The organism is Pseudomonas sp. YNh, assembly GCF_037993085.1.
GTDB lineage: Bacteria > Pseudomonadota > Gammaproteobacteria > Pseudomonadales > Pseudomonadaceae > Aquipseudomonas > Aquipseudomonas putida.
This window is the reverse complement of the sequence record NZ_JBBMRJ010000005.1, coordinates 344,848-389,859: the sequence shown is the minus strand read 5'-3', so window position 1 is coordinate 389,859 and position 45,012 is coordinate 344,848. Positions and strand designations below refer to the sequence as shown.

General features: G+C 62.9%; 41 protein-coding genes and 1 pseudogene (1 of these 42 only partly in view). 24 read left to right on the top strand and 18 right to left on the bottom strand.

Annotated features, from left to right (window positions below; all coding sequences use genetic code 11):
* The 7 genes and pseudogenes from WF331_RS07555 to WF331_RS07525 all read left to right on the top strand — a co-directional run.
* Positions 1 to 1,176: pseudogene (locus WF331_RS07555) on the top strand (T6SS effector BTH_I2691 family protein); the annotation flags it as partial.
* Between the two features lie 2 nt (positions 1,177 to 1,178).
* A complete protein-coding gene (locus WF331_RS07550) occupies positions 1,179 to 2,069 on the top strand; it encodes a hypothetical protein (RefSeq protein WP_284397797.1) in 891 nt (296 codons plus the stop codon).
* Positions 2,066 to 2,263, top strand: coding sequence for a hypothetical protein (locus WF331_RS07545; protein WP_284397800.1), 198 nt, complete (start codon positions 2,066 to 2,068; stop codon positions 2,261 to 2,263). The genes WF331_RS07550 and WF331_RS07545 overlap by 4 nt, the downstream gene beginning before the upstream one ends.
* A 2-nt stretch (positions 2,264 to 2,265) precedes the next feature.
* Positions 2,266 to 3,156, top strand: a complete 891-nt coding sequence (locus WF331_RS07540) for a DUF6708 domain-containing protein (RefSeq protein WP_284397803.1) — start codon at positions 2,266 to 2,268, stop codon at positions 3,154 to 3,156.
* The gene (locus tag WF331_RS07535) at positions 3,153 to 3,410 is read left to right on the top strand and encodes a PAAR domain-containing protein (RefSeq protein ID WP_061202415.1); all 258 of its coding nucleotides are present in this window, start codon (positions 3,153 to 3,155) and stop codon (positions 3,408 to 3,410) included. Before WF331_RS07540 ends, WF331_RS07535 begins: the two co-directional genes overlap by 4 nt.
* A 335-nt stretch (positions 3,411 to 3,745) precedes the next feature.
* Positions 3,746 to 4,159: a histone-like nucleoid-structuring protein, MvaT/MvaU family gene (locus WF331_RS07530; protein WP_016500303.1), complete on the top strand. Its 414-nt coding sequence runs from the start codon at positions 3,746 to 3,748 to the stop codon at positions 4,157 to 4,159.
* A 307-nt stretch (positions 4,160 to 4,466) separates the two neighbouring features.
* A complete protein-coding gene (locus tag WF331_RS07525) occupies positions 4,467 to 5,756 on the top strand; it encodes an MFS transporter (RefSeq protein ID WP_431357535.1) in 1,290 nt (429 codons plus the stop codon).
* A 247-nt stretch (positions 5,757 to 6,003) separates the two neighbouring features.
* On the opposite strand, the gene WF331_RS07520 is transcribed toward WF331_RS07525, so the two are convergent.
* The 3 genes from WF331_RS07520 to WF331_RS07510 form a co-directional block, all read right to left on the bottom strand.
* Positions 6,004 to 6,819, bottom strand: a complete 816-nt coding sequence (locus WF331_RS07520; RefSeq protein WP_284397986.1) for a sugar phosphate isomerase/epimerase family protein — start codon at positions 6,817 to 6,819, stop codon at positions 6,004 to 6,006.
* Positions 6,820 to 6,850: 31 nt separating this feature from the next.
* Positions 6,851 to 7,903 (bottom strand): Gfo/Idh/MocA family protein, encoded by a 1,053-nt coding sequence (locus WF331_RS07515; RefSeq protein ID WP_016500306.1) that lies wholly within the window; start codon positions 7,901 to 7,903, stop codon positions 6,851 to 6,853.
* 140 nt (positions 7,904 to 8,043) lie between these two features.
* The gene (locus tag WF331_RS07510) at positions 8,044 to 8,820 is read right to left on the bottom strand and encodes an IclR family transcriptional regulator (RefSeq protein ID WP_016500307.1); all 777 of its coding nucleotides are present in this window, start codon (positions 8,818 to 8,820) and stop codon (positions 8,044 to 8,046) included.
* 194 nt (positions 8,821 to 9,014) lie between these two features.
* Here WF331_RS07510 and WF331_RS07505 point away from each other — a divergent pair, with 194 nt between their 5' ends.
* The gene (locus WF331_RS07505; RefSeq protein WP_284397988.1) at positions 9,015 to 10,727 is read left to right on the top strand and encodes an FAD-dependent oxidoreductase; all 1,713 of its coding nucleotides are present in this window, start codon (positions 9,015 to 9,017) and stop codon (positions 10,725 to 10,727) included.
* 20 nt (positions 10,728 to 10,747) lie between these two features.
* Here the strand turns inward: WF331_RS07505 and WF331_RS07500 are convergent, their stop codons facing one another.
* The 4 genes from WF331_RS07500 to WF331_RS07485 all read right to left on the bottom strand — a co-directional run bounded on the left by WF331_RS07500 (position 10,748) and on the right by WF331_RS07485 (position 17,949).
* Positions 10,748 to 13,642 carry an HD domain-containing phosphohydrolase gene (locus tag WF331_RS07500; RefSeq protein WP_016500309.1) on the bottom strand — a complete coding sequence of 965 codons (2,895 nt, stop codon included), beginning with the start codon at positions 13,640 to 13,642 and terminating at the stop codon, positions 10,748 to 10,750.
* Between the two features lie 349 nt (positions 13,643 to 13,991).
* Positions 13,992 to 15,485, bottom strand: a complete 1,494-nt coding sequence (locus tag WF331_RS07495; RefSeq protein ID WP_284397991.1) for an aldehyde dehydrogenase — start codon at positions 15,483 to 15,485, stop codon at positions 13,992 to 13,994.
* 196 nt (positions 15,486 to 15,681) lie between these two features.
* Positions 15,682 to 17,064: an aspartate aminotransferase family protein gene (locus WF331_RS07490; RefSeq protein ID WP_284397994.1), complete on the bottom strand. Its 1,383-nt coding sequence runs from the start codon at positions 17,062 to 17,064 to the stop codon at positions 15,682 to 15,684.
* Between the two features lie 42 nt (positions 17,065 to 17,106).
* Complete coding sequence (locus WF331_RS07485) at positions 17,107 to 17,949, bottom strand: helix-turn-helix transcriptional regulator (protein ID WP_049274798.1); 843 nt, start codon at positions 17,947 to 17,949, stop codon at positions 17,107 to 17,109.
* 281 nt (positions 17,950 to 18,230) lie between these two features.
* On the opposite strand from WF331_RS07485, the gene WF331_RS07480 reads away from it, so the two are divergent.
* Entirely contained in the window at positions 18,231 to 19,613 is a 1,383-nt protein-coding gene (locus tag WF331_RS07480) for an APC family permease (protein WP_340622781.1), read from the top strand.
* A 118-nt stretch (positions 19,614 to 19,731) separates the two neighbouring features.
* A complete protein-coding gene (locus WF331_RS07475; protein ID WP_284397999.1) occupies positions 19,732 to 21,312 on the top strand; it encodes an aldehyde dehydrogenase (NADP(+)) in 1,581 nt (526 codons plus the stop codon).
* A 31-nt stretch (positions 21,313 to 21,343) separates the two neighbouring features.
* Here WF331_RS07475 and WF331_RS07470 read toward each other — a convergent pair whose 3' ends face one another.
* Complete coding sequence (locus WF331_RS07470) at positions 21,344 to 22,210, bottom strand: LysR substrate-binding domain-containing protein (protein ID WP_016500315.1); 867 nt, start codon at positions 22,208 to 22,210, stop codon at positions 21,344 to 21,346.
* 112 nt (positions 22,211 to 22,322) lie between these two features.
* Between WF331_RS07470 and phnD the strand changes: the two genes are divergently transcribed.
* The 8 genes from phnD to WF331_RS07430 all read left to right on the top strand — a co-directional run bounded on the left by phnD (position 22,323) and on the right by WF331_RS07430 (position 30,393).
* The gene (gene phnD / locus WF331_RS07465; RefSeq protein WP_016500316.1) at positions 22,323 to 23,192 is read left to right on the top strand and encodes a phosphonate ABC transporter substrate-binding protein; all 870 of its coding nucleotides are present in this window, start codon (positions 22,323 to 22,325) and stop codon (positions 23,190 to 23,192) included.
* Positions 23,189 to 23,989 (top strand): phosphonate ABC transporter ATP-binding protein, encoded by an 801-nt coding sequence (gene phnC / locus WF331_RS07460; RefSeq protein WP_016500317.1) that lies wholly within the window; start codon positions 23,189 to 23,191, stop codon positions 23,987 to 23,989. Before phnD ends, phnC begins: the two co-directional genes overlap by 4 nt.
* Positions 23,986 to 24,804 (top strand): phosphonate ABC transporter, permease protein PhnE, encoded by an 819-nt coding sequence (gene phnE, locus WF331_RS07455; protein WP_084966714.1) that lies wholly within the window; start codon positions 23,986 to 23,988, stop codon positions 24,802 to 24,804. The genes phnC and phnE overlap by 4 nt, the downstream gene beginning before the upstream one ends.
* Positions 24,805 to 24,998: 194 nt before the next feature.
* Positions 24,999 to 26,087, top strand: coding sequence for an iron-containing alcohol dehydrogenase PsrA (gene psrA / locus WF331_RS07450; protein ID WP_041168077.1), 1,089 nt, complete (start codon positions 24,999 to 25,001; stop codon positions 26,085 to 26,087).
* Between the two features lie 87 nt (positions 26,088 to 26,174).
* Positions 26,175 to 27,470: an MFS transporter gene (locus WF331_RS07445; RefSeq protein WP_016500320.1), complete on the top strand. Its 1,296-nt coding sequence runs from the start codon at positions 26,175 to 26,177 to the stop codon at positions 27,468 to 27,470.
* A gap of 42 nt (positions 27,471 to 27,512) precedes the next feature.
* Positions 27,513 to 28,379 carry a LysR substrate-binding domain-containing protein gene (locus WF331_RS07440; RefSeq protein ID WP_016500321.1) on the top strand — a complete coding sequence of 289 codons (867 nt, stop codon included), beginning with the start codon at positions 27,513 to 27,515 and terminating at the stop codon, positions 28,377 to 28,379.
* An 81-nt stretch (positions 28,380 to 28,460) separates the two neighbouring features.
* Complete coding sequence (gene phnX / locus WF331_RS07435) at positions 28,461 to 29,288, top strand: phosphonoacetaldehyde hydrolase (RefSeq protein WP_049274787.1); 828 nt, start codon at positions 28,461 to 28,463, stop codon at positions 29,286 to 29,288.
* A gap of 169 nt (positions 29,289 to 29,457) precedes the next feature.
* Positions 29,458 to 30,393, top strand: a complete 936-nt coding sequence (locus tag WF331_RS07430) for a LysR family transcriptional regulator (protein WP_284398003.1) — start codon at positions 29,458 to 29,460, stop codon at positions 30,391 to 30,393.
* On the opposite strand, the gene WF331_RS07425 is transcribed toward WF331_RS07430, so the two are convergent.
* Positions 30,363 to 31,574, bottom strand: a complete 1,212-nt coding sequence (locus WF331_RS07425; protein WP_284398006.1) for an MFS transporter — start codon at positions 31,572 to 31,574, stop codon at positions 30,363 to 30,365. The two genes, WF331_RS07430 and WF331_RS07425, sit on opposite strands and share 31 nt — an antisense overlap.
* A 194-nt stretch (positions 31,575 to 31,768) precedes the next feature.
* Between WF331_RS07425 and WF331_RS07420 the strand changes: the two genes are divergently transcribed.
* Positions 31,769 to 33,142 carry an 8-oxoguanine deaminase gene (locus WF331_RS07420; RefSeq protein WP_041167777.1) on the top strand — a complete coding sequence of 458 codons (1,374 nt, stop codon included), beginning with the start codon at positions 31,769 to 31,771 and terminating at the stop codon, positions 33,140 to 33,142.
* A gap of 121 nt (positions 33,143 to 33,263) precedes the next feature.
* Positions 33,264 to 34,763, top strand: coding sequence for a nucleobase:cation symporter-2 family protein (locus WF331_RS07415; RefSeq protein ID WP_059395045.1), 1,500 nt, complete (start codon positions 33,264 to 33,266; stop codon positions 34,761 to 34,763).
* Positions 34,764 to 34,937: 174 nt separating this feature from the next.
* Here the strand turns inward: WF331_RS07415 and WF331_RS07410 are convergent, their stop codons facing one another.
* Positions 34,938 to 35,669 (bottom strand): SDR family oxidoreductase, encoded by a 732-nt coding sequence (locus WF331_RS07410; RefSeq protein ID WP_041168078.1) that lies wholly within the window; start codon positions 35,667 to 35,669, stop codon positions 34,938 to 34,940.
* A gap of 122 nt (positions 35,670 to 35,791) precedes the next feature.
* Here WF331_RS07410 and WF331_RS07405 point away from each other — a divergent pair, with 122 nt between their 5' ends.
* Complete coding sequence (locus tag WF331_RS07405; RefSeq protein ID WP_016500328.1) at positions 35,792 to 36,565, top strand: LysR family transcriptional regulator; 774 nt, start codon at positions 35,792 to 35,794, stop codon at positions 36,563 to 36,565.
* A gap of 26 nt (positions 36,566 to 36,591) precedes the next feature.
* Here the strand turns inward: WF331_RS07405 and WF331_RS07400 are convergent, their stop codons facing one another.
* The 7 genes from WF331_RS07400 to WF331_RS07370 all read right to left on the bottom strand — a co-directional run bounded on the left by WF331_RS07400 (position 36,592) and on the right by WF331_RS07370 (position 42,436).
* Positions 36,592 to 38,037, bottom strand: a complete 1,446-nt coding sequence (locus WF331_RS07400; RefSeq protein ID WP_284398009.1) for an MFS transporter — start codon at positions 38,035 to 38,037, stop codon at positions 36,592 to 36,594.
* A gap of 119 nt (positions 38,038 to 38,156) precedes the next feature.
* Complete coding sequence (gene aroQ / locus WF331_RS07395; protein ID WP_049275419.1) at positions 38,157 to 38,594, bottom strand: type II 3-dehydroquinate dehydratase; 438 nt, start codon at positions 38,592 to 38,594, stop codon at positions 38,157 to 38,159.
* 3 nt (positions 38,595 to 38,597) lie between these two features.
* A complete protein-coding gene (gene aroE, locus WF331_RS07390) occupies positions 38,598 to 39,416 on the bottom strand; it encodes a shikimate dehydrogenase (protein ID WP_016500332.1) in 819 nt (272 codons plus the stop codon).
* Positions 39,413 to 40,645 carry a CaiB/BaiF CoA transferase family protein gene (locus WF331_RS07385; RefSeq protein ID WP_016500333.1) on the bottom strand — a complete coding sequence of 411 codons (1,233 nt, stop codon included), beginning with the start codon at positions 40,643 to 40,645 and terminating at the stop codon, positions 39,413 to 39,415. Before WF331_RS07385 ends, aroE begins: the two co-directional genes overlap by 4 nt.
* Positions 40,642 to 41,097, bottom strand: a complete 456-nt coding sequence (locus WF331_RS07380) for a MaoC family dehydratase (RefSeq protein WP_016500334.1) — start codon at positions 41,095 to 41,097, stop codon at positions 40,642 to 40,644. The genes WF331_RS07385 and WF331_RS07380 overlap by 4 nt, the downstream gene beginning before the upstream one ends.
* Entirely contained in the window at positions 41,094 to 41,492 is a 399-nt protein-coding gene (locus WF331_RS07375) for a VOC family protein (RefSeq protein ID WP_016500335.1), read from the bottom strand. Before WF331_RS07375 ends, WF331_RS07380 begins: the two co-directional genes overlap by 4 nt.
* Positions 41,489 to 42,436 (bottom strand): ketopantoate reductase family protein, encoded by a 948-nt coding sequence (locus WF331_RS07370; protein ID WP_016500336.1) that lies wholly within the window; start codon positions 42,434 to 42,436, stop codon positions 41,489 to 41,491. The genes WF331_RS07375 and WF331_RS07370 overlap by 4 nt, the downstream gene beginning before the upstream one ends.
* A gap of 93 nt (positions 42,437 to 42,529) precedes the next feature.
* Here WF331_RS07370 and WF331_RS07365 point away from each other — a divergent pair, with 93 nt between their 5' ends.
* A complete protein-coding gene (locus tag WF331_RS07365; RefSeq protein ID WP_016500337.1) occupies positions 42,530 to 43,438 on the top strand; it encodes a LysR family transcriptional regulator in 909 nt (302 codons plus the stop codon).
* 13 nt (positions 43,439 to 43,451) lie between these two features.
* Here WF331_RS07365 and WF331_RS07360 read toward each other — a convergent pair whose 3' ends face one another.
* Positions 43,452 to 43,943: a GNAT family N-acetyltransferase gene (locus WF331_RS07360; protein ID WP_016500338.1), complete on the bottom strand. Its 492-nt coding sequence runs from the start codon at positions 43,941 to 43,943 to the stop codon at positions 43,452 to 43,454.
* A 119-nt stretch (positions 43,944 to 44,062) separates the two neighbouring features.
* Between WF331_RS07360 and WF331_RS07355 the strand changes: the two genes are divergently transcribed.
* Positions 44,063 to 44,653, top strand: a complete 591-nt coding sequence (locus WF331_RS07355) for a biliverdin-producing heme oxygenase (protein ID WP_016500339.1) — start codon at positions 44,063 to 44,065, stop codon at positions 44,651 to 44,653.
* Positions 44,654 to 44,833: 180 nt separating this feature from the next.
* Positions 44,834 to 45,012, top strand: partial view of a hypothetical protein gene (locus WF331_RS07350; protein WP_041167779.1) — the beginning only. Its footprint extends 196 nt past the window's final position; the window shows 179 of its 375 coding nt (coding positions 1-179); it begins with the start codon at positions 44,834 to 44,836; its stop codon lies off the right edge, out of view.

Sequence of the window (45,012 nt, the reverse complement as noted above, 5' to 3'; positions counted from 1 at the left end):
CGGACAATATCGATAGAACTGACCACCACTGCGCGAGTGAAGCCCAACTTTCTCGGGTTGCTCACCTCGGGCGGTGGCGGTGGATTGAACGCGGGGATGCTGTGGTTCAACATCTTATCGCTCAAGACGGCCTATAACAGTCTGCAAAAGAACGATGCACCGGAATACACCTTGGGCTTTGCTTCATCGATTTTTGGGGTGATCGGTGCAGCGGTGGCGACGATGGTCAGCGTGCGGGCAACGCAGAAGGCCGTGATGTTGAGATTGAGCTCAACGGCGCCGGGCATGGCCTTTGGTAATGGAATCATCAAGTTCTTAAGCAGTAATTTGTTTGCGCGTTTGGCTGGTTATCCGGCAATAGCATTTAGTTTTTTCGCGGACAGTGCTAAGGCGCTGCGACAGCATAACAACGGTAACCTAACTGCAGCCAGTTACACGATGGCTGGTGGATTCACCATGGCTATTGGCTCCGCTGTCGCCCTTGAAGCAGGACTGGCCGTTGCTGGCGTGACATCAGTTGTGCCATTTGCCGGATGGGCCGCAGCTGCTCTTGTTCTAGTAGGCGTAGCCATCATTGCTGGAGGCCTTTACCTGCACGCCAAGGCCCATGAGCACCTTCACAGCCCAATTGAGCTTTGGGCCGCACGCAGCATCTTCGGTAATCGCATCAATGATGGAGAGGGGCGCGCTGGCATTACCTTGGACTATGAGCAGAAACTTCCGGCTTACGCGTCGCTACAAGCCGAGGTCAAAGCCTGGCACAACGAGCATTACGGACCAAAACTACTATCCGCCGAGCAGGCCCTGTCACTTGGTATAACTAAAGTCGACACTAAATGGCATCGGAATGACCACTGGTCTCCGCCCAACTGGACTGCCATCACCCATAACGAAGTAGCCACACCTCAACCCACCGTTGAGTTCACCGTGCTGCTGCCTGGCTTTGTGCCTGGGGTAAGCGAATGGTCAGGAAGTTTGAGCACCCTACATGACGACCAAGGAATGCACGTATTCCCAGCCGCCCCGACCGGCCACATCGTAGGTGGTGGTTTGGTTCTTCATTTCGAGAACAGACTGGCAAACCAAAATCATGTCTCACTGCATTTATCTTACAGCGCCAATCAAGGTTTGGACGAAGATAATGAGACCCAATCAAACTTTCATCTGAAGCGTTAATTATGGCAACCACCTGGATATTCAATTCAAAGTCAGACTCTGGACACAAACCTGCAATTGGGGGACAGCTGGCAAACGCATCCGAAAATATCTTATGCCTGCGAAATCCATGGATAACAGACTCCGTATTCATGGGAAAACTGTACTGCGCAATAACAGTCATATCACTCGTCGGATTTTACCCTCAAATCCTCCCAATCACCTTAGACCTCTACAATAAAAATGCTGCTTTAATGCTTTTGTTCTTAATCTCTCCACTTCCCTTCGTTCCATTTCTGATTTATCGTATCTATTTTATAAAAAACCTATCAAACTTTTTCCTCAACCGTTCGACCCAAAAAATCTACTACCAACGCTTGAGCAAAGTATTAGTCTTCGAGTGGAGCAATACCGGAGGGGGCATATTCAAACGCACCGAATACGGCGGCTCATCCTTCAGCACCAGCTATGCCCTCGCCTTCGCCCCTCGCCGAGCGGATGGCAGTCTCCACCAAAAAGACTGCCTCTGGATCGACAGCAACGACCCCACCGAGCCCGGCGTAAAGCACGTCGCTGAAGTCTGGGAATACCTGCGACACTTCATGGCCCACGGCCCGGACAAGCTCCCCCCGCCCGGCGAAGCCAACTGGTGGCACAAGCCACTCCACGCCATCTGCCTGACCCCGGCAGAAGCCTGGCAACACTACGCGCCCTGGCGAACCGGCGAGCCCGGTGAAATGCAGGGCAAAAAGAACTGGCAACTGCCGTTCTGGGCCGTGCTGTTCCCCTACAACCTCACCGTCGCCATTTGCTGGTACGGCATCTGTCGCCTGTTCAATGTTCGCGTCGCCTCACCACCGCCTGAAGCGTTTGAGGAGCGCCCGGCACATTCGGGCAAAAGGAAGCGCGCATGACTAACGCCTCCGTCAGCAATGCCACCTCCGCCCCTGCCCGCAGCGCACGCATCTCTGTAGGTGCTGGCCTAGTTATGTTTTTCGAGAACACGCTAGCCAACCAAAATTACGTCTCACTGCACCTCGCTTACAGTGCCTATATAGGGTTGGACGAAGACGATGAGTTCCTCGCACCTTTTCGTCTGGAACGCTGAGCATGGCAACCATCTGGATATTCAATTCAACGTCAAACTCTGGGCACAAACCTGCAATTGGAGGGCAACTGGCAAGCGTATCCGAGAACACTTTATGCCTGAGAAATCCATGGGTAACAGACTCGGTATTTATGGGGAAACTTTACTGCGCAATGACAATAACACTGATAATAGGTACTTACCCTTATCTCTTACCCAGTATTCCGGACCTCTACGACAAAGACATTGTATTGATGCTTTTATTTTCAGCAACCCCTTTCATATTCGCTCCTTTCCTGGCTTATCGAATCTTCTTTATAAAGGGCTTGTCGAATATTTGCCTCAACCGATCAACCCAAAAAATCTACTACCAACGTTTGAGCCGGGTATTCGTCTTTGAATGGAGCAACACCGGCGGAGGCCTTTTCAAACGCACCGAATACGGCGGTTCATCATTCAGCACCGGTTACGCCCTCGCATTCGCCCCTCGCCGGGAGGATGGCAGCCTCCACCAAAAAGACTGCCTCTGGATCGACAGCAACGAACCCACCGAACCCGGCGTCAAACACGTCGCTGAAGTCTGGGAATACCTCCGTCATTTCATGGCCCACGGCCCGGACAAACTCCCCCCGCCCAGCGAACCCAACTGGTGGCACAAACCGCTGCACGCCATCTGCCTGACCCCGGCAGAAGCCTGGCAACACTACGCGCCCTGGCGAACCGGCGAACCTGGTGAAATGCAGGGCAAAAAGAACTGGCAACTGCCGTTCTGGGCCGTGCTGTTCCCCTACAACCTGACCGTTGCCCTCTGTTGGTACTTCGTCTGCAAACTATTCAACGTCCGAGCAGAGCCACCGCCCCCTGCAGCCTTCGAAGAAGCCCCTGTTCACCCAAAGAGAAAGAAGCGCAAATGAGACCCATCGTACTTGTAGGCCATCGTCATAGTTGCCCGCTCCATGGCGAAGGCACCGTGCAAACAGGCGCAAGCGCAACATTTGTGGATGGCAGGGCCGTCGCACGGGTGGGCGACCGCATCAGTTGCGGCGCCGTCATCGAAACCGGCGCTGCCTGCACGATGATCGAGGGCCAACCAGCCGCACGAGAGGGAGACACCACCAGCCACGGAGGGACTTTGATCGAGGGGGACCAGGGTTGGCTCATTGATTGAAAGTAAATACCGGCACTGAGCCGAGGCCGGTTAAACGCCAGAACCCAAACGAGATCATTCCCCTAACTCTAAAACCTGTCAGTCACGTGATTAGGCCGTCTTTCGGCCCAATCACCCAACAAGCGCTCACAGGCAGTTTAACCAACGGTAATTCCCTGAGACCAATAGTTCCTCCGGCGTCAGAATATCCTTACACAAAGCTCATAAAACTAAACAACTCCACGATTCACAAAGCCATGGTGGTTAACCAAGAAAAATCCTTCAAATTATTTCGCCGCTTGCATTTCCGTTCGGCAACCCTTAACACTAACCCCATCAGCCGATGGAGATTAACCATGTCCCGCCTCGCCGAGTTCCGCGCCCTCGAACGACTACTCGCGACTAAAAAGTCCGAACTCTCATTCATACAAATCGACCCGCGCCTCATCCGCGAATTCGAATTCGAAAGCAAACTCCACAACCTGCTTGCAGAATATCAGTTCAATCTCTCGAACATACTGGCCATCATCGAGAGTGAAATCGCAACCCAAGGTTACGGTGTCTATCAACAACCGCCCCCGGTCGTATCGCCCGCACGTTACAGGGCTCGGCAAAGCAAATACTACATAAACCCTCATACCGGGGAGGAAGTAGAAGCAAAAAGCACCCTGCACAAAACCGTAAGGTTGTGGATAAAGCAGTACGGCCGTGCCGAGGTCGAAAGCTGGGCAACAGCATGGTCGGTATGCACGCACAAACCTGGCCTGTAGCCATTGCTGTGCAGCACAGCCTGCCCTTCCCTGCCTGGCCTGCGCCCATCAAGCAACAAGGGTGAAAGCCTTCTACCCTTTAATGACGTGAATCCCTGCCGCGCCCACAGGGCAACGCAACCGTTCGGTAACCGAACAGTAGCCCGTCTCTCGAATTGACGCTGCCGCCTTCACTGCGCACCATGCACCGGCCTTGCGTGCCCCCTGCCTGGGACTTGGTCACGCACCTGTAGTACCGCAGCTGAATACAATTTCAAGAAACGAGCAGTTTATGAACCACACCAAGACCACCCCCGCCGCGCCCCGGATGCACAAGGGTTCGATTGGCGACAAGCTTCGTGGCGCCTTCGGCGTCGGCAAGACCCGTTGGGGCATGCTTGCCCTGGTGTTCTTCGCCACCACCCTGAACTACATCGACCGAGCCGCCCTTGGCATCATGCAGCCCGTGCTGGCCAAGGAGATGAGCTGGACGGCGATGGACTACGCCAACATCAACTTCTGGTTTCAGGTCGGCTATGCCATCGGCTTTCTGCTGCAGGGCAGGCTGATCGACAAGGTCGGGGTAAAACGCGCCTTCTTCTTCGCCGTACTGCTGTGGAGCCTGGCCACTGGCGCCCATGGCCTGGCCACTTCGGCGGCCGGCTTCATGGTCTGCCGTTTCATCCTGGGCCTGACCGAGGCCGCCAACTACCCGGCCTGCGTGAAGACCGTGCGGCTGTGGTTCCCGGCGGGTGAACGGGCCATCGCTACCGGCCTGTTCAACGCCGGCACCAACGTCGGCGCCATGGTCACCCCGGCCCTGCTGCCGCTGATCCTCGCCGTGTGGGGCTGGCAGGCCGCGTTCATCGCCATGGGCAGCCTGGGCCTGGTGTGGGTGGTGTTGTGGGTGTTGAAGTACTACAACCCTGAAGACCACCCCAGCGTGCGCCAGAGCGAGGTGCAGTACATCCAGCAGGACGATGAACCCGAGCCTGCCCGCGTGCCGTTCAGCCGTATCCTGCGCCTGCGTGGCACCTGGGCGTTTGCGGTGGCCTATGCGATCACCGCGCCGGTGTTCTGGTTCTACCTGTACTGGCTGCCGCCGTTTCTGAACCAGCAATACAGCCTGGGCATCAACGTGACCCAGATGGGCATCCCGCTGATCATCATCTGGCTGACGGCGGACTTTGGCAGCATCGGCGGCGGCATCCTGTCGTCCTGGCTGATCGGCCGTGGCGTGCGGGCCACCACCGCAAGGCTGGTGTCGATGCTGATCTTTGCCTGCACCATGGTCAGCGTCGTCTTTGCCGCCAACGCCAGTGGCCTGTGGGTCGCAGTGGCCGCCATCTCGCTGGCGGTCGGCGCGCATCAGGCGTGGACAGCGAATATCTGGAGCCTGGTGATGGACTACACGCCCAAGCACCTGGTGAGCACGGTGTTCGGCTTCGGCAGCATGTGCGCGGCGATTGGCGGGATGTTCATGACGCAGATCGTCGGCAGCGTGCTGACCGCCACCAACAACAACTATGCCGTGTTGTTCACGATGATTCCGGCCATGTATTTCCTGGCGCTGGTGTGGATGTACTTCATGGCACCACGCAAGGTCGAGAGCGCCTGAGGGCGCTAGCCACTTACCTCTACGGGGCCCTTGCGGGCCCTTTTTTTGGTCTGATGATCAGACCGTGAAAGCGCGTTTTCTGTCGGGGCAGCGTTGATTGCAAGGGGAAACACAAGTCCTGTAGGAGCAGCCTTGCGCTGCGAAGAGGCCATTGCAGCCGAAGATAATCTTAAGCCTTACCGGCCTCTTCGCAGCACAAGGCTGCTCCTACAGGGGTTAAGCGGGAGACTGCGTGATGGTTCCGAAATCAGACGGTGGCCAGCACCGCCATGGCCTTCTCCAGCGCCATGCACGCGCGCTGTTCGCCGCTGACGCCTTGCTCCAGCAGCTGCCGTGTGGGGATTTCCAGGCTCAGCGGCACGGTGGGCGGCAGGCCGCGCAGCAGGCTGACCAGGTCGGCATCGCCGTCACCGGGGAAGCGCCGCTCGTTTCGCGCCTGCCGCAGGATCTCGTCCATGTCGGCGGGTACCGGGCCGGCGACGTCGCACAGCTGGGCGTAGCGCATGCGCTGCGGCGCCAGTTGTGCCAGGTCGTCCAGCGAAGACCGGGAGCGATTGAAGTGGAAGGCATCCACCAGCACGCAACCATTGCTGCGGTCGGCGTTGGCCACCACCCGCATGGCCTGGCTCAGGTCGCGCACATCGGTCCAGGGCATGAACTCCAGATGCGGGTAAATGCCATACCCCGCTGCCAGGTCACACAACGCGGCAAAGCGCTCGGTCAGACGGGCCTCATCCGGGTCGTTGCCGGCCACCAGCAGCTCTGTGCCACCTAGCTCGGCGCCTACCGCCAGAATCGGTTCGAAATCGGCCACGCTGGTTTCGGGCTTCAGGCGCAGTATTTCCAGGTCGAGCACCTTGATACCGGTGTCGCGCAGGCGCGCCTGGGTTTGCCGGCGCAGGTCGGCGTCGGCCACAAGCGGGAAGTGCTGCTCCTGTTCGGTGGCCGGCACCAGGCGCAGGCCAACGTGGCTGTAACCGGCGCGGGCAGCTGCCTCAACCATGTCCGGCGGGGACAGTTCGAGCACCGTCAGGGCGGCGAGGGAGAAAATTCGATCAGTCATTGTTAGTCACCAAAAATAACTCAAGGTCGGCTTAGGCAATCTGCTCGGGGGCACAGGCCCGGCCGCTTTGCGCCGCCTGGCGGATGGCTTCGATCAGCGCCAGCGTGCGGCCACCGTCGGCAGCGTCGATCAGCGGCGCCTGCTCACCGCGGGCAACCCGCACGAAATGCTGCAACTGCAGGGTCAATGCCTCGCCATCAGGAATGGTTTCTTCGCTCTGCAGCAGCGGCGTGTGCCAGCCAGACCCCGCCTCGGCGTAGTGCCAGCGCTTGAGCTGGGGAATACTCAGCGCCCCTTGGGTGCCAGCCAGCAGGTAGCAAGGCTGGCCATCCTGGCGCGGGTAGATCGGGCTTTCGCCGGAGTCCAGCTCCCAGCTCCACGGCGCGGCCACCGCGTCGGAGCCGGTCAGGCTGCCCAATGCGCCGTTGGCGAACTGCAACAGCACCGCGGCGCTGTCTTCGTTGGCAAAACCGCGTACATCGTTACGGGTGAACGCCTGCACCTGCACTACCTCGCCGCACAGATGACGCAGCAGGTCGAGGTCGTGGATCAGGTTGGTCAGCAAGAAGCCGGCCCCCGGCTCGCGACGCCATGGGGTGTCGAAGTAGCTGTCTGGCTTTTGCAGTTGCCACAGTGCGGTGACATTGATCAGCCGGCCCAGCTTGCCGTCGGCAATCACCTGGTGCGCCTTGGCGATCAGTGGATTGTGCCGCCGGTGATGGCCGACCAGCACTGGCACACCACGGCTGCGCGAGCCCTCTACCAATGCACGAACTTCATCCAGGTGCACGCCCACCGGCTTCTCGACCAGCACTGGCACGCCGGCCTCGATGCAATCCAGCGCGGTAGCCACATGCAGGTTGTTCGGGTTGGCAACGATCACCGCCTCGGGGCGCACACGCTCCAGCATCTGCCGGTGGTCGGCAAAACAGGGCACGCCGCACTCGGCGGCAAAGGCCTCGGCCTGCGGGCCCGGGTCGGCCACCGCGCACAATTGGGCTTGCGGCACGTTACGCAGGTGCTGATAGTGCTGGCGGCCCATGATGCCGGCGCCAATCAAGGCAATACGAAGGGGTGCATTCAACAGCCTGTCCTCTTGTCGTTGTTTTTTGGCAGATTCTGAAACCGAATTCCAGAACCAACACTAAACAATTTAGAACCAAGTTCAGCTTTTCAGAAGAACCGGTAGAACAGACTGTGCGGTAATCGACCAGTAATGTGGCTTCAGGCAAACAATTCGCTTGCCCGGCTGGCTGCAGACAGCTCTTGCGCCGCCGCCAGCAACAGCGGCGCCAGCTCTGCCAGGCGGCTTTGCGCCATCCGTGCGCTAGGCCCGGCGATGCTCAATACGCCAATCACCTCGTCCGTTTGCGGGCGACGCACCACCGCCGCCAGGGCCGAGGTACCGATGGCCGAGGTTTCCTCCACCCAGGCATATCCCTGCTCGCGGGCACGGTGCAGGTAGGCAAGCAGTTCCTCAGTGGAACGTGGTGCGTTGGGGCCGAACTGCGCAGGGTCGGCAATGCCCTGGCGCAACACCATCTGCAGCGCCTGTTCATCGTCCAGGCTGGCCAGCCAGGCATGCCCTGAAGCGGTGTAGAACAGTGGCGCATCGCGGCCCATGTCCGGGTCGTAGCGCAGCCCGGAGCGGGCGCCCTGGGACTTGGCGATCCAGGTCTGGCGGGTACCGTCGATCACGCCAAGGCGCACCAGCTCGCCGCTGTCCTGGGCCAGGCGGTCGAGAATCGGCTGGATGATGTCGGCACCGTTGCTGGACAGGTAACGAAAGCCCAGGGCCACCAGCTTTGCCGACAGCTGGTAGCGGCTGTTGTCGCGGTTCTGCCGCACGTAGCCTAGCCGCACCAGCTCGGTGAGCATGCGGTGGGCCGCGCTTTTGGGGATGTCCAGGCGCTCGGCCAGGGTTTGCAAGGGCAGCCCCTGGGGTTCGCCGGTAAGGCTCTCTACAAGACTGAAGGCGCGTTCGATCTGACTACCAGCCATGACACAGTTCCCTGATTTTTTTGCGGATTCTAGAAGATGATTCCATATGAGCGGTAGAGCGCGCAGCCAGCCTCCCTTGAAATGTCCGGTTATCGCCCAGTAGTTGCCCTTCCAGGCTGCCAGGCCATTGCGGGCCGACCCACTGCGGATAAAAATATGGAACCTTGTTCTAATAACAAAACAGGAACGCCGCAATGCCTTCTGCTGCTCTCGATACCGAATACGATGTACTGGTCATAGGCTCTGGCGCCGCCGGGCTGGCTGCGGCCGTGACAGCTGCCTGGCACGGGCAGAAGGTGATCGTGCTTGAGAAGGAACCCGTGTTTGGCGGCGCCACCGCGTGGTCGGGCGGCTGGGCATGGGTGCCACGCAACCCGCTGGCCCAGCGGGCTGGCATTGTGGAAGACATCGAGCAGCCACGCACCTACCTGCGCAATGAACTGGGGGCGAATTACAACGCCGAGCGAGTGGATGCCTTTCTCGAAGCCTGCCCGCACATGGTGGCGTTCTTCGAAAAACACACAGCGCTGCAGTTTGCCGACGGCAACGGCATCCCGGACATGCATGGCGACACACCCGGTGCGGCCCAGGGCGGCCACCAGGTAATTGCCGCGCCGTACGACGCCCGCCAGGTGGGCGCCTTGCTGCCGCGCCTGCGCAAGACCCTGCGCGAAACCTCATTCATGGGCATGCCGATCATGGCCGGCGCAGACCTGGCCGCCTTCCTCAACATGACCCGCTCGCCCAAGGCCTTGCTGCACGTGTGCAAGCGCTTTGGCCGCCACCTGTATCACCTGGCCCGGTATGGCCGGGCGATGCACCTGGTCAACGGCGTGGCATTGGTGGCGCGCCTGGCCAAGTCGGCACAAGACCTGGGCGTGCACCTGCAGGAGTCGGCGCCGGCCAAACGCCTGCTGGTCGAAGAAGGCCAGGTACGTGGGGTGCTGGTGGGCACACCGCAGGGCGACCGGCAGATCCGGGCCAAGGCCGTGGTACTCGCGGCAGGTGGCTTCCCCAACGACAGCGCCCGGCGCCGGCAGCTTTTCCCGCGTGATGCCAGCGGCCACGACAACCTGGCCCTGCCGCCGCAGGGTTGTTCCGGTGACGGCCTGCGCCTGGGCGAGTCGGCCGGGGGCGTGGTTGCCACCGACCTCAAATCGCCAGTGGCGTGGGCACCGGTTTCGCAGGTGCCGCACCGCGACGGCAGCGTCGGCCACTTCCCGCACATCATCGAGCGCGGCAAGCCCGGCATCATTGGCGTACTGGCCAACGGCAAGCGCTTTGTCAACGAAGCGCATGGCTATTACGACTATGTGTCAGCCATGGTCGCGGCGGTGCCGTCGGACGAGGAAGTGTGCTCGTGGCTGGTTTGCGACCATCGCTTCTTGCGCCGCTATGGCCTGGGTTACGCCCGCCCGGCACCGCTGCCGGTAGCGCCGCATGTGCGCAGCGGCTACCTCAAGCGCGGCGCCACGCTCGAACAACTCGCCCAGGCGTGTGGCATCGACCCGTCCGGGTTACGCGCCACGGTCGATGACTTCAACAGCCACGCCCGCAACGGCCAGGACCCGGCATTCGGCCGTGGTTCCACACCGTTCAACCGCAAACAGGGCGACCCGCAGCACAAAGGGCCCAACCCTTGTGTAGCGCCCATTGAGCATGGGCCGTTCTACGCGGTGAAGGTGAAGCCTGGCTGCTTTGGCACCTTTGCCGGGCTGCGCACCGATGGCAATGCCCGCGTGCTGGACGAGGCCGGGCAGCCGATCCCGGGGTTGTATGCTGCAGGTACCGACATGGCCAGCGTGTTTGGGGGCTGGTACCCGTCGGGTGGCATCAACCTGGGCCCGGCGCTGACCTTTGGTTATGTGGCCGGGCGGCACATTGCCGGGGTGCAAGGGTACGAGTGAGGTACGCCGAAAGGTTTGCATCAGGTGGCAGGCATTGCTGCGCTCGAAGCGGATATCTGCGCCAGCCAGTAAGGCACATCGACCTCGTCGATCTGCTCGGCGCGCAGGAAACGCTCGGCATACTGGCGGTACACCCCGCTGCTCAAGAACAGGTGCAGCAGTTGCCCGTCGATGTGCCTGTCGCGGGCCATGAACACCAGGATTTTTACTGATTCGGACAGCGTCTTCGGTGGCTTGTACGGCCGGTCGGCAGCGGTCAGCGCTTCGAAGATGTCGGCAATCGCCATCACCCGTTCGGCAATGCCCAGGTCGTGCTCGCCCAGCCGGCGCGGGTAACCGCTGCCATCCATCTTCTCGTGGTGGTTGCCGGCAATGGCCGGTACCCTTTTCAGCTGGCGTGGAAACGGCAGCGCGCTGAGCATGATGATGGTCTGCACGATGTGCTCATTGATCTTGAAGCGTTCCTCGTCATTCAGCGTGCCGCGTCGAATCGACAGGTTGTACAGCTCGCCATGGTCGCTGGCATGGGCTGGCAGGCGCATGTCGAACCCCCAGTGGTTGCGCGGGTCGCCCTTGGCCACCGGTGGTTTGCGTTCACCCCAGGGCACGCGGTGCTCCGGCCGGTCGGCCAGCAGGGGTTCGTCTACCGGGAGTGCAGGTTGCGGTAAACCTGCAAAACGCTCCGCCTCGTCGCGGGAAATGCCCAGGCGGTTGTCGAAGTGGCGCTGCCAGCGGCGCTGGCCAATCTGCTGCAAACGCTCGATGTCGGCGTCCTGCATGAACTCGCCGCCGATGTTGGCCTGGGCGACGAAGGCAAAGTCATTCTGCAGCCGATCCTGGCTTTGTACCAGGCTGGCTTGCAGCGCCCGCTGATCGGCACCGCTGGCCAGGCCCTGCCAGTACGCGAGCTCGGCATCGCGCCACAGCACTTCAAAGCGCATGCGCACCTCGTGAATGCGATTGTGCAGGGTTTCCAGCTTTGTCGCCTTGTCCACCACATACTCGGGGCTGGTGACCTTGCCACAATCGTGCAGCCAGGCCGCCACGCGAAATTCATAGCGCTCGGCTTCGGTCATGTTGAAGCTGGCATAGGGGCCGGTGTCGGCGGCAACTACCTGGTCCAGCAGCATCTGCGCCAGCTGCGGCACCCGCTCGCAATGGCCGCCGGTATAGGGGCTTTTGGCATCGATGGCGTCGGCCAGCAGCTTGATCATGGCATCCATCAGGCGTTGCTGGGCTTCGACCAGCTGCCGCGTCTCGATGGCCACAGCCACCACACCCGACAGCTCTTCGACAAACTGCCGGAACGGCTGGCCCAGCTGGTCGTCGTCCAGTTGCAGCACCAGGATGCCCAACAGCGCCTGGCTACGGTCTTTCAGCACCACAGCCAGGCTGCGCTCGTGCAGGCCGAGGGCCTGGTTCACGGCAGCGGGCAGCGTGGGCCGGGCAGCTTCATCCACGGCCAGCTCGGCCGGGTATTGCTCACCGCGGCAGGAGGCGGCCAGGCGCAGCAGCGCGTGCTCGGCGTCAAACAGGTACACCACACCAGCATCGGCCCCGGCAGCATGCACCAGGTGGGTGAGTACGCCATCGAGCATGTGCTCGAGGTCGCGCTCGCGACTGAGCGCGAGGGTAATGGCCTGAAAGCTGCGGATGGTGCCAGACATGCGGCTCAGTACATGGCTCAGTTCGCGTACTTCGGTCACCCGCGACTTCACCCCCACTTCGCGGCTGAAGTCGAAGCCGGCCAAGCCTTGCACCTGCTCGGCCAGCACCTTCAACGGGCGACCGATGCGCCGCCCAAGTACCCCGCCGAGCACCAGCAGCACGGCCATCAGCGCAGCGGTCCAGAGCAACTGTTCGAACAGCACCTTGCGCGCACCGGCCAACAACTCATGGGCCGGCACGGCAATCAGCACCTGCAGGTCCTGCCCGGCCAGGTTGGTCAGCGGGATGCGCATGCCATACCAGGTCTGGCCCTGCACCTGATAGGGCTGTGCCCGGGTGCCTTGCTGCTGGTCAGCGTAAAGGTGTTGCAGGCTTGCAACGCCCAGTTCGCCGACACGCGACAGGCGCAGGCCCTGCCCTTCATGCACGATTACCCGCTGCAGGTTCGGGTAGGCCACGACGCTGCCTTGGTCGTCGACCACCGCAATCTCTGTGCCGGGGGTGATGCGCAGCCCCTGGGTTTCGCTGGCCAGGTCGTTGACCGAAACATCCATGCCGATCACTGCACCACCGTCAACGCTGCGCTGCGCCATGGTCAGGCCGATCTCGCGGGTGGTGAAGAACACATAGGGCGGCGTTAGCGCGGTACCGCGCTGTGCGCTGGCTTCGGCGAACCACGGGCGCGTGCGTGGGTCGTAGCGGTAATCGGGTTTGGCCTGAGCCTGCAACAGGTTCAACGCCCTGTCGTAGTAGCGCCACTCGCCCTGTACCACCCCGCCTTCACCCCGGCTGACACTCTGCACCAGAAACGCCGTGCCCGCCGGCGCGGCAAAGCGCTGCAGCAGCTGTGGGTCCCGCAGCCGGCGCACCAGCAGGAAATCACCATTGGTGTAACCGATGTAGGCAGCACTGAGCATGCGGTTGGCATCCAGCGTCTCGACCAGCTGTGGCAGCCGTTCGAAGCGCTGTGCCTGGGTATGTGCAGCGGGGTTGTGGGCCAGCAGGCGGATACTGCTTTGTGCCGGGTCGATCAGCCGCCGGGCGCGTTCGTCGATGGTCTTGCCAACTTGCTGGGCGGCATCGCCGGCGGCGGCTACCAGGGTCTGGCGAATGCCGTAATAACCCTGCCAGGCCAGGGCGGCGCCGAGCAACAGCATGCCCAGCACGACGGCCAGCGCTACCAGCCATTGCAGCGAGATGCCACGCCCGGCTTTACCGGCAACACGGCCATTCGACACGCAGCCCATTCCAGGTACTCCATGTGTGGCAGTTTGAAGGAGCAGCCAGAACGATCATGCAGGCCAGGGCCATTCGCAGGCAGCGTGACGGGCCGAATGGTGGCAAGTAGCCCTGGTCCATCTTGGCAGCAGTGTAGAGCGCACGTGGGCTTTCTGCCGGGATGGCAAAAAAAATTAACCTGGGCCAGTAAAAGCCGCACAGTCGTTACATAAGCTTCAAACCCGCTGTTCCAGCATGACCAACGCCCCGACAATCAGCGCCTGCATGCCCTCAGGCAACCCCGCTTCCTCTCCGATCGCTCTGCGGCCCTTTCGCGACACAAGCCGCTCCTGCAACCGACCAGGTGCTCTGCGAACCTCAGCCGCGCAGCTGGTACCAGGTGGTCTTGAGCTGCGAATACTTATCGAACGAATGCAACGACAGGTCGCGCCCGAACCCCGACTGCTTGCCACCGCCGAAAGGCACCGTCACATCCAGCGCGTCGACTGTATTCACAGACACGGTACCGGCTTTCAACGCCCGCGCTACCCGGTGCACCTGGTTGAAGTCATCGCTCCACACCGAAGCCGCCAGGCCATAGATACTGTCGTTGGCCAGGCGCACCGCCTCTTCTTCCGTGTCGAAGGCGCTGATTGCCAGCACCGGCCCGAACACTTCCTCCCGCGCCAGGCTCATGCGGCCATGGACACCGGCAAAAATGGTCGGCTCGATGTAGTTGTCCGACCCTTCGATGGTCAGGCGCCGACCGCCACACACCAAACTTGCGCCCTCTTGCCCGGCGCGCACAATGGCGGCTTCGATGCGGCCGGTTTGTTCGGTATCGACAATGGCACCAGCACGGCTCGCCGGGTCCAGCGGGTTGCCCGGCAACCACTGGCGGGCTTTGGCTTGCAGGCGCTCGACAAATTCGTCATGGATGGAGCGCTGCACGTACAGCCGCGAGTTGGCCGAACACACCTCGCCCTGGTTGAAGAAAATACCGAATGCGGCCTTTTCCGCCGCCAGGTCCAGGTCCTGGCAGTTTTCGAACACCAGGTTGGGGCTCTTGCCGCCGCACTCCAGCCACACCTGCTTGAGGTTGGACTGCGCCGAGTACTGCATGAAGTACTTGCCCACCTGGGTGGAGCCGGTGAACACCAGGCAATCCACATCCGGGTGCAGGCCCAGCGCCTGCCCAGCCCGCTCGCCCAAGCCAGGCACCACGTTCAGCACGCCTTCCGGCACACCGGCTTCCAGCGCCAGCTGGGCCAGGCGCAGGGCCGAGAACGGTGATTGCTCGGCAGGTTTGAGCACCACGCTGTTACCGGCAGCCAGCGCCGGGGCGAGCTTCCAGGCGGCCATGTCGAGCGGGAAGTTCCATGGCACCACGGCAGCGACCACGCCGAGGGCTTCGCGGGTGATGGTAGCCAGCGCATTGGCAGCAGTGGGCGCCACCTGGTCATACAGCTTGTCCAGCGCCTCGCCGTACCAGGCGAACACATGGGCCGAGCCCGGCACGTCGATGTTGTAGGCGTCCATCACCGGCTTGCCCATGTTCAGCGAGTCAAGCAATGCCAGTTCTTCGCGATGGGCCATGATCAGCTCGGCCAGGCGCAGCAGCACCTTCTTGCGCTCGCCTGGGGCCATGCGCGGCCAGGGGCCTTGTTCGAAGGCCCGACGTGCGCTGGCCACGGCAAGGTCGACCTCGGCCTGGCCGCAGGCAGCGACCTGGGCCAGTACGGTGTTGGTTGCGGGGTTGATGGCGGCGAACGTGGCGCCATCCTGTGCGTTGACGGGTTTGCCGTTGATCAGCGCCTGGGATGGCAGGTACAGGTCCGAGGCGCGTTGTTGCCAGAATTCGAGGGTGTACATTTGTACTCCAGGCGACCGCTGTGGCGATCTTTTTTGCGGAAGTAACAGGTACCACACAGTCCGCAAGCGCGCCGCGCCTCCTCTGTGGGAGCGGGCGTGCCCGCGAATCAGGCGACACGAAGGATGGCACCGGCTTCGCCGGTGTTCGCGGGCATGCCCGCTCCTACAGGGGAAACCGGTTGCCCTTGGCAACGGCTTAGAGCTTGCCAACCAACCGAGCGGTGCGGTCCACGGCAATGCGGGTTTTCTCTACCAGCTCATCCAGCTCGCTGTGGTTGGCGATCAAGGCCGGTGCCATGATCATCCGGCCCAGGGTCGAGCGAATGATCACGCCTTCCTCGAAACCAAAGGTGCGGCATTGCCAGGCCAGGTCGTTCTCGTTGGCGAAGCGTTTGCGCGTCGGCTTGTGCTCGGCGAACTGCAACGCTGCCACCAACCCGGCGCCCTGCACCTGGCCGATCAACGGGTGGTCGGCGAACACCTCGCGCAGGATGCGCTGCAGGTACGGCCCGGTGTCATCCTTCACCTGGGTGACGATGCCTTCGTCGCGCAGCGCCTTCAGGTTGGCAGTCGCCACCGCCGCCGCCACCGGGTGGCCGGAATAGGTCAGGCCGTGGGCAAACACCCCGCCACGTTCCACCAGCGCCTCGGCAATGCGCTTGCTCAGCACCAGGCCACCCATGGGCACATAGCCGCTGGTCAGGCCCTTGGCGATCGACAGGGTGTCGGGCTCGAATCCGAAGTATTCATGGGCAAACCACTCGCCGGTGCGGCCAAAGCCACCAATCACCTCATCGGCGCACAACAGCACGTCATACTGGCGGCAGATGCGCTGGATTTCCGGCCAGTAGCTTTCCGGCGGGAAGATCATGCCGCCTGCGCCCTGGAACGGCTCGGCGATAAAGCCGGCAACGTTCTCGGCGCCCAGTTCGAGGATTTTTTCCTCCAGCTGCAAGGCGCAGCGGCGGCCGAACTCGGCCGGGGTCAGCTCGCCACCCTCGGCGTACCAGTACGGTTCGTCGATGTGCGCCACATCCGGGATCAGCCCGCCCATTTCGTGCATGAACTTCATGCCGCCCAGCGCCGTGGCCGCCAGGGTCGAGCCGTGGTAGCCGTTCCAGCGGCCAATCATGACCTTCTTGTTCGGCTGCCCGACCACTTGCCAGTAGCGGCGTACGGTACGGATCAACACTTCGTTGGCTTCAGAGCCGGAGTTGGTGTAGATCGCATGGCTGTAGTGGCCGGGCAGCAGGCTGAACAGCAGCTCGGACAGTTCGATCACCGCCGGGTGGGTGGTGTGGAAAAACATGTTGTAGTACGCCAGCTGGTCCATCTGCGTGGCGGCAGCGACAGTCAGGTCGCGGCGCCCGTAGCCGAGCTGGGTGCACCACAGGCCAGACATGCCATCCAGGTAGCGCTTGCCCTCGCTGTCCCACAGGTGCAGGCGTTCGCCACCGACGATCACCCGCGGCCCTTCGGCATTCAGCGCCTTCTGGTCGAGGAAGGCATGGATATGGTGCGCGGCATCGGCTGCCTGGTAGTCGCGGGTCTGGCGTTGCGGGGCGAAAGGCGCATTCATTGTTGGTTTTCCTTTGCGGTGGGGTTGCAGGGTGGCTGGCGCTCAGCGCAGCTTGCCCATGTAGCTTTCCAGCGGGTCCTTGCCCAGCACGCCCTGGGCATTGGCCAGCGCGTCGATGAACAGGGAAAACAGCTCGGACTGGGTGCCGATGTCGAGCTTGGCGTAGACGTTCTTGCGGTGCGACTTGATGGTGTCTTCCGACACGCCCAGGCGCTCGGCCAGCGACTTGGTCGAGTGGCCACGCAGGATCAACTGGGCGATACGGCATTCACGTTCGGTCAGCAGCGAGCTGCCAAAGTTGTTCAGCGCGGCGTGGATGCGTTGTTCGAGGATGTTCTCGAAGCGCGCGGCGCGGCTGTCCAGCCCGGCGAAGTGCTTGCTCAGCACCGCCAGCACCCAAGGCGTGATGCGCCCGTACAGCTCGCGGGTGTGTGCATCCAGCTTGTCGGTGAACGCCAGCGACACCGCCAGGCTCTGCCCCGGCGCAACCTGCAGGATGTAGTTGAGCTCATCCTCCAGGTGCGAGTGCCGGTAGAACGACTGGTAGTACTCGCTGACCTCGAAATGGTCGGGTGCCACTTCGAACAACCCATAGCACCCCGACGCTACCTGCTCCACACAGGCACCGTAGAACGGGTCGAGCAGGTAGAAGCCGGACAAGTAGCGGCTGACATTGCCCTCAGGCTGCCAGGGCGCCTTGTCGTCCTGCTCGAACAGCGCACAAGGCATGCCGTCGTGCGGGTACAGGTACACCGTGGTCGCCTGGATCGGCCGGATAACGCCAAGTGCGGCAAACAGGTTGGCGGCAAAGCCCGGTCGGCCGATTGCCTCGGTGACCTTGGCCAGGTGCTCGAACCACTGTTCTGAAAGCAATTGATTAGTCACTGTGGGCCTGCCGTTTCTATTCAGTGGCACCGCCGCCAGTGCGGTGCGTTGTTGACCAGATACTCCCACGCCACCGCAGACGCCGAAATCACCCTTTGGGGTGAGCCGGGCAAGGCTGTACCCGCTCACCCCAAAGGGTGATTCCGGGTACCTGCAGGGTGTGGGAGCATCAACCCGCCCCAGCGCTGCGAGCCTTCCGCTCGACCTCCTTGCACTTCACCCACCGGTAACGAGCCAGCTCGCGTACCGCGGTGTCTTGCATCCCCTTCCAGGAGTTAGCAATGCATACAACAACAAGTACAGCCCATAGCCCCTCACATGACACCGCCGCGCATCCCTGCGCCAACACCGGCCGCTTCCGCAAGTCCATGGGGCTGACTGCCCTGGTCCTGTTCGGCCTGGCCTACATGGTGCCCCTGGCCGTATTCACCACCTACGGGCTGGTCACCCAGATGACCAAAGGGCACCTGCCCACCGCCTACCTGCTCACCCTCGCCGCCATGCTGCTGACTGCCTACAGCTACGGCCGCATGGTTCAGGCCCACCCCTACTCCGGCTCGGTCTACACCTATACGCGCAAGGCCTTCGGCAGCCACATCGGCTTTATTACCGGCTGGACACTGCTGCTCGACTACATCTTCCTGCCGCTGCTCAGCTACCTGCTGATCGGCATCTACATGTCGGAATACTTCCCGGCTATCCACGCCTGGGTGTGGGTGGCAGGCTCAATTGCCCTGGTCACCTTCCTCAACCTGATCGGCATCGAGTCCATCACCCGGGTCAACTGGATCCTGGTAGTGGTGCAACTGGTGTTCATCATCGTCTTCGTCGCCCTGTCCGTGCTCAAGCTCAGCGGGCACGCGGAGCCGGTGTCGCTACTCGCCCCCTTCCATCACGAAGGCTTCAGCGTGCCGCTGATCATGACCGGCGCTGCCGTGCTGTGCCTGTCCTTCCTGGGGTTTGATGCCGTCTCGACCATGGCCGAAGAAACGACCAACCCGACCTACCGCATTCCGGTGGCGATCCTGGCGGTTTCGCTGATCGGCGGCTTGCTGTTCTTGGTGGTGTCGTACTGCGCGCAGATGGTGTTCCCCGACTGGGGCAGCTTCGCCGACCCGGATTCGGCCTCGGTGGATGTGATGCGCCGTGTCGGCGGCGAACTGCTGGTAACGGCCTTCACTGCCACCTACGTGGCCGGCTGCTTCGCCTCGGCCATGGTGTCCCAGGCCAGCGTGTCGCGCGTGCTGTTCGCCATGGGCCGCGACGGCGCGTTGCCGCGGGCGTTCGGCCAACTGGTGACGAAAAAACGCGTGCCAGCCACTCCCATCCTGGTGGTCAGCCTGCTGTCGCTGATCGCCCTGGTGATCACCCTCGACACCGTGGCCAACATGATCAGCTTCGGCGCGCTATTCGCCTTTTCGGCGGTGAACCTGGCGGTGGTCAAGCACTACCTTGTCGACCAGAAACTGCGCGGTGGCCGCAACTACCTGCTGTACGGCGCCATCCCAGGCCTGGGCTTTCTCAGCACGCTATGGCTGTGGAGCAGCCTGACCAGCCTGTCGTTCACCATCGGCCTGTGCTGGATGGGCATGGGCCTGGTGGTGCTGATGGGGCTGACCCGCGCGTTTCGGGTGAAGCTGCCGGAATTGCAGATGGCGGAGTGACGCTACACGCTGGGTGATAACTGGTCGTTATCACCCGATCCGCATTAATCATTATTCAGCCCCCCGTTCGCCCCCTACAGTCCCAGTGCAACGACTGTCATTGCCAACGGGAAACGAAATGTCCATCGAACATCGCCTGAACCATATCGCCGGCCAACTCAGCGGCAACGGTGACGTACTGCTGAACAGCGTCGACGCCCACACCGGGGAGCCGCTGCCTTACGCCTTCCACCAGGCGACCGGCGACGAAGTAGAGGCTGCCGTGCAGGCCGCCGACGCCGCCTATCCCGCCTACCGCAGCACCAGCCCGGCCCAGCGTGCCGCTTTCCTCGACGCCATTGCCAACGAGTTGGACGCACTGGGTGACGACTTCATCCAGCATGTGATGCGCGAAACCGCGCTGCCCGAAGCCCGCATCCGTGGCGAACGCAGCCGTACCAGCAACCAGCTGCGCCTGTTTGCCGAGGTGGTGCGCCGAGGCGACTTCTACGCCGCGCGCATCGACCGTGCCCTGCCCCAGCGTACCCCGCTGCCGCGTCCGGACCTGCGCCAGTACCGCATCGGCGTGGGCCCGGTGGCCGTGTTCGGTGCCAGCAACTTCCCGCTGGCCTTCTCCACTGCTGGCGGGGACACCGCCTCGGCGCTGGCCGCTGGCTGCCCGGTAGTGTTCAAGGCGCACAGCGGGCACATGCTCACTGCCGCCCATGTGGCTGGCGCCATTGACCGCGCGGTGGCCAGCAGCGGCGTGCCGGCAGGCGTCTTCAACCTGATCTACGGCGCCGGCGTGGGCGAGGCGCTGGTCAAGCACCCGGCCATCCAGGCGGTCGGTTTTACCGGCTCGCTGCGCGGTGGCCGCGCCCTGTGCGACATGGCGGCAGCACGCCCGCAGCCAATCCCCGTATTTGCCGAAATGAGCAGCATCAACCCGGTGATCGTCCTGCCCCAGGCGCTGCAAGCACGTGGCGAGCAGGTAGCCGGCGAACTGGCTGCCTCGGTGGTGATGGGTTGCGGCCAGTTCTGCACCAACCCTGGCCTGGTGGTGGGCATCCAGTCGCCGCAATTCGAGCATTTCGTGCAAACGCTGGTGGCACGCATGGCCGACCAGGGCCCGCAGACCATGCTGAACGCCGGCACCCTGCGCAGCTACCAGAACGGTGTGCAGCACCTGCTGGCGCACCCGGGTATCCAGCACCTGGCCGGGCAGCCACACACCGGCAACCAGGCCCAGCCACAGCTGTTCAAGGCAGACGTAAGCCTGCTGCTGAAGGGCGACCCGCTGCTGCAGGAAGAAGTATTCGGCCCGACCACCGTAGTGGTGGAGGTGGCCGACGCCGAGCAACTGGCCGAAGCGCTGCGCCACCTGCAAGGGCAACTGACCGCCACGCTGATTGCCGAGCCTGATGACCTGCACGCCTTCGCCTCGCTCGTGCCGTTGCTGGAGCGCAAGGCCGGGCGCCTGCTGCTCAACGGCTACCCGACCGGTGTGGAGGTTTCCGATGCAATGGTGCATGGCGGGCCTTACCCGGCCACCTCCGACGCACGCGGCACCTCGGTCGGCACCTTGGCCATCGACCGCTTCCTGCGCCCGGTGTGCTTCCAGAACTACCCCGATGCACTGCTGCCGGATGCATTGAAAAACGCAAACCCGCTGGGGATTGCGCGGTTGCTCGATGGCGTGAACAGCCGCGACGCAGTGTGATACGGCGCATGTTGAGCAGGCACGGTGCAGCTTAGCCGTGCCAGGCTTGCAGGCAACGTTGGAAAGACGCAATTACCTGGCTGCTCTGCCGATCAGCCAGGCAATACAGGTAAGTCTCCGTGTACACCGGGTCCTGCGCAATGCGGATCATCTTCAGGCGCGGGTCGCCAATGTATTCCGCCTCGGACACCGCGCCGATGCCGATGCCACGGATCACCGCCTCGCGCAGCGCCTCGCGGCTGCCGATTTCCATGGCGATGCGCGGTGTTACCTGCGCCGCTTCCAGCGCATTGTCCAGCGCCAGCCGCGTAGTCGAACCCTGCTCACGGCGTAGCAACGGCTGCCCCTGCAGGGCTTGCAGCGGCACCTGATCGTGGCGGGCAAAAGGGTGATCGGCGCGGGCGAACAGGATCACCGGGTGCCTGGCATAACGTTGTGCGACAAACGCCGGATCATGGTGCAGCCCCGCCAACACACCGATGTCGGTCACATAGCCCTGCAGATCGGCCAGCACTGACGCCGAGTTGCCCACGCGGATGGACACGTCGATCTGGGGGTACGCCTGCCGATAGCGGTCGACCATTTCGATCACATGAAACGGCCCCACTGCACCGATCTTCAGCTCACCACGGTTTAGCTGGCCACTGTCGCGCAGCAGGCTGGTCGCCTCGGCTTCGAGCATCGACATCTGCTGGGCAATGGGCAGCAAGGCGCGGCCAACTGCGGTCAGCTCGATGCGCCGACCGCGGCGGTGAAACAGCTCGACATCAAATTCGCGTTCCAACCCCTGGATCTGGTTGGTCGCGGTCGGCTGGCTGAGGCCGATGGCCCTGGCCCCGGCGCTGAAGCTGGCGTGCCGGGCCACGGCAAGGAAAGTGCGCAGGCGAGCGGTAGACATCCATAGATCCTTTGAATGGTTGGCTGGCCAAACGCATATTGAATTGATGCTGTGACTGTCACATGACAGCCCTAGCTTTGGCGTTACCGACAACAACCACTCCGGTATTGCCATGACACCCTTCCCGAAACTGTTGCGCTGTGCCCGCCTCGCCCTGCTGCCACTGCTGCTCGCCCCCGCCGTGCAGGCACAGCAGGTGCTGACCGTCGGCCTGATCCCGTCGGAAGACTCCCAGGCCATGATCAAGAGCAGCCAGCAGGTGCTCGACCAGTTGCAAGCGCGCCTGGGCATGCCGGTCAAGCCATTCGTCGCTACTGACTACAACGGTGTGATCGAAGCCCTGCGCGCCGGCAAGCTGGACGTGGCCTATCTCGGCCCGTTTTCCTACGTACTGGCCAACCAGATCGCCGGTGCCGAAGCGTTTGCCGTGGCGGTGACCAAAAAGACTGCCGGCAGCGCCTACCACAGCCTGATCATCGCCCGTCAGGACAGCGGCATTCGAACGCTCGACGACCTCAAGGGCCACACCTTCGCCTTCGTCGACCCCAGCTCGGCCTCCGGCCATCTGTTCCCCAAGGCCGGCCTCGAGCACGCTGGCCATGACCCGAAAACCCTGTTCTCACGGGTGATCTTCTCCGGCTCGCACGATGCCAGCATTCTTGCCGTGGCAAACCGCAAGGTTGATGCAGCGGCCGTGGCCGACCGTATCCTGGCCGGGGCTGTGAACAACGGACAGGTTCAGCAACAGGACTTCCAGGTGGTGTGGACCTCCCCGGACATTCCCGAATCACCGATGGTCTGGCGCAACAACCTCGACCCCGAACTGCAGGCCAGGCTGCGCACCGCGTTTGCCGGGATCAAGGACGTGCCATGGGGCGATCAGGGCATGCTCAATGGCTTCCAGCCGACCACCGACGCGGCCTACAACGTGGTTCGTGACACCGCCAAAGTGCTCGACCTCGACCTGCGGAGCCTGAAATGATCCGTATCCGCCAGCTGACCAAGGGCTACGCCGACAACCCGGTACTGCGCGGCATCGACCTGGATGTTCAGGCCGGTGAATTCGTGGTGATCCTCGGCCAGTCCGGCGCCGGCAAGTCGACCCTGCTGCGCTGCATGAACCGGCTGGCCCAGGCCGACACCGGCGAGTTGCAGGTGGCCGGGGTAAACGCCATGCGTGCAGCCGACCAACGCGCACTGCGCCGGCAGGTAGCGATGATCTTCCAGCATCACAACGTGGTCGCGCGGCTGTCGGTGCTGAAGAACGTGCTGACCGGCCGTCTCGGCCACTGCAGCACCCTTGCCTCGCTGCTACAGCTGTTTCGCCGCGACGACGTGGCCCTGGCGCGTGATTGCCTGCGCCGGGTCGAGCTGGAGCACAAGGCCGGGTCGCGCACCGATGCGCTGTCTGGCGGGCAGATGCAGCGGGTGGGTATCGCCCGTGCGCTGGCCCAGCGACCACAGGTGATCCTGGCCGACGAACCGGTGGCCAGCCTCGACCCGAACACCGCGCATGTGGTCATGCAGTACCTGCGCGAAGCCAGCCGCACCCTCGGCATCACCGTGGTGTGCAACCTGCACCAGGTGGAACTGGCGCGGGCATTCGCCGATCGCATCGTCGGCCTGGCCAACGGGCGCCTGGTGTTCGACGGCCCACCCGGTCAGCTCGACGAAGCCGCGCTGCAGCGCATCTATCACACCCCCTCTGCCAATGAGCCCGGGCAGGCAATGGCTGCACCACGGCCAATGCTGGCCACTGGCACAGGAGCCTCGGCATGAACCCGCAGAGCCACCAATGGCTGGTCAACACACCCACTCGCGCTCGCAGCTGGCTGGGCGCTGGCGCGCTGTTGCTGGCGATCGTCCTGGTGCTGCAGTGGAGCGCCGAAGGGGCACAGCTGAGCTGGGGCGAACTGGCCAACGGGCTGCCACAGATCGGCGACTTCCTTGGCCGCTCGCTACCGCCAGACCTGAGCATAATGCCCAGTCTGTGGCGCCCGGCCCTGGAAACCTTGCAAATCGCGCTATGGGGCACCCTGCTGGGGATCGTTCTCGCCGTGCCGCTGGGCTTTCTGGCCGCGCGCAACCTGCATGGCAACCGCTGGCTGTACCAGGCCACCCGGCAGCTGCTGAACGTGATCCGCAGCATCAACGAGCTGATCCTGGCCTTGGTGTTCGTCTCGGCGGTAGGGCTGGGGCCCTTCCCAGGCGTGCTGGCCCTGGCGCTGCATGGCGTGGGCATGCTCGGCAAGTTCTTTGCCGAAAGCATCGAGGAAATCGACCAGGGGCCCATTGAAGCGCTGCGGGCCACCGGTGCGCGGCCACTGCAGGTGATCGCCTTCGGCGTGCTGCCGCAAGTGATCACCGCCTGGATCGCCGTGGTGCTGTACCGCTTCGAGGTGAACCTGCGTTCGGCCACGGTGCTGGGCATGGTCGGTGCAGGTGGCCTGGGCTTCGAGCTGGTCAGCAGCCTGAAGCTGTTCAAGTACCAGGAAACCGCCACCTGCATCCTGGTAATCACTGTGATGGTGGTGCTTGCCGACCTCATCTCCAACCGCCTGCGGCATGCCATTCAGGGCAACGCCCGCCACTGATTCGCCGCCCATTTAACCCCTTGCCACGTGCGCCCGCTGGGCGCGCGACGGGCAGACCATGCCTGGAGCTCAAGCCCATGCACTTTGTGTCCGTTATCGGCTCAGCCGATAGCACCCTGCAATCAATCGATTGGATCGAAACCCGCCAGCCGACGAGCATGGCTGCACCTTCCAACAACAATAAGGAACTGCCCATGCCTGCCTGCTTCCACAACCCGGTCACCACCGTTTTCGGCGGTGGCAGCCTGGACCAGATCGCCCGACACTGCCCCGGCAAAGTCGCCCTGGTCACCTTCCCCGAGGCCGAACAGCTCGGCCTGGTTGCGCGGGTGCGCAGCCTGCTGGGCGAGCGACTGGTGTGCGTGATCGACAACGTGCAACCCAACCCCGATGTCGCCTGGCTGCGCGGTGTGCATGAAGCGTTCTGGGCACAGCACGGCGACTGCGATACGGTGCTGGCGCTGGGCGGTGGCAGCGCCATCGATACCGCAAAGGCGTTGATCGTCGGTACCGCTTCTGGCCACTTCGATGAACTGCTTGAGCTGCTGGCCAGCGGCAAACCGTTTTCCCCGGCCCGACACAAGACGCTGGTGGCCGCGCCGACTACGGCAGGCACCGGCAGCGAGGTGACGCCATGGGCCACCTTGTGGGACGCGGGCCAGCAGAAGAAGTACTCGCTGCACCTGAGCTGTACCTGGCCCAGCGTGGCGCTTATCGACCCGGAACTGATGCTCAGCGTGCCGGCCGGGGTGACGGTATCCACCGGGCTGGATGCCTTGTCCCACGCGCTGGAATCGATCTGGAACCACAACGCCAATCCGCTCTCCGATACCTTCGCGCTGTCGGCCATCGACGACATTCTCGACTGCCTGCCACGCCTGCAGCAGGACCTGGGCAACCGCGAGCTGCGGGCACGCATGGCGTTGGCTGCACTGAAGGCCGGGCTGGCGTTTTCCAACACCAAGACTGCCCTGGCCCACTCCATTTCCTACGAAATGACCTTGCGCCACGGCCTGCCCCACGGTATCGCCTGCTCGTTCACCCTGCCGCTGGTGCTGGGCCTGGCCTGGGGCCGTGATGCCGGGCGTGACCAGATCCTGCAGAAGGCCTTCGGCCGCGACCTGGCAGCGGCCCAACAGCGCTTGCGAGCATTTCTCCATCAGCTGGGCGTGCGCACCGAATTCGCAGACTACGGCGTGACAGCCGCCGAGGCCCAGGCGATGATCGACGCCGCCATGCAGGGCGCCCGTGGGCGCAATTTCATCGGCGCCCAAGCCGCCTGACATCCCGCGTTTTTCCTGTAGCACCTTTCAAGAGTGCCGACTCGCCGTGCCCCTTGGGCCGGCGCCAGAGAACAAAAGGAAACCGTCATGAACCGTGCACAAACCCTGACTGGCGCGCTGCCCAGCACCATGCCGTTTCGCCTCGCGCAATGGCGCATGCTGCTGGCCGCGATGTTCTGCTACCTGTTCTTCTACACCGGGCGCCAAACTTTCGGTTTCGCCATCCCCGGGATCCAGGCCGAGTTCGGCCTGAGCAAGGAAACCCTCGGCTGGGCCTCCACCGCCATGCTGTGGATGTATGCCATTGGCCAGGCCATCAATGGCAACCTCGCCGACAAGTTCGGCGGCCGGCGCATCATGAGCATCGGCGCCGTGCTGTCGTGCGGCGCCAACTGGGTCACCAGCTTTGCTGGCGGTTTTCTCAGCCTGATCCTGCCGTGGGGCGTCAACGGCTACTTCCAGGCCCTGGGCTGGGCGCCCGGCAGCCGCTTGCTGTCAAACTGGTGGGGCGCTGCCGAGCGCGGCAAGGTTTATGGCTTCTATGTGTTCGCCGCCGGCTGCGCTTCGGTGCTGTCGTACGTCACCTCGGTAGTGGTGATTGATGTACTGCACCTGGAGTGGCGGTGGATCTTCCGCCTGCCGGTGCTGCTGATGCTGGCCGGTGGCATCGTTTTTTACCTGGTTGCCCGGGAACGCCCGCAGGACATGGGCTACCCCGCGCTGGACGACACCGGCGTAGCCAACGCCGAAGACAGCGCCAACGCGGCCACCCAGGGCGGCGAAGAAACCTCGCGCCAGCGTTACCTAGCCGTTCTGAAAAACCCGCGCCTGCTGGTGGCCGCAGTGTCGCTGGGCTTCCAGAACGCTGCGCGCTACGGGCTGATCGTCTGGGTACCGGTGCATTTCCTGGGTGCCAACTGGCAGAAAGGCGACAGTTTCATCGACCCGAAGTGGATCACCATCGCCTTGCCGGTGGGCATGGCCGTGGGCGCGCTGAGCAACGGCTGGGTGTCGGACAAGCTGTTCGGTAGCAAGCGCTACAAGGCAATCATGCTGTACATGGTGTTGGGCGCGCTCACCAGCCTGTGGATGTGGAGCCTGCCGGCACACAGCGCGGTAGGCCTGCTGGCGCTGTTCCTCTGCGGTTTCTTTGTCTATGGCCCTGCATCGAGCTTCTGGGCGTTGTGCCCGGACCTGGTTGGCGCGCGCCGGGCCGGCACCGCCACGGGAATCATGAATTTCGCCTCGTACCTGTTCGCCGGGCTGGCGGAGCCGCTGATCGGACGTATGCTCGATACCACCGGCAATACGTCGCTGATCTTCGTCGTGGTCACCACAGCCTGCGCCTGCAGTGCCCTGGTGGCCCTGTTCGTGCGCCGCTGAGGTTGCCTGCCATGTCGTCCGTGCCATTGCCAGAGAGGTGTCATGTACCAGTACCACAAGTGGTTGCGCTCCTTCCATGCCGTGGCGCGGACCGGCAGTTTCACCCAGGCCGCCGAGCTGCTGAGCATCGGCCAGCCGACTGTCAGCGAGCAGGTCAGCGGCCTGGAAAAACGCTTTTGCGTGGAACTGCTCCACCGCCGAGGGCGCTTCATCGAGCTGAGCCCGGCAGGCCACCAGCTCTACGAAATTACCCAGGGCCTGTTCGGCCAGGAGGACGAAGCGTTGCAACTGCTACACAGCTTCCAGCAACGCAAGCAAGGCATGCTGCGCATCGGCGCGGTGTCGCCGCCGATCGCCATGAGCCTGACGTACGAGCTGATGCAGCGCTACCCGCAGATCGAACTGGAAACCTCGTTCAGCAGCGAAGCCGGGACACTGGAGCGGCTGTACAACTTCGACATCGACCTGGCCATCCTCGCCCTGTCGGAGTTCGACCAGCGCCTGAACACTCGGCTGTACCGCACCTGCCCGATTCTGGCGGTGGTGCGCGACGACCATCCCTGGGCCGGGCAGACGAGTGTCAGCGTAAAGGACATTGCCGGTCAGCGCGTGGTGCTGCGCGAGGCGGCATCGCGCACCCGCCAGCTTGTGGAGGAAGGCTGCCGCCGGCATGGCGTTTCACTGGACTGCGCGATGCAGTTGAACAGCCGCGAAGCGATTGTGCATGCAGTGGTACACGGCATCGGCGTGGGCTTTGTCTCGGCGGTGGAGTATGCCGACCGGCCCGGCACGCGTTCTGTCGCGTTTATCGAAGACCCGTTCCACATCAGTTACTACCTGTGCTGCCTGGGCATCCGCCGTAACCGGGCGATTATTGCCGAACTGTTCGACGCGCTCAGCGCGCACTGATGCACCACTGACTACAGCGAGCCTGCCAATGCGTCGGGCGGGCCGCGCTCACCTTGAGTTTTTACCCACTGGAGCTTTGCCATGCACTATCAGCACCCCAAGCAACTGCAGGCCGCCATTCTTGACTGGGCCGGCACCGTGGTGGATTTCGGCTCGTTCGCCCCCACCCAGATCTTCGTCGAGGCCTTTGCCGAGTTCGGCGTGCAGGTCAGCCTGGAGGAAGCCCGCGGGCCCATGGGCATGGGCAAGTGGGACCATATACGCACCCTGTGCGATGTGCCCGCCATTGCTGCGCGCTACCAGGCCGCATTCGGCCATATGCCAAGCGACGATGATGTAACAGCCATCTACGAGCGCTTCATGCCCTTGCAAATCGAGAAGATCGCCGACCATTCGGCGCTGATTCCCGGGGCCCTGGAAGTCATTGCCCAGTTACGCCGGCAAGGGCTGAAAATCGGCTCCTGCTCAGGCTACCCTGCAGTGGTGATGGAAAAGGTGGTGGCCCTGGCCTTGAGCAACGGCTACAGCGCCGACCACGTGGTGGCGACCGATGAGGTACCGAATGGTCGCCCCTACCCCGCGCAGGCACTGGCCAACGTGATTGCCCTGGGGGTCAGCGATGTAGCGGCTTGCGTCAAGGTCGACGACACTTGGCCGGGCATTCTCGAAGGCCGCAGCGCGGGAATGTGGACCGTGGCCCTGACGTGCTCAGGCAACGCTCTCGGGCTGACCTACGAGCAATACAAGGCCCTGCCCGAAGCGGAACTGGAACAGCAACGCCGGCGCATTGGCAGCCTGTTCGAAGGTGCGCGACCGCATTACCTGATCGACACCATCGCCGAACTGCCTGGCGTCATCGCCGATATCAATGCCCGCCTGGCGCGTGGAGAAATGCCGCAAGGCTGTTGAACCTGACGGCATGGCCTGGTTTGTCCGCGAACAACGCGTAATCCGTTTCGCGGGCAAACCCGCTTCTGCGCGAAGGGCTGATACACACATACGCCATTGATGAAATGCCCTTGTCAGCATTCAATATGCTGCACTGACAATGGAACCCAATTCATCAACAAGGCCAGCCATGTACTCCTCCGAACGCCTTAAAGGCATCGACGTATTCGTTGCCGTCGCTGATCTGGGCAGCTTCACGGCAGCCGCAGAGCGGCTCAACCTCACCAGCTCGGCCATCAGCAAGAGCGTGGCCCGGCTGGAGGCCCGCCTGGGCGCAAGGCTATTCAACCGCACCACACGCACCTTGTCGCTCAGCGAGGCTGGCGTCATCTTCTACCGTACCTGCACCTCGGTCCTGGCCGACCTGGAAGAGGTCGAGCACGCACTGGTCGCCAGCGACAACGAACCCCATGGCAAGGTCCGGATAGAACTGCCAGCCTCCTACGGCCGCCTGCATGTGCTGCCCTTGATTCTGGACTTCATCCGTCTGCACCCATTGCTGCAACCGCACGTGTCTTTCTCCGACCGTTTTGTCGACCCGGTGCACGAAGGTATCGACATCGTGGTGCGAATCGGTGGCCCGGATGCCTGGCCGGCCGCACTTGGCCACCAGTACTTCGGTGCCCAGCGCCTGATGTTCTGTGCCGCACCCGCCTACCTGGAAAAGCACGGCGTGCCACAAGACGAACGCGACCTGGAATACCACCACTGCGTCGGCTATGGCCATACCGATGGCATGGTCAGCCCCTGGCTGTTCAAGGGCCGCCAACCTGGCGAAATGGAACGACGCAGCGTCCAACCCCGCATCGCGGTGGGGGACGGTGAAGGTGAAGTTGCAGCAGTGCTGGCCGGTCATGGTATCGGCCAGCTACCGACCTGGCTGACCCAGCAACACCTCGATCACGGGCGGCTGGTCGAAGTGTTGCCCGCGCTGGCCACCGACGGCCTGCCAATGAATCTGGTGTGGCTCAAAAGCCGCGAGGGGCTACCCAAGGTCCGCGCCCTGCTCGACTACCTGCTGCCTCGGCTGGCGCCTCATGGTACCCGGGCCAGCGACGCGCGCTGACGCGCAAGGCCGCCGACCAGCGGCACAAGCCCCAGCGCCACCACGGCCACGCCTGCGGCTACGTAGCCCAGGTATTCGATACCCAGGCCAGGGATGGTCAAGCCACCGAGGACGGCGCCCAGGCCAATGCCCGCATTGGCCGCCGACACATTAGTGCTACCGGCCAAAGCCTGGGCATGTGTCACAGACCCCATCACCCGTACCTGGCTGATGGGGTATAGCGCGGTGTTGGCCACACCCCACACCCCCAGTGCCAGGCAGAACACCAGGCCTGCATGGGCCAGCGGCACGAACGCCGCCATGCCGATGGCCAGCAGCAGCAGAAACAGCGCCGTCGCCCTGAGCGGTGAACGGTCCACGACCCGTCCACCGATCCAGTTGCCGAGCAGGCCCACTGCGCCAAAGCCCATCAGCCACCAACCGGTATATGCGGGTGGTACGCCCGCAACCCGCTGCAGCAGCTCGGCCAGATAGCTGTAGCCTGTGAACATCGCGGTGAACACCACCACCGAAAGCAGGACATTGGCGAGGAAATAGCGCTCCTTGAAAATGCGTGCCTGTTGCATGAAGTCGACTTTTGCCGCGCGGGGTACGTGCGGCATCCACACCCACATGGCCAGCGCCATCAGCAATGACAGCGCGGCCAGTATCCAGAATGCGCCACGCCAACCCACGGCATTGGACGCCACGGTGCCCAACGGAATACCCAGCAACATCGCCGCCGAGATGCCCAGGTACACCTTGGAAATGGCTTGCCCTGCTTTATCGGGCCCGGCCAACTGGCCAGCCGTTTCACTGGCCGTGCCCCAGAACACCGGCAACGCCAGTGCCGGGACGACCCGCGCAATGGCCAGCACCCAGAAACTGGTCGAGGCCGCAGCCAATGCATTGGCTGCGGCAAATACCAGCAGAATGGTGATGAATAAACGCTTGCGGTCCAGGTGCGCCAATGCCGCCGTCAAGAACGGGCCGGCAAGCATCACAGTAAAGGCAAACAGCGTGACCAACTGGCCCGCCATCGAAATGGATACCCCAAGGTCCTGGCTGAGCGCGGGCAACAAGCCGACAATCAGGAATTCAGTGGTCACGATCAAAAAGGCCGAAAAGGCAAGCACCGCGACGCTGATTTCAGCAGTACGGCCAGTGGCAGTAGCCCCAAGGCGGGGTTCAAAAGCAGACATCGAAACAGGCTCCAGAAAAGATCCTGCCAGTCTATTGATAAATAAAATTCCTATTTCTGGTTATTTTTCACGAATTGAATGAAGCAAAATCATCAATAGCACTTGAGTGTATACAACTTACAGGGTTCCTGATTACATTATCCCTCGCCTACGACCTCGGTAATCGCCAAGGCGTATTGCAACGGGCTTAAGCCATGTTATCTGCAACCGGTAAGAAAACCCTCCTCGTCAAAAACGCTGCACTTCTGGTCACCATGGACGGCCAACGCCGCGAGATCAAGAACGGCGGGCTGTACATCGAAGACAACCTAATCAAACAAGTCGGCCCCACCGATACCCTGCCACAACAGGCCGACGTCATCCTCGACATGGCCGGCAAAGTGGTCATCCCAGGCCTGGTCAACACCCACCACCACATGTACCAGAGCCTCACCCGCGTGGTGCCGGCAGCCCAGGACGGCGAGCTGTTCAACTGGCTGACCAACCTGTACCCGATCTGGGCACGCCTCACCCCCGAAATGATCGCGGTGTCGACCCAGACCGCCATGGCCGAACTGATCCTGTCGGGCTGCACCACCTCCAGCGACCACCTGTACATCTACCCCAACGGCTGCAAGCTCGACGACAGCATCCACGCCGCCGCCGAGATCGGCATGCGCTTCCACGCCGCGCGCGGCAGCATGAGCGTCGGCCAGAGCCAGGGCGGCCTGCCGCCTGATTCGGTGGTGGAAAAGGAAGCTGACATCCTCAAGGAGTCCCAGCGCCTGATCGAGGATTACCACGATGCCAGCCACGGCTCGATGCGCCGCATCGTGGTAGCGCCGTGCTCGCCCTTCTCGGTCAGCCGCGACCTGATGCGTGAAGCCGCCGTGCTGGCGCGCCAGTACGGGGTGTCGCTGCACACCCACCTGGCCGAGAACGTCAACGACATCGCCTACAGCCGCGAGAAGTTTGGCATGACCCCTGCCGAGTACGCCGAGGACCTCGGCTGGGTCGGCCACGACGTATGGCATGCCCACTGCGTGCAGCTCGACCAGCACGGCATCGAGCTGTTCGCCCGCACCGGCACCGGCGTCGCCCACTGCCCATGCTCGAACATGCGCCTGGCCTCGGGCATTGCCCCGATACGCAAGATGCGCGACCACGGCGTACCGGTCGGCCTTGGGGTCGACGGCTCTGCCTCCAACGACGGCGCCAGCATGATCGGTGAAGTGCGCCAGGCCCTGCTGCTGCAGCGGGTAGGCTTCGGCCCCGACGCCATGACCGCCCGCGAAGCACTGGAAATCGCCACCCTCGGCGGCGCCAAGGTGCTCAACCGCAATGACATCGGCGCCCTTGCCCCGGGCATGGTCGCCGACTTCGTCGCCTTCGACCTCGGCCACGTCGCCTATGCCGGTGGCCACCACGACCCGCTGGCGGCACTGGTGTTCTGCACCCCGACCCAGGTGCACACCAGCGTGATCAACGGCCGCGTCGTGGTGAAGGACGGCCAGCTGGCCACCGTCGACCTGCCACGCGTGCTGGAGCGCCACAACCAGTTGGCACACCAGCTGGTCAGCGGCAACTGATAGACCCGGGCTGCTGCGGCCAAGGCCGGTTGCAGTAGCCCACACCTCCCATTCAAAACTCAACGAATGCGACTGAGACCGTGCTGTTAGACGCATAAAATAACAAAGCGAGCTACTCACCATGACTTCTCCCGCTTCACCTCGTCCGGAAGACGAGAACCTCGGCGTGGGCGCCAACCTGGCCTATGGCCTGCAACATGTACTGACCATGTACGGCGGCATGATCGCCGTGCCGCTGATCATCGGCCAGGCCGCAGGCCTCAGCGCTGGCGATGTCGGCCTGCTGATTGCCGCCTCGCTGTTCGCAGGGGGCTTGGCAACATTGCTGCAGACCTTGGGCATTCCCTTCTTCGGTTGCCGCTTGCCGCTGGTGCAGGGGGTTTCCTTTGCCAGCGTCGCCACCATGGTTGCGATCATCGGCAATGACGGCACCGGCGGCATGCAGGTGGTGTTCGGCGCAGTGATCGTGTCGTCACTGGTCGGCCTGCTGATCACCCCGCTGTTCTCGCGCATCATCAAGTACTTCCCGCCCTTGGTGACAGGCATCGTCATCACCACCATCGGCCTGACCCTGATGCCGGTTACCGCGCGCTGGGCCATGGGCGGGAACAGCCAGGCCGCTGATTTTGGCAGCCCGGCGAACATTGGCCTGGCGGCGTTCACCCTGGCCTCGGTACTGCTACTGAGCAAGCTGGGCAGTGCCAGCCTGTCGCGCCTGTCGATCCTGCTGGCTATCGTGATAGGCACGCTGGCAGCGATGGCCACCGGCATGGCCGATTTCTCCCAGGCGCTGCAGGGGCCGTGGGTGGCCATGCCCGAGGTGCTGCACTTCGGCGCACCGCAGTTCCAGGTGGCGGCGATCCTGTCGATGCTTATCGTCATCGTGGTGACCATGGTCGAGACTTCGGCAGACATCCTGGCCGTGGGTGAAATCATCGGCACACCGGTCGACTCCAAGCGCCTGGGCAATGGCCTGCGTGCCGACATGATCTCCAGCGCCCTGGCGCCGTTGTTCGGCTCGTTCACGCAAAGTGCCTTTGCGCAGAACGTCGGCCTGGTCGCCGTGACCGGGGTGAAGAGCCGCTACGTGGTGGCCAGCGCCGGCCTGATACTGGTCACGCTGGGGCTGCTGCCGGTGATGGGCAGGCTGGTCGCCGCGGTGCCTACTGCCGTGCTTGGCGGTGCCGGGCTGGTGCTGTTCGGCACGGTCGCGGCCAGCGGCATCCGCACCCTGGCCCAGGTGGACTACCGCAACAACATGAACCTGATCATTGTCGCCACCTCGATCGGCTTTGGCATGATCCCGATTGCGGCGCCGGGCTTCTACCACCACTTCCCGACCTGGTTCGAGACCATTTTCCACTCCGGCATCAGCTCGGCGGCGATCATGGCGATTCTGCTCAACCTGCTGTTCAACCACCTGCGCGCCGGCAACTCCGACCAGCAGTCGGTGTTCGTTGCCGCCAGCGAACGCACCCTGCGCTACCGGGATATCGCCGGGCTGAATGAAGGTGATGTGTTCCGTGATGGCAAGCTGTATGACCGCGATGGCAACGAGGTTCCGATCATGGAGCCTGATGAGGGCCATTTGAAACCGGCCAAGGTGCCTGCTATGCACTGACACCTACTCACCAAGGCTGACGTGCACCCTGTGGGAGCGGCCTTGTGTCGCGATAGGGCCGCAAAGCGGCCCCGGCAATCTATGCCGCGTCGCTGAACTTGTGGGGCTGCTGCGCAGCCCTATCGCGACACAAGGCCGCTCCCACAACAACGGCGACAGACCGCGGGCCCTGGCTTACTGCTGCTGGCGAGTAGCGCACACCACGATTTCGCGGATGCACACGGACTGCGGCTGGCCATAGGCAAAGCCGATGGTCTCGGCAATGGTCTCGGCCGTGAGCACCCCACCCATCTCCTGCTTCCAGTCGTTGTAGCCCGCCTTGATGGCGGCATCGGTCGTGTGGCTGAGCAATTCGGTATCGACTGCACCCGGCTCGATGGTGATCACCCGCACATTGCTCGGTGCCAGCTCTTCTCGCAGGTTTTCCGACAGGCCGGTAACAGCAAACTTGGTGCCGACGTAGGCGACATGGTTGGGGAAGGCCTTGCGCCCGGCCACGGAACTGACGTTGATGATGGTGCCCTGCCTGCGCTCGACCATACCGCTGGCGACCGCATGAATGCCGTTGAGCAGGCCGCGCACGTTCACGTCGAGCATGCGGTCCCACTGCTCCGGGTCCTGGGTGGCGATACTGCCCAGCAGCATCACCCCAGCATTGTTGATGATCGCGTCCACCGGGCCAAACCGTGCTTCGCCCTCGGCGACGGCTGCCAGCACGGCAGCGCGGTCGGTGATATCGACCGCCAGTGCCAGGGTATTGGGCAGCTGCAGTTGCTCCATCGGCGCCAGGCGCCGGGACAGCAGCAACAGGGCGTGGCCACGGCTGGATAGCAGCTTGGCGGTGGCCAGGCCGATACCGGAGCTGGCACCGGTAATGACTACCAAAGGTTTAAGGGTGTTGGTCATGGTCACCATACTGTTATCCGATTTGCCTATGGGTAAGAAGTAGAGCGAGTATAGAAGCTGGTTTTTCTTGCGAAAAATGGGAAATTCTTTTCGCAGCCATCGGCATCACTTATGGGTAACCCATGGATTATCGTCAGCTTCGCGCCTTCATCGCCGTGTTCGAAGAGCGCAACATTACTGCCGCCGCGCGTTCGATACACCTTAGCCAACCGGCGCTTTCCGGCAGCATCCGGGCACTGGAGCAGGCCTTGGGCACCACGCTGTTCGTGCGCCAGGCCCGCGGCGTCGAGGTGACCGAGGATGCCCGCGCGCTCTACCCCGAAGCGCAGCGCATGGTCGCCGACGCCAATCGCCTGCTCGGCCGCTTCAAGGGTGATCGTGAGCGTGCGCCGTTGCAGATCGGCGTGGAGCAGGATGTGAGTGCGGCGGTACTGGGCAAGGTTGTACTGGCAGCCGCTGCCATGCAGCCCCCGGTGCGCTTGCAACTGGCGACCGGCTGCATGGGCGCGGTGCGCCTGGCCAGCGAAGAACTGCGCTGTGAGGATGAGTTGTTTTTGCCGCTGCACAGCGACCCGTTCGTGCTGGCGATTGCGCAGCAGGCAACCACCGAAGCGCGCTGGATCACCTGCCCGTCACAGCCCAGCCATCAGCGCCTGCAACCTTTCTACAGCGGTATTCTGGTGGCAGAGGCAGACACCTTTACCCTGGCCCTGGAGCTGGTTACGGCGGGGCTAGGTGCCGCGATCGTGCCAGAATCGCTGGCCACCGAGCACCCCGGCGTGCGCATCGAGCCCCTGCCACAGCTTGACCTTCGCCGGCGCATCGGCCTGTGCTACTCGGCCCAGGCGCTGGCGCTTGCTGGCGTTGTCAAGCTACGCGATACGTTGCAGGGTTGAATGGGGTGCGAAGCAGGCCCATGGTCTCAGGTACGCAGCACTTGTTCCCCGGCATTGCTCGGCAAGCGCATGGCATCTGCCAACGCCACGCAGGCAATCAACGCCACGCCAATCAACGCCCAGTGGAAGTCGCTGACTGTCATCTCGCCTTCGCCGCCCCGCACCATCATCGCCACGCGCAACAGCAGTGCCACCACCGCCACACCCAACGCCATCGCCAGCTGGAAGCACATGCTGAACAGCGTCGAAGCCTCGCCCATCTGCTGCTTGGGCACATCGGCAAAACCGACAGCGTTGTACGTGGTGAACTGCATCGAGCGCGAAAGCCCGCCCACGAACAACACCACGGCCATCCAGTACCACGGCATGCCTTGCTGCAAGCCCAGGCAGGCCAGAATGCAACCAACCCCAATCAGCCCGTTGACCAGCAACACGCGGCGGAAACCATAGCGGCGCAGCAACCCGGTGGTAAACGGCTTCATCGCCAGGTTGCCGGCGAAGATCGCCAGCACCAGCAGCCCGGCATCCACTGGCGACAAGCCGAAACCAATCTGCAGCAGCAACGGGATCAGGAACGGCAAGGCGCTGATCGACAGGCGGAACAACGTCCCCCCCACGATGCTGACCCTGAACGTGGGAATAGACAGGGTATCCAGTGGCAATAGCGGCGAAGCATGACGCCGGCAATGGCGGATTGCCAACCAGGTCAGCAAGCCGCCCAGCGACACCAGTCCCAGCCCGGCGCCCAAGCTGCCACCCGCCAGCGAGCCAAGCATTTCCAGACCGACCAGCCACGCTGCACAAGACGATGCCAGGAAAACGAACCCCAGCGTGTCGAAACGGCGTTTTTCATCTGACCGCGCATTAGGAATCAGCACCCAGGCAGCCGCAATGGCCAGCAACCCGAGGGGGATGTTCAGGTAGAAGATCCAGGGCCACGACCAATGCGTGACGATCAGGCCACCGAGTGGCGGGCCCAATACTGGCGCCACCAGGCCGGGCCAGGTGATCACTGCGAGCATGTTCACCAGGTCCTTCTTCTCGGTCGTGCGCAGCACCACCAGCCGGCCCACCGGGACCATCAGGGCGCCGCCAATGCCCTGAAGCACCCGGGCAGCGACGAAGGTTTCCAGGGTCGGGGCCATGCCGCACAGCAACGACGCCACGGTGAACAGGCCGATGGCCCCGGTATATACCTGTCGCGGTCCGAAGCGGTCGGCCACCCAGCCACTGAGCGGAATGAACACCGCAACTGCCAGCAAGTAGGCACTGATGCCGATGTTCAGGCTGACAGCGCTTTCACCGAAGTCACTGGCCATTTGCGGCAAGGCCGTGGCAATCACGGTGGCGTCGAGGTTTTCCATGAAGAAGGTGATAGCGACCAGCAAGGCGATGCAGGTGGCTTGGCGGGGGGTGTTGGTTGCTGCCAGGCTGGCCAAGGTTACGGGTCCTTTTGGTTGGTAATCAGTCATGGGCCTTGTGCAGCCTTTGTGGGAGCGGGCATGCCCGCGAAGCAGCCACCACGTTGCATGGCACCGGCTTTGCCGGTGTTCGCGGGCTCGCCCGCTCCCACAGAGGTCGGTGTCAGGGCTTAGAGCATGCGCATGGCCGCACGCAATGCGAGCAGGTAAGTCTCGACGCCAAACCCGCAGATCTGCCCGCGCACCACTTCGGCAAATACCGAATGATGTCGGAACGGCTCCCTAGCATGGATGTTGGACATATGTACTTCAACCACCGGCGCTTCGAGAATGGCCAATGCGTCACGAATGCCATAGCTGTAATGGGTCCACGCCCCGGCATTGATCAGCACCGCATCCACCCGGTCCTCAACGGCCTGATGGATACGTTCGCACAGGGCACCTTCGAAGTTGGTCTGGAAGCTCTCGACCCTCGCCCCCAGCTCTTCTCCCAGCGCCTTCAAGGCCTGATCAATGTCGGCCAGGGTCGCGGAGCCGTATTGGCGCGGGTCGCGCTTGCCGAACATGTTGTGGTTGATGCCGTGCAGCATCAGGACATTGGCGGCCATGGCTTACTCCAGCGGGATCGTCAGGCGATCGATCACAGCACGGGTTTCGGGCCGTATCCCTCGCCACCAGGCAAACGCCTCTGCGGCCTGTTCGACCAGCATGCCCACGCCATCAGCAACGCGTGCCACACCGGCCTCCCGCGCCAGGTGCAGGAACGGCGTGAGGCCTTTGCCATACGCCAGCTCATAGGCCAGCCGCGTCTCGCCCAGTACCGCGCCAGGTAACGGCGGCAGTTCCCCGACCAGGCTGGCGGAAGTGGCGTTGACCACAATGTCGAAGGTTTGCCCTTGCAGCGCTTCGTATCGGCTGATACGCAACCTCGGGTGATCCAGTTCGTTGCGCAACGCAAGGGCTTTGCTCATGTCGCGGTTGGCAATCACCAGCTCGCTGGGCCCCGCCTGCAGAAAGGGCAACAGTGACCCACGTACTGCACCCCCGGCACCGAGCACCAACACGCGGCGGTTGCGCAGCGGTTCACCGAGGTTGTCTTCGATGTCGCGCAGCAACCCGATACCATCGAAGTTTTCGGCCACGATGCAGCCATCTTCGAACTTGAGTGCGTTGGCAGCACGGGCCAATTGCGCACGCTCACTGCGCCGGTCAGCCAACTCGAAGGCGCGCAGCTTGAACGGCGCAGTGATGTTCATGCCCAGCCCGCCGTCACCGCGAAATTGCAGCACCTGGGCCTCGAAGCCTTCCAACGAGCCCTCGATGGCTCCATAGTCCAGGTGCTGGCCGCTGGCCTGGGCGAACAGGCCATGAATCAGCGGTGACTTGGTATGGTTGATCGGCCGGCCGATCACTGCGTAACGGTCGCTCATCGTGCATCTCCGTGGGTAAACAGCACACCGTCTGCCTGCATGGCGGTGATTTCTTCAGGGCTGAAGCCAAGCGCCGCGGCCACTTCGGCATTGTGCTGGCCGAGGTCCGGGGCCACTTGGTGGATCGTGGTGTCACAGTCGGAAAAGCGAAACGGCAGGTTGGGCAGGCGCAAGGTGCCATAACGCGGGTGCTGCTGCTCGATGACCATATTGCGCGCCTGGATTTGCGGGTCGGCCAGCACCTCGTCGATGCGCTGGACCTTGGCACTGGGGATATCGATGGCGTCGAGCAGGGCGAGGATGTCAGCCACCGAACGCGCGCCCACCCAATCACGGACCACTGCCAGAATCGCCTCGCGGTGGGCATTGCGGCCGTTGAGGCTGTGGTAACGGCTGTCGTTGCCAAAACCTGCAGGGCCGCCGTTGGCTTCGAGCATGGCTGCAAAACGCTGCCAGGCATCATCGACCTGGGCAGCAATCACCAGGTCGCCATCCGCGGCGCGGAATACGCCATACAAGGTGGACGTGGGCATGTCATGGCCGGTCTGCTCGGGCAGCACGGTGCCGTCGGACAGCGTGTAGCACTGCACGGCGTATTCATGCATCGACACCAGCGTGTCGTACAGGGCCATGTCGATGTGCTGGCCGCGACCACTGCTCACCCGCCCCAGCAACGCCGCGTTGATAGCCGCGACAGCGTGGATGCCGGTGTACATGTCGCCCAGCGAAATGCGCAGCAGTGGCGGCGCTTCACCCGGCACGCCGACCATCTGCATGATCCCGCTCTTGGCTTCGGCAATAAGCCCGAAGCCGGCGCGATGGGCATCCGGGCCGGTGTGGCCGTAGGCGGAAATCGAGCAATACACCAGGCGCGGATTACGCGCCGACAGCTCGGCATGGCCCAACCCCAGCTTGTCCAGCGCGCCGGGCCGGTAGTTCTCGATGAACACATCGGCCGAGTCGGCAAGGCGCTGCATGAAGGCTTTGCCGCGCGGGTCCTTCATGTTCACGCTGACCCCCTGCTTGCCCATGTTCAATTGCAGGAAGTAGCCACTCTGCTGATCGTCCAGGGTAAACGCGTGCTGGCGGCCGGCATCGCCGCTACCCGGTCGTTCGACCTTGATCACTTCGGCGCCCAGCGCCGCCAGGCAACGTCCGACATAAGGGCCGGCAAGGAAGTGGCTGTAATCGATGACGCGGATACCCGCCAATGGCAATGCCTGGCTCATGCCTGCACCCTCCGCGGCACCATCAACCGGTGCTCGCCACGCTGCACGACCTGCCCATGCTGGTTGATCAGTTCCGATGGCAGCACCACGATGCCCCAGCCTGGGCGGCTGTTGCTCGGGCGCATCGCACCCACGCGCATGCGCACGTGCAGCACATCGTTCACCTTGATGGGTAACACGAAGTCCCAGGTCCAACCCAGCGACATGCCCGGCAGGAAGCGGTAGGCGCACTGGGTCTTCAAGCCATCTGCAATCGAAAGGCCGAACAGGCCATGGGCGACCAGGCAACCAAAGTGGCTGGCATTGGCGTAGGCCTCGTCCACATGCACCGGGGTGTGGTCCCCGGTCAGGTCGGCGTAGGCCAGGATACGCTCGCGGGTCACGGTGTAGGTCGGGCTGATGCACTCATCGCCTTCGCGGGCATCGTCCCAGTACTTTTCAATCACGCTCATGCCTGTACCTCCGCACGCGGGTCAATCGCCAATGCCTGCGCGACACAGGCCCTGGGCAGCGCCTGGATGAATTCCACTGCCAGGCCATCAGGCAGGCGCAACCAGTTGCGGCCCTGGGGCATTTCGCTGACACCGAAGCGCTGCGCCGCAGCCAGCGCCGCCTCCAGGTCTTCGCACATGATGCCCAGGTGCGCCATGCGCCCTTCCGGGCCGTCGAAATCGGGCTGATGGATGAATTGCAGGCCTCCCAGCGTCCAGTACTGAGCGGGCTGCTCGATGCTGCCCTGCACTTCGCGCAGGGTCATGCCACACACTTCACTGAAAAAGCGGATGTGCCACTGGATGTCACGCACCCAGAAGGCGACGTGTTCGAGGTAGGCTTTTGGCTGGCTCATGCGTTGTCCCTTTTCTGGTGATCGGCCATCGCGCGCTCGATGCCCTTGATACAGGCCACCAAGGTGGCGTTGACGGGTGTAGCGATGCCATGACGCTGGCCCCAGCGCACGACGGAGCCGTTGATGAAGTCGATTTCGGTGACCGAGCCTTTTTCCAGGCTTTGCAGCATCGAGGTACGGAAACTCGATGGCAGACCTTCGGCAGCCAGATGCCAGGCGGCATCAGGACTGTTCAGGCTCAAGCGGATACCGGCGCTGCGGGCCACGGCGATGGCCTCGGCCACGGCGGCCTTGGCCGTTTGCTCCAGCAAAGGCTCGGTGTAGAGCTGGCCATAACTGAGCATGGTGATACCGCTGAGCGCGCCGGTAGCGACATTGACCAGCAGCTTGTCCCACATGGTGCCGAGGATGTTGTCGCTGACCGTGGTGGCCAGCCCGGCAGCGTTGAAGGCTTCGGCGATGGCCTGCGCGCGGGGTGTCAGTTGCCCGTCCAGCTCGCCGATGTATGTGTGTTTGCCCGCCACGCCAGCACGGATCAACCCCGGTGCCAGCAGCACACCGCCCACATAGGTCTTGCCAGCCAGTACTCGCTGCGGCCCGACCACCTCGGCCAGAATGTCCTCGTGGCCCAGGCCGTTCTGCAGCGACAGCACCAGCGTTTGCGGGCCGAGCAGCGCCGTGGCACCGGCAATCGCTTCGGCGGTGTGGAACGACTTCACCAGCACCACGACCAGGTCAGTCACGCCCACGTCGTTGGCATCGGTGGTGGCATTGACACGCACTTGCCGCTCACCGTGTTCGTCCTGCACCTGTAAACCGTGCAGGTTGATGGCTTCGACGTGCTCGCGGCTACGGTTGAGCAGCCAGGTTTGGTGCCCTGCCTCGCTCAATGCCGCGCCAATCGCGCAGCCCAGGGCGCCGGCACCCAGAATGCAGATTTTCAAATCGCAGACCTCCAGTGGTTTGCGATTACCTTATGCAGGGCAGCTCATTGGGGCTATACAATGACCTTAATACGCCCATTGAGATTTACAATAATGAGTGCCGCCGACGTACTGCCTGAACCCAAGCTGCTGCAACTGTTCGACCTGCTTTATCACTGCCGCAGCGTCACCCGCGCTGCAGAACAGTTAGGCCAGAGCCAGCCAACCGTCAGCATCTGGCTAGCCCGCCTGCGTCAGCAACTGAACGACCCGTTGTTCGTACGCACCCCAGGTGGTATGGCCCCAACTCCGCGCGCCGACCAGTTGATCGGGCCTTGTCGCGAAGTGCTTGAATCACTGCGTCGGCTGACGGCGTGGGAACCACAGTTCACCCCTGCCACCGCGCAGAGGCGCTTTCGCCTGTGTGTCAGCGATGCCAGCCATATCACCTTGCTACCCAGTATTCTCAACCACCTGCGCAACCATGCCCCAGGCATTCGCCTGGAGGCAGCGCGCATCGACGGCAATAGCGAAAGTGCCCTGGAGTCGGGCGAGGCCGACCTGGCCATTGGCTTTGTGCCCTGGCTGGGTGGCGGGATGTACCAGCAGGTATTGTTCGAGCAGGACTGGGTGTGCCTGAGCAACCGCCAGCACCCGCGCCTGGCACACGGCATGGACGTGGCCCGTTACCACGCCGAGGGCCATGTACAGATCAGCGCGGGGACCGGCCAGAAGTTGCTGGAGGCCGGCCTGGCCCGGGCCGGTATCGAGCGCCGGATCGTGCTGGAGCTACCAGGGTTTCTGGGGCTGGGGATGATCGTTGGCAGCACCGACCTGGTCGCCACTCTGCCAAGGCATATCGGCCACACCCTTGCCGACATGCATGACCTGCAGGTACACGATTGCCCATTTGCGGTAGAGGGTTTCACGGTAAAACAGCACTGGCATGCGCGCTACCACCAGGACAGCGGCAACCGCTGGCTCAGGGAAGTGATCCACGGCCTGTTCGGTCGACCGGCCTGACGTATTCGTGTGGTTACAGCGCCATGACCATCTCATGCCAAGCCATGCCGCCATGATCCGACGGCGACGGTTTCACGTACTGATACCCCATCTTCTGGTACAGCGCCACATGCTGCTGCTTGCACATCAGGTGAATGGTCTGCTTGCCCGAGGCCTTCATGCGGACGATGAATTCGTCCATCAAGCGCTTGGCGTAACCTTTGCCCTGGTGCACCGGGTCCACCACCACCGACATGATCACCACGTTCGGTGCTGCCGGGTCATGGCCGATCAATTCCTTGAAGTCTTCATCAGACATGACGACTTCGTGGGCGCAACCGCTATTGATGAAGCCAACGATCTCACCTGCGTTTTCCAGGATCAGGAAGCCTTGCGGATACTGCGCGATGCGGGTGCGGATCTTCTCAAGCGTGGCCGCTTCATCCCCTTCATAGGCGCCGATTTCAATGGCGTAGCAGCGCTCGGCGTCTGCAACAGTGGGGGTGCGGAACTGCGGGGTATTCATGGCTGACTCCTTGGAAACGTGAAAGCGTCAAGCATGGTAAACCAGTAGCGTTGTGCTTGCCGCCTACCTGGGATGGCACGCATCATTGGCGCATTGCCTACTCGCTCACGGACACGCCTATGACCGCTGCCCCACTCCCCCTCACAGCGCCAGGACGCTGCAAACGCCTGAAAGCGGCCAGCAGCAGCGACCATGACAAAGTCGACGAACTGGTGATGGCGGCGCGACCTTTCGAGAGCCGTGAGCGTTATGGCCACTTCCTGCAGGTACAGCACCGCTTTCACGGCAGCCTGCTGGCGCTGTATCAGGACGAGCAGCTGAACCGGTGGCTGCCGGGGCTGGTTGAGCTGTCGCGTTTTGCCGCAGTCGAGGAAGACCTGCTCGATCTGGGCCTGCCGCTGCCAACGCCCCCCCAACCGGTCAGTGCCAGCCCGGCCCAGGCCCTGGGGTGGCTGTATTGCAGTGAAGGCTCCAACCTGGGTGCCGCGTTCCTGTTCAAGCAGACCCAGCGCCTGGGCCTGAATGGCAATGAGGGTGCCCGCCACCTGGCGCCGCACCCCGATGGTCGTGCACTGCACTGGCGCGAGTTCGTGGCCAGGCTTGATGGCCTGGTGCTGGACGAGGAGGAAGAAGCAGAAGTTGTGACGGGGGCGATTGCTGCGTTCGACAGTTATCGGGCACACCTGCGAGAAGTATTCGCAGGCCGATGAGCATTGGGTCTGGACAGGGGTAATCAGGCGTCAAAAGTTCTACAAGTTGTTGCTGCAGCGAACTTTTTCCCGTTTACCGGTCTATGTGGGAGGCACAGAAAGGTCGCGGCACGCGAGAAAAGGTTCGCCCCACACCTGCTGGCCAGATGGCTCAATTGTTATCAGAGGTTGGCTTCGCTCATGAAAATACATGTCGCAAGGTTGGTGCTGCTCGGCCTGTTCTCGTTCGCGGCGGTGGGCACGGCATCAGCAACTCAAATGAAAGCACCGGTGGCGCCGGCACCGGCTGTTCAGTCACCGTTGCAGCCTGCCGGCAGCCCGTGGTCGAGGGTGGCCAGTGTGGCCGATACACAGCCGGC

Bases quoted from the DNA above. Each gene is read 5' to 3' on its own strand.
- WF331_RS07550 (WP_284397797.1), top strand. From the start codon at position 1,179: ATGGCAACCACCTGGATATTCAATTCAAAGTCAGACTCTGGACACAAA.
- WF331_RS07545 (WP_284397800.1), top strand. From the start codon at position 2,066: ATGACTAACGCCTCCGTCAGCAATGCCACCTCCGCCCCTGCCCGCAGC.
- WF331_RS07540 (WP_284397803.1), top strand. From the start codon at position 2,266: ATGGCAACCATCTGGATATTCAATTCAACGTCAAACTCTGGGCACAAA.
- WF331_RS07535 (WP_061202415.1), top strand. From the start codon at position 3,153: ATGAGACCCATCGTACTTGTAGGCCATCGTCATAGTTGCCCGCTCCAT.
- WF331_RS07530 (WP_016500303.1), top strand. From the start codon at position 3,746: ATGTCCCGCCTCGCCGAGTTCCGCGCCCTCGAACGACTACTCGCGACT.
- WF331_RS07525 (WP_431357535.1), top strand. From the start codon at position 4,467: ATGCACAAGGGTTCGATTGGCGACAAGCTTCGTGGCGCCTTCGGCGTC.
- WF331_RS07520 (WP_284397986.1), bottom strand. From the start codon at position 6,819: ATGACTGATCGAATTTTCTCCCTCGCCGCCCTGACGGTGCTCGAACTG.
- WF331_RS07510 (WP_016500307.1), bottom strand. From the start codon at position 8,820: ATGGCTGGTAGTCAGATCGAACGCGCCTTCAGTCTTGTAGAGAGCCTT.
- WF331_RS07505 (WP_284397988.1), top strand. From the start codon at position 9,015: ATGCCTTCTGCTGCTCTCGATACCGAATACGATGTACTGGTCATAGGC.
- WF331_RS07500 (WP_016500309.1), bottom strand. From the start codon at position 13,642: ATGGGCTGCGTGTCGAATGGCCGTGTTGCCGGTAAAGCCGGGCGTGGC.
- WF331_RS07495 (WP_284397991.1), bottom strand. From the start codon at position 15,485: ATGTACACCCTCGAATTCTGGCAACAACGCGCCTCGGACCTGTACCTG.
- WF331_RS07490 (WP_284397994.1), bottom strand. From the start codon at position 17,064: ATGAATGCGCCTTTCGCCCCGCAACGCCAGACCCGCGACTACCAGGCA.
- WF331_RS07480 (WP_340622781.1), top strand. From the start codon at position 18,231: ATGCATACAACAACAAGTACAGCCCATAGCCCCTCACATGACACCGCC.
- WF331_RS07475 (WP_284397999.1), top strand. From the start codon at position 19,732: ATGTCCATCGAACATCGCCTGAACCATATCGCCGGCCAACTCAGCGGC.
- WF331_RS07470 (WP_016500315.1), bottom strand. From the start codon at position 22,210: ATGTCTACCGCTCGCCTGCGCACTTTCCTTGCCGTGGCCCGGCACGCC.
- phnD (WP_016500316.1), top strand. From the start codon at position 22,323: ATGACACCCTTCCCGAAACTGTTGCGCTGTGCCCGCCTCGCCCTGCTG.
- phnC (WP_016500317.1), top strand. From the start codon at position 23,189: ATGATCCGTATCCGCCAGCTGACCAAGGGCTACGCCGACAACCCGGTA.
- phnE (WP_084966714.1), top strand. From the start codon at position 23,986: ATGAACCCGCAGAGCCACCAATGGCTGGTCAACACACCCACTCGCGCT.
- psrA (WP_041168077.1), top strand. From the start codon at position 24,999: ATGCCTGCCTGCTTCCACAACCCGGTCACCACCGTTTTCGGCGGTGGC.
- WF331_RS07445 (WP_016500320.1), top strand. From the start codon at position 26,175: ATGAACCGTGCACAAACCCTGACTGGCGCGCTGCCCAGCACCATGCCG.
- WF331_RS07440 (WP_016500321.1), top strand. From the start codon at position 27,513: ATGTACCAGTACCACAAGTGGTTGCGCTCCTTCCATGCCGTGGCGCGG.
- phnX (WP_049274787.1), top strand. From the start codon at position 28,461: ATGCACTATCAGCACCCCAAGCAACTGCAGGCCGCCATTCTTGACTGG.
- WF331_RS07430 (WP_284398003.1), top strand. From the start codon at position 29,458: ATGTACTCCTCCGAACGCCTTAAAGGCATCGACGTATTCGTTGCCGTC.
- WF331_RS07425 (WP_284398006.1), bottom strand. From the start codon at position 31,574: ATGTCTGCTTTTGAACCCCGCCTTGGGGCTACTGCCACTGGCCGTACT.
- WF331_RS07420 (WP_041167777.1), top strand. From the start codon at position 31,769: ATGTTATCTGCAACCGGTAAGAAAACCCTCCTCGTCAAAAACGCTGCA.
- WF331_RS07415 (WP_059395045.1), top strand. From the start codon at position 33,264: ATGACTTCTCCCGCTTCACCTCGTCCGGAAGACGAGAACCTCGGCGTG.
- WF331_RS07410 (WP_041168078.1), bottom strand. From the start codon at position 35,669: ATGACCAACACCCTTAAACCTTTGGTAGTCATTACCGGTGCCAGCTCC.
- WF331_RS07405 (WP_016500328.1), top strand. From the start codon at position 35,792: ATGGATTATCGTCAGCTTCGCGCCTTCATCGCCGTGTTCGAAGAGCGC.
- WF331_RS07400 (WP_284398009.1), bottom strand. From the start codon at position 38,037: ATGACTGATTACCAACCAAAAGGACCCGTAACCTTGGCCAGCCTGGCA.
- aroQ (WP_049275419.1), bottom strand. From the start codon at position 38,594: ATGGCCGCCAATGTCCTGATGCTGCACGGCATCAACCACAACATGTTC.
- aroE (WP_016500332.1), bottom strand. From the start codon at position 39,416: ATGAGCGACCGTTACGCAGTGATCGGCCGGCCGATCAACCATACCAAG.
- WF331_RS07385 (WP_016500333.1), bottom strand. From the start codon at position 40,645: ATGAGCCAGGCATTGCCATTGGCGGGTATCCGCGTCATCGATTACAGC.
- WF331_RS07380 (WP_016500334.1), bottom strand. From the start codon at position 41,097: ATGAGCGTGATTGAAAAGTACTGGGACGATGCCCGCGAAGGCGATGAG.
- WF331_RS07375 (WP_016500335.1), bottom strand. From the start codon at position 41,492: ATGAGCCAGCCAAAAGCCTACCTCGAACACGTCGCCTTCTGGGTGCGT.
- WF331_RS07365 (WP_016500337.1), top strand. From the start codon at position 42,530: ATGAGTGCCGCCGACGTACTGCCTGAACCCAAGCTGCTGCAACTGTTC.
- WF331_RS07360 (WP_016500338.1), bottom strand. From the start codon at position 43,943: ATGAATACCCCGCAGTTCCGCACCCCCACTGTTGCAGACGCCGAGCGC.
- WF331_RS07355 (WP_016500339.1), top strand. From the start codon at position 44,063: ATGACCGCTGCCCCACTCCCCCTCACAGCGCCAGGACGCTGCAAACGC.